Source organism: Streptomyces sp. RLA123 (assembly GCF_056270165.1).
In genome coordinates, this window is sequence record NZ_JBWDOR010000003.1 from 6,009,363 (window position 1) to 6,065,973 (window position 56,611).

The window sequence follows — 56,611 nt, forward strand, 5'->3', positions numbered from 1 at the left end:
GACATACCGAGGGTGGTGTGGCTCCTTGCGACCGGGATGTTCTTCGTCGCGGCCGTGAGTTTCACCTTCGTCTACCTCTTCGTCTACCTGACGGGTCCCCGCGGGCTCAGCACCTCCCACGCCGGCCTGATCGCCGGCGCCGGAGGCATCGGCATGGTGGCGGGCAACTTCAGCGGCGGCTGGTTCGGCGACCGCTTCGGCCACCGGCGCACCCTGATCACCGGCATGGTCGTGTCCGGTCTCGGCCTCGCCGCGCTGCCCGTGCTCCCGACCGGCGCCCTCGCGATCGTCTTCCCGCTGGCCCAGTACGGAACCGGTGTCACCCGCGCCTCCAACTCGGCGCTCATCGCCTTCTCCGTCCCCGAGGGGTCCCGCCGCCAGGGCTTCGCCCTGCTGCGCTTCATGGCCAACCTCGGCGTCACGATCGGCCCCCCGCTCGGCGCGCTGATCGCCACCACCACCTCGTACGGCTGGCTCTTCGTCGCCGACGGTCTGGGCATGCTGGCGTTCGGCGTCTACGCGCACTTCATCCTGCCCGCCAACGGCAACCACCGGGAGAAGACCCGGCCCCCCGCCGACGCCCCCGGCCTGTGGGCGGCGCTGCGCGCCAAGCCCGCCGTGCTCCTGCTGCTCGTCGCGATCCTGGTCGCGGACACCATCTACCGCCAGCAGTACTCCACCCTGCCGGTGTTCCTGTCCGACCACGGCATCGGCACCAGCGTCTACGGCGCGCTCATCGCCATCAACGGCGGCCTGGTCATCCTCTTCGAGCTGCCCGTCACCGTCGCGCTGCGCCGCCGCGCCCCGCTGCCGATCATCGCCCTCGGCATGGTGCTCGTGGGCGCCGGGTTCGGCGTGCTCTCGGCCGGGCGCTGGTACATCGCCATCGCGGTCGTGATGATGATCCTGCTCACCGTCGGGGACATCCTCTACAAGTCGCCCTCCACCGCGTATGTCGCCGACAACGCCCCCGACCACCTCCAGGGCCGCTTCCAGAGCATGTACGCGGGCGCCTCCATCAGCGGCGTCGTCCTGGCCGCCCCGCTGGGCGGCGTCCTGTACGAGCACGCCCCGGGCGCACTGTGGCCGCTGTGCGCCGTGCTGGGCATCGCCGCCGGCCTCGTCGTCTACGCCGCGCACCGGCTGCCGGGGGCACGGGCCGCCGCCGCGGAGCCGGAAGCGGTCACGGCGACGACGCAGTCCTGAGCCGTGCCCCGGCACCCGCGGCCCGCCGGTCCGGATGACGGGCCGGTTGGGCAGGCGGGGGGACCAGCGACTAGCGTTCGGCACATGACTGACACGACCGCCACCCCCCGTGCCACCGGTGCCGTTGCCGTGGGCCTCGCCACGATCGCCGACGACGGGACCGTTCTCGACACCTGGTTCCCCGCGCCCGAGCTCATGGCGGCGCCCGGCCCCGCGGGGACGGAGCGGCTCAGTGCCGAGCGGGCGGCCGAACTGCTGGGGGAGGCGGCCCCGAAGGCGCTCGGACCCGACCCGCGCCGCGGCGTGGAGGTCGTCGCGGTCCGCACGGTGATCGCGTCGACCGACGACAAGCCGCTGGACGCGCACGACGCGTATCTGCGCCTGCACCTGCTCAGCCACCGCCTGGTGACGCCCAACGGCCAGAACCTGGACGGCATCTTCGGCCTGCTGGCCAACGTCGCGTGGACGTCGCTGGGGCCCGTCCCGGCCGGCCACATCGAGCGTGCCCGCCTCGCGGCCCGCGCCGAGGGGCTGCACCTGTCCGTCCACGGGGTCGACAAGTTCCCGCGGATGACCGACTACGTCATCCCCTCCGGCGTCCGCATCGCCGACGCCGACCGCGTCCGCCTCGGCGCGCACCTCGCCTCCGGCACGACCGTCATGCACGAGGGCTTCTGCAACTTCAACGCCGGCACGCTCGGCACCTCCATGGTCGAGGGCCGCATCAGCCAGGGCGTCGTCGTGGGCGACGGCTCCGACATCGGCGGCGGCGCCTCGATCATGGGCACCCTGTCCGGTGGCGGCAAGCAGATCATCTCCATCGGCGAGCGCTGCCTCCTCGGTGCCGAGGCGGGCATCGGCATCTCCCTCGGCGACGACTGCGTCGTCGAGGCCGGCCTCTACATCACCGCGGGCACCCGGGTCACCCTCCCCGACGCGACCATCGTCAAGGCCGCGGAACTCTCCGGCGCGGACAACCTCCTCTTCCGCCGCAACTCCACGACCGGCACCGTCGAGGTCCTCCAGCGCAAGGGCTCCTGGGGCGGCCTGAACGCGGTCCTGCACAGCCACAACTGACGCCCGCGGGGGCTGTCGCCGCCGACGCGGTCGTCGTCGGGCGCCTTCCCGCCGTTGTGGGACGGCGGGAAGGCGCCCGTGTCGCTGCCTATGCGCCGCGGTCCCAGGACGCCCCCGCCGTGGGGCTCGGCTCCACGCGCGGCGGGGGGTTGCGGGTACCGGGGATGTCGACGACAGCCTCGGTACCCTGAGTTCCGGCAGGCCGCAGGGCCACCGTTCCACCGGCCTGCTGCACGGCCTTCGCCACGATGGCGAGGCCCAGGCCGCTGCCCGGCAGACTGCGGGCCGCCGGCGAGCGCCAGAACCGTTCGAACACGTGCGGCAACTCGTCCGCGGGGATGCCCGGCCCCTGGTCGCGCACCACCAGACGGCCGTCGCTGAGCCGGAGACTCACGGTGCCACCCGTGGGCGAGAACTTGACGGCGTTGTCGAGCAGGTTCAGCACCGCTCTCTCCAGGGCGGAGGGTTCGGACAGCACGTACCACTCGCCCAGGTCACTGCTGAACTCCAGCCCGCTCCCGCGCAGCCTCGCGCGCTCCATGGCGCGCATCGCCACGTCGTGCAGGGCGACCACCTGGACGGACCTCTCGTCCGGTCCGACGTCCGGCCGGGAGAGCTCCTGCAAATCCGCGATGAGGGAGGCGAGTTCCCCGACCTGGGACTCCACCGAGTGGAGCAGGTCGTTCATCGCCTGCTCGGGTAGCTTGCGGCCTGTCGTATGGCTGCGGATCAACAGCTGGGTGTTCGCGCGGAGCGAGGTGAGCGGGGTGCGCAACTCGTGCCCGGCATCGGCGATGAGTTGCTGCTGGCGGTCGCGCGAGATCGCCAGCGCCTCGGTCATGTCGTTGAAGCTCCGGGAGAGCCTGGCGATCTCGTCGTGGCCGTCCGCGGCGATGCGAATGGTCAGGTCCTGCGTGTGCGCGATCCGCTCGGCGGCGTCCGTCAGATGTTTCACCGGCCGCAGGCCGGCGCGGCTGATCCCCATCCCCGCCGTGGCCGCGGCCAGGACGCCGACTCCCGCGAAACCGAGCAGGAAGAGAGCGAGACTGTTCAGCGGTTCGTCCACCACAGCGAGCGACTGGGCGATGGACACCGCGTACGGGGCCGCACTGTCGGGACGCTTCGTCGAAACGCGCATTCTCTGCCCGTCCTCGGACACGGTGTCATGCATCGACGAGGCGAGGACGCCGCGCGCGACGGCGAGATCATTCGCGTCGACCCCGAACTTCCTGTCGCCGGGGGCCACGCACACCGTGCCGTCGGCGGTGACGACCTGCACCACGTAGGGGGTGGGTGTCTCGGTGTGCTGACTCGTGTCCACCGGTTTCATGCCGCACACGCTCAGCAGCCTGTGGACGTACGGCGGCGCGGCCTCCACGTTCTGCAGGTTCGAGTCGAGCTGGTCGCTCAGCTGCTGGCGCGTGATGAGCCAGGACGCCGTGGCGACGGCACTCACGGCGACGGCCACGGCCAGGGCGGTGGACAGTCCCAGCCGCAGCCGCAGGGTCAGATGCCGGAACGGGTTCTTCATTTCGGTCGGCCCCCCGGGGCTTACTTCGCGGCCTCTGCCCCCGGCGGGGCCGGCGCGTTGCATCGTGGCAGCCCACCGGCCCGGCGGTGGCGTGTTCGTGCGCCGCGACTGTACGACGCGAACATGAGAGCCGTCTGAGCTCTCCGCCGGCGCCGGGTGGTCCGGGGACTTCGCTGCGGTGGTGCCGCGTCCTGCCGCATGATCCACTCATGGAGTGCGAACGGCACAAGCGGGCCTTCTTTCTTGCGGCCTCCGTCCTGGTGGCGCTCGAAGCGGCCGCAGGAGTCGGCATCATGTGGATCGCGACGTTCGGCGTCGGCCGGGTGATGTGTGTGGGAGGCGGTCGGGACGCACGACAGCTGCTCGCCCACGCCGTACGAGTGCGGGCTGTTCGGGGCGGCCGTGCTGATCGCTTGCGCTCATGCTGTGCGCCGCGGTCGTCCTGGGCTCGCCCCGGCGCCTCAGCGCGGCTGCCGCGCCGGACGGGAGTGGTGCTGCTCTCGGTCGTGGTCGTTCTCCATGTCTGCTGCCTGGCCCGTTGGGCGATGACCGAGTCCCTGGGCGGGGGCCTGCTGCTGGAGGACGCGGCAGGCCTCTGCGTAACCGCGTACGTCATCAGGGCAGGCGCGGTGCGCATGCGACGGCCGGCGGCGGCCGGACCGGCCATGACCCGTGCCAGGCAGGTGTGAGCGGCCCCGCGACCGTGCTGCTGGGCGACAGGCGCAGGTTCGCCTCCGAGGTCGGCGAGTGGCGCGGTCCGCGACTGCGACGGGTGGACCTGTGGGTCGCCGGGCAGTGGGTGACCTGCGACGGCAACACGGCCTTCGTCCCGGGGCTCCGGCGCGCGGTGGAGGAGACAGCCGCCGAGGTGCGCGACGGGCACGGATCGGGCCTGCCCTTCGCGGGTGTCTCCGCCGTGGAGGCGCGTCAGCGCATCGTCACCGGCACCGGCACCGGCACCGGCACCGGCACCGGCACCGGGAACGAGGAAGCGGACCGGTAGCTGCGCACACGGTTCGTCTTCTTCGACGCCTGGGGACCCACGACCGACAATGTGCGGGCGTTCCTCTTCCACGACGGGGACGACATGGTGATCACAGTCGAGTTCCGGCGCCCCGGGCATCTGCTCGGGCAGGGTGACCACGTGGGCGAGGTCTTCGCTGCCGGGATCCGGACCGCGGAATGCACAGGCGTCCTGAGGGATCCTGCGGCCGCCCTCGACGGGGAGTAGCGGGCGGCCGGTCCTGGCCCAGGCGATGTCCCGGCTTGCGAGGACGCCGCGTGCGAGAGGCGTGGGGGAGTCCGGGCCGCCGCTGAGCGGCGAGCCCCATGAGGGGGCGTGCCACGCGGCTGCCGACCCTTCCGCCGCCCCGCTCGGCAGGGCGTCGCCACCGAGCAAGGCAGCGACATCGGAGGGCGGTGGCCGGATCGTCGGGGCGGAGCGGTTGCGCGGCGGGAGCGACAAGGGGCGGGCAACCTCCCGGACGCCCTGGTACCGCTGCCGGGAGGACGGGGTGAGGCGACGTCAGGAGCCTGCCGGGAAGGCGTCCCAGAGCGGAGGAGCGCCCCGCGGACCGGGCCCGGGGCGTCAATTCGGCGGGGGCGGTTGCGGTAACGGCGGGTGACGGACCGGGGAAGCGCGCCCAGGGGGCGCAGACGAGTCTAGGCTGGGTCTGCGCGCGAACGCGCCCCCCGAAAACCGCTGTATTGGAGACCCCGTCATGGCCGCTGACCGCCTCGACCTGCCGCCCGTGAGGCTGCTGCCCGAGGACGAGCTGGCGCGGCTCGCGCTCGCCGTGCCGCTGCTGGACCGGGCGGTGCGACTGGCCCGCTGGTCCGCGCCGCACGTGCCCGTCGACGCCATGGGAGAGCTGACCGCGGAGGACCACGCACGAGCGGTGCGGGAGCTGGGGCTGGAGGACGCTCCCGACGGTGCCGCGGAGACGGCGCAGGCGTGGGGCGTGGCGGTCGACGCCGGCCTGGTGGACCTGGACATCGAGGAGCCGGACGACGACGCCCCCGCGGCGGAGCGGGTGGCGGCGCTGGACGAGCCGGCGGGTCGCGCGGTGCCCGGCGAGGCGCTGCGGGGTGTGGACGAGGGGACCCCGCGCGACGTGCTGGAGCTCTGGCTCGCGGCGGTGGAGACGGCGCTGTCCGAGGCGGCGGCCCCCGACCTGGAGAGCCTGATGGACGAGCTCGGCCCGGAGGGCGAGGTCGACCCGGAGACCCTGGACTGGGACCCGGAGGAGGAGGCCGAGTTCCTGGACGGGGCACTGGTCAACCTCTACCTCTTCGGCGCCATGGAGGACGGCGGCGGCGAGGGACAGGACGCCGTCCCGCTGCCCGTGCTGGCCGCCTCCCTCGTCGTCCCGGAGGACGTGGAGGAGCCGAGCGACGACCTGCTGGAGGACGTCACCGAGGTGATGATGCGCCTCGACGACCACTTCCGGCTGCTGACCACCACCGGGCTGATCGACTACACGCCGCTGGACGAGGCGCTGATCGAGGAGGCGGAGTCCGAGGAGGAGTCCGCCGCCGTGGTCGGCGCCGACGACCCGCAGGAGATCGGGCCCGAGGAGGTCTCCCGGTACGGCCTGGTGCGGCTGACCCCGCTCGGTGTGTTCGGCGTGCGCGCCCGCATGCTGGAGGCCGGTCTGAACGCCCCCGCCGCCGGCGACCTGGCGGAGCGGCCGGCGTCCGACCTGCTGGAGGCGCTGTTCGGGTACCCGGACCACATCGCCCGCCGCGAGGCCGATCACTGGCTCGCCCGGCGCAAGCCGTTCGAGGCGGCCCGTGAACTGCTGGACGCCGCGCGCGGCGAGGATCGCAACGCGCCGGGCCGACGGCTGGTGGCCCAGCAGACGCTGAGCCTGCTGGGGGGCGAGGCCGAGCCCGCCCTACGTGAGGTGCTGTCCGACCGCGAGCTCGGCGGTCTGGCCCGGGTGTGGCTCACGGAGCGGGACGCCACGGACGTGCCCGCGCCGGACGAGGACATGATCTTCTGGCTGACCATCGACACCATCGCCGCCCAGCTCGACGCGGACGACGACCCGGAGCTGCTGCGCGAACTGGTCACCGACCTGGTCGCCCGGCACGACGGCTTCTTCTCCGCCGCCTGGCGCGTCGACCACCCCGCCACGGCCGACGTCCTGGAGGCGATGGGCCGGCTGCACCCGGACAAGCGCCTGGCGAAGGACGCGCGCAAGGCGGCCTTCAAGGCGCGCTCGTCGGGGACCGGCACGTCCTGAACCCGGCGCGCCGGCCCGAACGCCTCGGGGAATGGGCGGCGGAACGTCGCCCGCAGTTCAACTCCCGTTGGCCGTGGAGCGCGAGCGTGAGGTGCGGCAGAGAAGAGACCTTGTGGCCCGAGGAGAGTAACGATGCCGCTCACTCGCAGAGACTTCGCCAGGCGCACTGCCATGACGGGTGCCGGTGTCGCGCTGGCGGGAACCGTCGACGTTCTCGCGACCGCCCCCGGAGCCCTCGCGGCCGGGGCGCCCGCCACCGCCGAGGCGGCCGGGGAGTCCCGGCACCACGGGCAACTGGGCTACGGCGAGCTGATCCCCGACCCCGAGGGCGTTCTGGCGCTGCCCAAGGGCTTCTCGTACCGGATCATCACCCGCAGCGGCGTCACCACGCTGGAGTCCGGCGAGTCCACCCCCTCCAACCACGACGGCACCGCCACCTTCGAGGGTCTGCGCGGCGCCACCCTGCTGGCCAACAACCACGAGCTGGCCGGCGCCCGCGCCGACTGGCCGCACCCGGTGCCGCTGACCGAGGGCCTGGTCTACGACTCCGGCGCCGCGGGCGGTGTGACCATCGTGGAGGTCGCGGCGCACGGCGGCCACGTCGCGGAGTGGGTGGGCGTCGCCGGCACGGCGACCAACTGCGCGGGCGGCAGCACCCCGTGGGGCACCTGGCTGACCTGTGAGGAGACCGAGGACAAGGCCGGCACGAACGGGTTCTCCAAGGACCACGGCTATGTCTTCGAGGTCGACCCGTACGACCGCAGGGCCAACCGCGACCCCAAGCCGGTCAAGGCGCTGGGCCGCTACGCGCACGAGGCGGTCGTCGTCGACCCCAAGCGCGGCCATCTCTTCCTGACCGAGGACGCCTCGAACCCCAACGGCCTGCTGTACCGCTGGACCCCGCCGGCCGGCTTCCACCACGGCCGCGGCCGGCTGCACGGCCTGTCCGACACGGCCGGTGTGCTCCAGGCCTTCAAGTGCTTCGACTCCGGCGGCCGGTTCGTCGACGACCTCTCCCGCGCCACGAGGATCGGCACCGTCTACGGCGTGGACTGGGTCGAGGTCCCGGAGCGCGACGCCAAGGTCACCTCGGTGCGCAAGCAGTTCGCGGCCGGTGCGGTCACGCGCGCCCGGAAGCTGGAGGGCATGTGGTGGGGTGACGGCGGTGTCCACATCGTCTCGTCCTACGCCCGTGCGGAGAGCCCCGGCACCGCGCACGACGGCGCCGTCTGGTTCTACGACCCCAAGCGCCGCACCCTGACCCTGAAGGTCCTGCTCGGTGTGAACCCGGACCCGTCGGTGGACGGCGCCTTCGACGGCCCCGACAACATCACGGTCTCGCCCTACGGCGGTCTGGTCATCGCCGAGGACGGCGAGGGCGTCCAGCACCTCTTCGGCGCCCTCGGCGACGGGCGTACGTACCCGATCGCCCGCAACGAACTGAACATCGGAACCGCGCAGGAGCCGGAGTTCAGCGAGTTCACGGGGGTGACCTTCTCGCCCGACGGCAAAACGCTCTTCGCCAACATCCAGGTGCCGGGCATCATGCTGGCGATCACCGGCCCCTGGCGCCGCCAGGGCCGCGGCGGCGCCTGCTGACCCCTCGCACCGCGCGCCGAAGGCGCCCGGCGGGCCGTGCCGGTCACGGCCCGCCGGGCGCCGGTGTGCTCACAGGGCCCGCGCGGCCGGCTTGACCATGCCCTTCACCGTGCGGGAGTCGACGAACTCGCCCAGCGCCGTCATCTCCCACTCACCGGAGAACTGGCGGATGAATTTGACCATCATGACGCCCGTGCGCGGCTCGCCGCCGGTGAGGTCGAAGCGGACCAGCTCCTCGCCGGTGGTGGCGTCCATCAGCCGGCAGTAGGCCTTGGCGACCTGGTTGAACTTCTGACCGGAGAAGGAGTTCACGGTGAACACCAGGCCGGTGACCTCGGGCGGCAGCCCGCCGAGGTGGACGGTGATCGCCTCGTCGTCGCCCGCGCCCTCGCCGGTGAGGTTGTCACCGGAGTGCTGGATCGCGCCGTTGAGGATCGTGAGCCGGCCGAAGTAGCAGGACTCGATGTGGTTGCGCTGCGGCCCGTACGCGATGACCGAGGCGTCCAGGTCGATGTCCTTGCCGCGATAGGCGGGCTCCCAGCCCAGGCCCATGCGGACCGTGGCCAGCAGCGGCTTGCCGCCCTTGACCAGGGAGACGGTCTGGTTCTTCTGGAGGTTCACCCGGCCCTTGTCGAGATTGATCTTGCCGCTGCCGGGCGGGGCGGGCGGCGCCGGAGGTGCTGGGGGTGCCGGCGGAGCGGGCGGCTGCGGGGCCACGGAGGGAGCTGGGGGCGGGGGCGCCACGGCGGGAGCCGGCGGTGCCTGGGGCGCGGCGGCCGCCGCGGGTGCCTCGTCCACGCTGACGCCGAAGTCGGTAGCGATGCCGGCCAGTCCGTTCGCGTACCCCTGGCCGACCGCGCGGGCCTTCCAGGCCCCGGCGCGGCGGTAGATCTCGACCACGACGAGAGCGGTCTCCGTGCTGAGCTGCGGCGGGGTGAAGGTGGCGATCACGGCGCCGCTGTCCGCATCGCGGAGCGTCGCGGTGGGCTCGGTGCCCGCGAAGGTCGCCCCCGCGGCGTCGGGGCTCGCCGTGATGACGATCTTCTCGATGTCCGCCGGGACGGCTACGGTGTCGACCGTGATCGCGTCGGGGGAGGCGCCACCACCGGACCGGTGGGTGACGCCGGGGCCGGAGGGCTGGTTGTAGAAGACGAAGTCGTCGTCGGAGCGCACCTTGCCGTTGGCGGCGATCAGCAGGCCCGACACGTCCAGCCGCACGGGCGCGGAGACCTCCACTGCCACGCGCGCTGTGGAGAGCGGCACATTCGAGCCGGGTGTCATAGCGGTCATGTTCCGCTTAACGATCGTTCCGGGTTTACGGTTCCATTACCGAACGGAGATTTCACGTGTCACGCATGGTGGTCATCAGCGGAGGCGGTACGGGCATCGGACTGGCCGTCGCGGAGGCCTTCGCCGGCGACGGTGATCAGGTGGTGCTCATCGGCCGGCGCAAGGAGGTGCTGGACGCCGCGGTCGCCCGGCTGGGCGAGGACACGGCGCTGGCCCTGCCCGCGGACCTCACCGACGAGTCGGAGGCACAGCGGGTCCGCGACACGATCGCCGAACGCTTCGGGCGGGTGGACGTCCTGGTCAACAACGCGGGCGGCAACGTCGCCCTGGGCGCGGGCGAGCAGACCCTCGCCGGGGTGTGGACGGACAACTTCCGGGCGAACGTCCTGACCGCCGTCCTGCTCACCGAGGCGCTGCGCGACCTGATCGCCGACGACGGCCGGGTGCTGCTGCTCAGCTCGATCGCGGCGATCCGGGGCGGCGGCTCGGGTTCCTACGGCGCCGCCAAGGCGGCCCTGCACCCGTACGCCTACGACCTGGCGGCGGAACTGGGCGGGCGGGGTGTCACGGTCAACGTCATCGCTCCCGGCTTCGTCGACGACACCGGGTTCTTCGGCGGCCGCATGACGGACGAGCGGCGGGCGGTCCTGGTCGGCCAGACGCTGAACGCCCGGGTCGGGGTCCCGCAGGACGTCGCCTCCCTCGCGCACTGGCTGGCCTCCCCGGGCGCGGGTCACATCACCGCGCAGATCCACCAGGTCAACGGCGGTGCCGAGCGCGGCCGCTAGGACCCGGCGCGGACGGCCCCCGCGAGGGGCGCCGGCATCGCCGTGCGGTCAGTGCGGCCACATCGGCGGGTGCGTGGTGAAGTGGCCGCCCAGGTGTGCGTGGTCGGGGTTGGCGGGGTCGAGCTCGCCCTGCTCGGCGACGAGCTTCGCGGCGTACGGCTCGGAGTCGTCGCGGGGCTCGTAGCCCAGGGCGCGGGCGCCGGACAGGTCCCACCACAGGCGGGTGTTGGCGGAGCTGCCGTAGACGACGGTGTGGCCGACGCCCTCGGCGGTGAGGGCGGCGTGGAAGAGCCGGGCGCCGTCCTCCGGGCTCATCCAGACCGAGAGCATGCGCACCGAGGTCGGTTCGCGGAAGCAGGAGCCGATGCGGACGGAGACCGTCTCCAGTCCGTGCAGGTCCCAGTAGAGCTGGGCGAGGTCCTCGCCGAAGCCCTTGGACAGCCCGTAGAAGGTGTCGGGGCGGCGCGGGGTGTCGACCGGGATGAGGGGGTCGTCCCCGACCGGGCGGGGGGTGAAGCCGACGGCGTGGTTGCTGGAGGCGAAGACGATCCGCCGGACGCCTTCCTCGCGGGCGGCCTCGTAGAGGTGGTAGGTCCCCTCGATGTTGGCGTGCAGGATCTTCTCGAAGGAGGACTCCAGGGAGATGGCCGCGAGGTGGACGATCGCGTCGACGCCGCGTACGGCCTCGCGCAGGGCCGCCCGGTCGGAGAGGTCCGCGATGATGGCGTCGGGTGCGCCCTCGACGGGTACGACATCGAAAAGACGCAGGTCATAACCGTATGCGGGGAGCAGTTCGCGCATCAGGGTGCCCAGGCCGCCCGCGGCGCCGGTGAGCAGGATCGTGCGGGGAGCGGGCATGCGCGAGTCTCCTCGGTCGCCATGGTCCACGTCCGTGGACACCATTCATATGTATGGACACGGTAGAGAGCCCCCGCGGAAGCGTCAAGACACCACCACCAGCGGCTCTCTTCCTTGACCCCTACATATGTGCTGCTTTAGCGTAAACGCGTTCATGAATATGGACATGGATCAGATGAGCGCACAGTCGCTGCCAGCCTGCAGGGAGAACGCGATGACCGAAGCCGTCTCACTCGCCGCGCGCCTCGACGGACTGCTGTTCTTTCCCGTGACGCCTTTCGCGCCGGACGGAGCGGTGGACCTGGAGGCCTTCCGCGCGCATGTGCGCGCGGGGATCGAGGCGGGCGCGGGGGCGGTGTTCGCCTGCTGCGGCACCGGGGAGTTCCACGCGCTGACGCCCGAGGAGTTCCGGGACTGCGTGGCGGCCGCCGTCGAGGAGAGCGCGGGCCGGGTGCCCGTCGTGGCGGGCGCCGGCTACGGCACCGCCCTCGCCCTGCAGTTCGCCCGGCTCGCCGAGGCGGCGGGCGCCGACGGACTGCTCGCGATGCCGCCCTACCTCGTCGTCGCCGACCAGGCCGGGCTGCTGCGGCACTACGCCGCCCTGGCCGCCGGCACCTCCCTGGACGTCATCGTCTACCAGCGCGACAACGCGGTGTTCACCCCGGCCACCGTCACCGAGCTCGCCCGCATCCCGCGGATCGTCGGCCTCAAGGACGGGGTGGGCGACCTCGACCTGATGCAGCGCATCGTCAGCGCCGTCCGCAGCTCCGTACCGGACCGCGACTTCCGCTACTTCAACGGCCTGCCCACCGCCGAACTCACCGGCCTCGCCTACCGGGGCATCGGCGTCACCCTCTACTCCTCCGCCGTCTTCTGCTTCGCCCCCGAGATCGCGCTCGCCTTCCACCGGGCCCTCACCACGGGCGACGACACCACCGTGAACAGGCTCCTCGACGGCTTCTACCGGCCCCTGGTCGAGCTGCGGCAGCAGGGCCGCGGTTACGCCGTCTCCCTGGTCAAGGCGGGCGTACGGCTGCGCGGCCTGGACGTGGGCGAGGTGCGGCCGCCGCTGTCGGAGCCGGCCCCGGCGCACGTGAAGGAACTGGCCGAGCTCATCGACCGCGGCCTCGCCCTGCTGGGCGAGGACTGACCGCCCGTGCACGGCAGCCCTCGACCTCCAGCCAACCTCACGCCAAGGGAGCCGAGTTGAGAGCCTCCACGTTCGTCTACCCCTGGGACGTCGTCGGTGACCCGGACGCCGCCGAGCGCCTGGCCGCCCTCGGCGTCCAGCAGGTCACCCTCGCCTCCGCCTACCACTCCACGCGGGCCCTCACCCCGCGCCACCCCGCCCGGCGCGTCGTCACCGCCCGGCACGCCGCCGTCCTGTACCCGCCCGATCCGGGGCACTGGGCCGGGCGGGCCCTGCGGCCGTACACCCAGGACTGGGCGGGCGCCGCCGACGCGTACGGGACGGCCGCCGAGGCCCTGCGGGCGGCCGGGCTGCCCGTGCACTCCTGGGTCGTGCTGGCCCACAACTCCCGTCTGGGGGAGGAGCACCCGGGCATCATCGTCCGCAACGCCTTCGGCGACCGCTACCCGTGGGCGCCGTGCGCGGCCCGGCCCGAGGTGCGCGAGTACCTGGTCGCGCTCGCGGCGGAGGCCGCCGTGCGGCCCGGCACCGACGGCACCGAACTGGAGAGCTGCGGCTGGTACGGCCTGGCCCATCTGCACGCGCACGACAAGACCGGCGGCGTTCCGCTGCCCGGTGCCGCGCAGTACCTGATGTCCCTGTGCTTCTGCGAGGTGTGCGAGGCCGGCTACACCGGCCTGGGGGCCGACGCGCGGGAGCTGCGGGCGGCGGTGCGGGCGGCGCTGGAGCCCGTGTGGGCGGGCGCGTGGGCGCCGGGCACCGACGAGTGGGCCGACGTGGAGAAGCTGCTCGGCGCGGACCTCGCCGCGCTGACCCTCGACTGGCGCGCCGGCGTCGCCCGGGAGGTGCAGCGGGCCGCGGTGGAGGCGGTGCGGGCGGCTGCCCCGCCCGGCTTCCAGGTCCTCCTGCACGCCGATCCGCATCCGCACCGGGCCGGCGCCAACGCGGGCGTCGACCCGGCACACATCCTGGCCCTCGCGGACGGGCTGGTCCTGCCGGGCACCGACCACCTCGCCGCCTGCGTCCCGCACACCCGCCCCGGCACCGTCCTGGCCGCCAACTTCCCCGTCGTCGCGGGCATGGGCGGCAGCCCGCACACCCTTGTCGCGGACGCCGCCCGGGCCGCCGCGCTCGGCGCGACCGAACTGCGGCTTTACCACGCGGGGCTGGCCTCGGACGCGGATCTCGGCGCGGTGCGCGACGCGCTGGCCGCGTTGTCGGCGCCCGGCTGAGCGCAGGGCTCAGCGCGTCTTCAGCGTGTCCCGCAGCCAGTCGAAGACGACCTCGCAGTGCTGCTGCGGCGCCATCGGGGAGCAGTGCAGCTGCGCCCCGGTGGCCGCCGTCAGCCTCACGTAGTCCTTGGGGGCGGTGAGCTTGTCGTACAGTTCGCGCGGCTGTCCCGGGTAGAACTGCTCGAAGTCGTAGTCGAGGACCAGAGTGGGCGCCTTGATGCGGCCCACCACCCCGCTGATGTCCAGCGCCTGGACGCGCCGCGCGGGAGTGGAGAAGTCGCTGAACGTCCGACCCGCCCGCGCGTCGCGCATCGCCTGGGCGGAGAAGGGTTCCATGCGCTTCCTCAACGTCGCGGCGTCCTCGGGGGAGAGCGCGGGGACGACCTCCTTGTTCCACAGGTTGTTGGTCTCCCGCGGGTCCGGGGTGAGGATCCTCCGGATCTCCGCCGGGAAGCCCAGCCAGGGCCGCAGCACACCGGGCATCGCGGCCAGGGCGGCGATCCGGGGCTCGAACGCGGCGGCGCGGGGCGCGAGATTGCCCGCCATGCTGAGCCCGGTGAGGGCGATCCTGTCGGGGTCCACGTCGTCCCGGGCGACCAGCCAGTCGACGAGCGGGGTGACCACGTCCTCCCAGCGCGGGGTGAAGACGACCTGGTCCACGAAGAGCAACTGCCCCTGCCCCGGGCCGTCGTAGACCAGGGCGTTCCAGCCGCGCTCCAGGGCGGCCGCCGCGCCGTAGGTCCATATATCGACATTCTGCCCGTCGCTGCCGTTGGTCAGGATCACGGTGGGCCGCCGGCCTGCGGAGGTGTCCGGACGGAAGAACCACACCGGCATCGGTGTCTGCCCGTACGGGACCCGCGCCGTCTCCGGGGCCGGGTCGCACAGCGAGCAAAAGGTGTCCCAGGCGTCCCGCCCGGCCCGGTACAGCCGCTCCTCACCGCCCGGGTCGTCGGAGCCGAGGACGAAGAACAGCGCCTGGCCGTAGTACTGGGCGGCCCGCAGCGCGCGGAAGCGGGTGGTCTGCCGGTCGGGTGCGGGACCGCGGGGCGCCTTCGTCAGCCGGTCGCCGAGCCCTTCGAACGTGGTGGTCCAGTGCTGCGCGGACGGACCGGCCTCGTTGATCGCCTGCACGGCGGTCAGCACCTCGCCCACCTCGGCGGCGCGCCACCCCGACGCGCCCAGCGCGAGCAGAGCGTTGAAGTTGTAGGCCGGGTCCTTGACCAGGGTCATCGCACCGGGTGTCGGGCCGTCCGCCGAGGGGGAGCCCGACGGCCCGGGACCCGCCGGGGGAGTCGCCGCGGACGAGGCGCCCATGGGTGTGCACCCGGCGGCCAGCAGGGCCCCCGCGCCGCCGGCCGGCGCGGTGAGCGCGGTGCGCCGGCCGGGGGTGGAGGCGCGGTCCGCCGATACGTACGTCATGCCGGCCGAACGTAGAAGCCGTACCGGCGCGGCCCGCCCCACCACACCGGCCGTTCCCCCGAACGGCCCCTCACCTCCCGGACCCGCCGGGGCCATTGACGGTGCCAGCACGTCGTCCTACGGTCGTCATGTCGTACGTCATATATGAGACGCCGTGCAGAAGAACGGAGAGCCGCTCCATGGACCTGCTGGCCGTCGCGGTACCGACCCCCATCCCCTCCCGCACCCAGGTGGTGCTGGAGGCGATCAGGCGCGGCATCCTGACCGGACGGCTGACGCCGGGGCAGGCCCTGGTCGAGACCGAACTCGCCGCACAGTTCGGGGTGTCCAAGACCCCTGTGCGGGAGGCCCTCAAGACGCTGGCGGGTACCGGCCTGGTGGTGATGAGCCAGTACAAGTGCGTGACCGTGCGCGCGGTCGACGCGGAGATGGCACGGCAGATCTACGACGTGCGCCTCCTGCTGGAACCGCAGGCGCTGCGCCGCACCGTCGCCCGCCGCGCCCCGCTCGACGCCGCCCGCGAGGCACTGGAGCGGGCGGACGCCGCCGTGGACCGGGCCGAACGGTCGCTGGCCAACCGGGACTTCCACGGTGCGCTGTACGGGCCCTGCGGCAATCCACTGCTGGCCCGGGTGCTCGATGACGTCCGCGACCAGGCGGCACTGGTGTCGGCGGTCGTCTGGCAGAAGGACCCCTCCTGGGAGCGGGAGGCGCGCGAGCACCGGGAGATCCTCGCCCGCGCGCTGGCCGGCGACGCCGAGGGCGCGGCCCGCCTCCTGCACGACCACATGGCGGGCTTCGTCGCGCGGGCCTTCCCCGGCGACGGCACCCCCTGAGCCGCGTCCGCGCCCCGGACCGGCAGGTCCTCGATCCGAAGGACAACCGCATGTCATTCGCAGAGCAGTCCGCCGCGCTCGCCGGCCTCGTCGCGATCCCGGTGACCCCCTTCGACGCGGACGGGGGCGTGGCGCGCGGCACCTACCGCGCGCTGCTGCGCCGGCTGCTCGACCACGGGGTCCGGACAGTGACGCCGAACGGCAACACCGGCGAGTTCCACGCGCTGGACCCGGCCGAGCGCCGCCTGGTCGTCGAGCTCACGATGGCGGAGGCCGACGCCGGAACCCAGGTCGTCGTCGGCGTGGGCCTCGACGTGGCCACCGCCGTGGCCGCCGCCCACCACGCACGCGACGCGGGGGCCCGGATGGTGATGGTGCATCAGCCCGTCCACCCCTACGTCTCCCCGGAGGGCTGGGTCGACTACCACCGGGCGATCGCCGATGCCGTCCCCGGGCTCGGTGTCGTCCCGTACGTCCGCGACGCGGCGCTGGACGGCGGGCTGATCGGCAGGCTCGGCGCACTGTGCCCGAACGTGATCGGCGTGAAGTACGCCGTGCCGGACCCCGCCCGCTTCGCGGCCGTCGCACGGGACGCCGGGCTGGACCGCTTCACCTGGGTCACCGGCCTGGCCGAGCTGTACGCCCCCGCCCACTGGGTGGTCGGCGCGACCGGCTTCACCTCGGGGCTGGTCAACGTGGCGCCGCGGGTCTGTCTGGAGATGCTGCGCGCGCTGCGCGACGGCGACCACGCGGCCGCCATGAAGGTCTGGGAGCAGGTGCGGGAGTTCGAGGACCTGCGGGCCGAGGACCGGTCGGCCGGCAATGTGTCCGTGGTCAAGGAGGCACTGGCCGTACTGGGGCTGTGCCGCCGCGATGTGCGGCCGCCCGGCCATCCGCTGCCCGAGGACCGGCGCGAGCGGGTGGCCGCCCTGATCGCCGGCTGGGACCTGTGAGCCGGGCCGCCCCGCACGCAGGGACCGCGGGCCGATGAGGGCGCCCGAGGAGCTCCGCAGCCACCGCTGGTACGCAACGGACGGCCTGCGGTCGTTCAGCCACCGGGCCCGCACCCGGCAGCTGGGCTATCTGCCCGAGGAGCACCTCGGCAAGCCGGTGATCGCGATCCTCAACACCTGGAGCGACATCAACCCCTGCCACGTCCATCTCCGCGACCGCGCCCAGGCGGTCAAGCGCGGGGTGTGGCAGGCGGGCGGCTTTCCGCTGGAGTTCCCCGTGGCGACGCTGTCGGAGACGTACCAGAAGCCGACGCCCATGCTCTACCGCAACCTGCTCGCCATGGAGACCGAGGAACTGCTGCGCTCCTACCCCGTGGACGGCGCCGTCCTGATGGGCGGCTGCGACAAGTCGACGCCCGCGCTGCTCATGGGCGCCGCCAGCGCAGGCCTGCCGGCCGTCTTCGTCCCCGCCGGGCCGATGCTGCCCGGCCACTGGCGGGGCGAAGTGCTCGGCTCCGGCACCGACATGTGGAAGTACTGGGACGACAAGCGGGCGGGCCTCATCGGGGACTGCGAGATGGCCGAGCTGGAGAGCGGCCTGGCCCGCTCGCCGGGCCACTGCATGACCATGGGCACCGCCTCGACGCTGACCGCCGCCGCGGAGGCGCTGGGCGTGACGATGCCCGGGGCCTCGTCGATACCCGCCGTGGACTCCGGGCACGACCGGATGGCCGCGGCCTCCGGGATGCGCATCGTCGACCTCGTGCGGCAGGACCTGCGGCTGCCGGCGCTCCTCTCGCGCGAGGCGTACGAGGACGCGGTGGCCACCGTGCTGGCCCTGGGCGGCTCGACCAACGCCGTGATCCACCTGATCGCGATGGCCGGGCGCTGCGGGGTCCGGCTCACCCTGGACGACTTCGACCGCATCGCGCGTACGGTCCCCGTGCTGGCGAACGTCCGGCCCGGCGGCCGGTACCTGATGGAGGACTTCCACTTCGCCGGCGGCCTGCCCGCCTTCCTGACCCGGCTGCGGGATGCCGGGCGGCTCCACCTGGACCGGCCGACCGTCGCGCACGCCACCTTGCGCGAACAGCTCGCCGGTGCCCGCGTGCACGACGAGGACGTCATCCGGCCGCTGGACAACCCGCTCGCGGCGGAGGGCGGCGTCGCCGTCCTGCGCGGCAACCTGTGCCCGGACGGCGCCGTCATCAAGCACATCGCCGCCGAGCCGCGCCTGCTGAAGCACACCGGCCCGGCCGTGGTCTTCGACGACTACCGGACCCTGCAGCGGACCATCGACGACCCCGGTCTCGGCATCACCGAGGACAGCGTCCTGGTGCTGCGCGGCTCCGGCCCGCTGGGCGGTCCCGGCATGCCGGAGTACGGGATGCTGCCGATCCCCGAGCGGCTGCTGAAGAAGGGCGTGCGGGACATGGTGCGGATCTCCGACGCGCGCATGAGCGGCACGAGCTACGGCGCGTGCGTCCTGCACGTCGCGCCCGAGTCGCACGTCGGCGGTCCGCTCGCCCTCGTCCGCACCGGGGACCCGGTCACCCTCGACGTCGGGGCGCGCACCCTGCGCCTGGAGGTCGACGACGCCGAACTGGAGCGCCGCCGGGCCGGGTGGCAGGCGCCCCCGCCGCGCTTCGGCCGCGGATACGGCGCGCTGTACCAGGATCAGGTCACCCAGGCCGACACCGGCTGCGACTTCCGCTTTCTGGCCCGGCCCGGAGACGTGCCGGAGCCGTACGCCGGTTGAGACCGGCCCGGCCCGCACCCGTCAGAAGGAGTACCGGTCATGTCCTGAGGCGGGTGCGCGGCTCAGACCGTCGGCGCGGGGCGGGCCGGTTCCCGCCGGCCCTCGTACCAGAGCGCGGTGCCGGTCACGAGGGCGCCGACGCCCTCCCACACGCCCACGCCGAGGAAGCCGGACGGCGCCCGGCCGATCACCACGGCCGTGGTGAAGACCGCGAAGGTCAGCAGACGGAAGGGCACGGTCCAGCGGAAGAAGACGCGCCAGTCGGCGAGCGCGGCCAGCACGTAGTAGACGCCCATGTTGAGGGCGGCCATGGAGGAGGCCGTGAGGAAGACCAGTGTGTAGTCACCGCTCGCGCGGGCGTCCGGCCGGTGGAAGCCGAGCAGGGACAGCTGCACGGCGGGCGAGACGATCCCGACGATGCCGAGCGCGGCGGCGAGCAGACCGAAGACGGCCATGGTCCAGCCGGAAAGGGAGCGGGGGAGACGCACCGGTCCTCCAAGTCCTGGGACGGCAGCGTTGCGGCGCCCCAACTCCCTTGATCCTAGGGGATGTTCAGGACGCCTCCCGCCGCACGGGATCCGTCGTCGCCGGGCCGGCGGCAGGAGAGTCCGCGCCCCCGCCCGACGACGAACGGGGCCGTCACAGGCGGCGCGTGGCCAGGGTGAGGCGGTCGCGCGCGTCGAAGAGCGCGTCCTTGATCAGTTGTTCGTGCGCCGGGGTCAGCCGGGCCACCGGCACCGAGCAGCTGATGGCGTCCCGGGAGGGCGTCCGGTAGGGGATCGCGACACCGAAGCAGCGCAGGCCGAGGGTGTTCTCCTCGCGGTCCACCGCGTAGCCCTGCTCGCGGATCCGGCGCAGTTCCGCGATCAGCTTCTCGCGGTCGGTGTGGGTGTGCTCGGTCAGCGGTTCCAGCGTCTCCGGCAGCAGTTTGCGGACCTGCTCGTCGGTGTACGTGGCCAGCAGCGCCTTGCCGAGCGAGGTCGAGTGGGCCGGCAGCCGGCGGCCGACGCGCGTGAACGGCCGCAGGTAGTGCGAGGACTGGCGGGTCGCCAGGTACACCACACTCGTGCCGTCGAGGCGCGCCAGGTGGATGGTCTCGCTGGTGTCGTCCGAGAGCCGGTCCAGGGTCGGGCGCGCCGCGGCGACGACCTCGTCGCCGTCGATGTACGAGGTGCCGACCAGCAGGGCGCGCACCCCGATGCCGTAGCGCGTGCCGGTGCCGTCCGTCTCGATCCAGCCGAGCTCGACGAGCGTGCGCAGCAGCATGTACAGACTGGACTTGGGGTAGCCGACGGCCTCCTGCACTGCGGCGAGACTGTGCATACCGGGCTTGCCGGCGAAGAACTCCAGCAGTTCCACCGTCCGCACCGCGGATTTGACCTGCGCGCCGCCCTCACCTGCAGCCATCTGGAGTGGACCCCTCTTGTTCGGCCGGGACCCGCGCAAGTAGGCTCCCGAACAGATTCACAGTTGCGGATGCTGTTCAGCATATCGAACGGAAGGCCTGGAGGTACCCGCGGTGGCCGTACCAGTGTGGAGCGTCGATCCCCGTACCGGGAAGCAGCGGGAGCAGGTTGCCGTCGAGGCCACGGCCGAGGAGGTCGACGCGGTGGTGCGCGCCGCGGCCGCCGCCTTCCCGGCACTGGCCGACCGTGAGGTCAGGGCCCGCCTGCTGCGCACCGCGGCCGACTTCCTCGAGGAGGCCGGCCCGCGCATCCTGGAGGCCGCGGACGCCGAGACCGCCCTCGGGCCCGTTCGGCTCACCGGTGAACTCGGCCGCACCGCCTATCAGTTGCGCGCCTTCGCCGACATCGTCGACGAGGGTGCGTACCTCGACGTCATCATCGACCATGCCGACGCCTCGCTCGCCCCGCCCCGCCCCGACCTGCGGCGCTGGAAGATCCCGTTGGGCGTCGTCGCCGTCTACGCCGCGAGCAACTTCCCGCTCGCGTTCTCCGTGCCCGGCGGCGACACCGCCAGTGCCCTGGCCGCGGGCTGCCCCGTCGTCGTCAAGGCGCACCCCGACCACCCCGCCACCAGCGAACTGTGCGCGGACGCCCTGCGGCGCGCCGCCGTCGCGGTGGGCCTGCCCGCCGACGTCGTCTCGGTCGTGCACGGATTCCAGGCCGGCATCGACCTCGTCCGGCACCCGCTCGTGGCCGCCGCCGGCTTCACCGGGTCGGTACGGGGCGGGCGCGCCCTGTTCGACGCCGCCGCCGCGCGGCCGGTGCCGATCCCGTTCCACGGCGAACTCGGCAGCCTCAACCCCGTGGTCGTCACGGAGGCCGCCGCGGAGGAGCGCGCCGAGCAGATCGGCGCGGGCCTCGCCGGGGCGATGACGCTCGGCGTCGGACAGTTCTGCGTCAAGCCGGGCCTCGTCCTGGCCCCGCAGGGCGAGGCGGGCGACCGGCTGCTCAAGTCGCTGGCGGCGGCCGTCGGCGACGTCACCCCGGGCACGCTGCTCGACGCGCGCATGCGGGACAACTTCATCGCGGGCATGGGCGAATTGACCGCGCTGCCCGACGTGGAGTCTCCCGTGGAGCCCGGCGACGGCGGCGAGCACCTGGTGCGGGCCGGCTTCGTCTCCGTCCCGGCCGCCCGGCTGACGGAGGGCGGCGGCGCCCACGACGCGCTCCTGGAGGAGCACTTCGGGCCGGTGACGGTCATCGCGCGGTACGCGAACGAGGAGGAGGTCGAGGGCGTGCTCGGCCGGCTCCCCGGAAACCTCACGGCCACGGCGCACCTGAGCGAGGCCGAGGCGTCCGGCGCCGGTGCGGAACTGCTGCGCAGGCTGACCCCGCTGGCGGGGCGCGTCGTGGTGAACGGCTGGCCCACCGGCGTCGCCGTGGCCCCTGCCATGCACCACGGCGGTCCGTACCCCGCCACGACGTCCACGTCCACGTCGGTGGGCGGCACGGCGATCGAGCGGTGGCTGCGGCCGGTCGTCTACCAGGACGCGCCGGAGGGGCTGCTGCCGGCGGAACTGCGCGACGCGAATGTGCGGGGGCTGCCCCGGCGCTTCAACGGACGGCGCGAGGCCTGACGCTGCGCCGGACGTGCCGGGTTTTTCCCGCCCGCCCGGGTGCCCGGCGCGGTAAGTGACCGCCTGCGCCCGCGTGCGTAGTGGGGTCGGTGCCGCGCCGGGGGGACCCCCACGGCGCTCGCGGTTTTGGCCTGCAGGGTTCCATACCGCGGTCGCTGCTCGTCGCTCCACCAGCTACCGCTGGGAGGTGCCCCCAGCGGGGGGCACCCCGCCACACCCCCCTCCGGGCCGCCTCGGGGCGGCTGACGGCCGGTGGAGGTGCTGTTGGCGGTGCCGGCCGGGCACTTGGACTGCGCTGCGCCAACGAGTGCCCGAGCACGGTGCCGCCCCTGCCCACCCGCCGGGGATCAGGCGCGAACACAACGGAGGCGGCGGGGCGTTGGGGACACACCCGGCCGAAGGTTGGGGAGGGTGGAGGCGCTGGACGTTCGGCATATCTGTGTGCGGTATCCGGGGTGGTCGAAACGGGGTGCTGGAAACGCACGTGAATATCCGGTCCAGGACGCGCAGCCCCGAAGGCCCCGGACCCGGCCCACCCTTACACGCGCGTCGGGGCGCCCAGACCTCACAGGGTTGGGGGAGGTGGCGGGCGGGGAGAACCCGCCCCCCACAGGCTCAGCCGACAGGCGTGAAGTCGCGCGTTCCGATGAACTCCGGCCTCCGTACCGGCGCCGCGAACGGTTCGACCGCCGCGTTCTCCACGCTGTCGAACACGATGAAGACGTTGCTGCGCGGGTGCGGGAATTCCGCTCGCGGAAGGGTCAGGCCGTCCAGGCGGTCCCGGCCGCGGCGAGGGCGGCGGCCGGATCCGTCACGCCCAGAGCCGTGCCGAGGGCGCGCAGGGTGCGCAGGACGACGTCGAGGGAGGCGTCGGGACCGTAGTGGTTGACGCGGACCATCCCCTTGGCGAGCGCGCCGCCCCCCGCCACCAGGGGCAGGGCGGGATCGGCCGTGAGCGCCCGGGCCGCCAGGTCGTCGGCGGCGACGCCGTCCAGGGTGCGCAGCGTCGTGGCGACCGGTGCGGCGTCGGCGTCGCGGTGCACATAGGGCTCCAGCGCTGCGCCGAGCGCGGCGGCACCGGCCCGGGTCGCCGCGGCGGCGGCGCGGTGCCGGGCGAGGACCGTGCCGAGTCCGGTCTCCTCGAGGCGCTCGAGGCAGGCTTCCAGCGCGAGCATCTCCAACTGCGCGGGCGCGTGCGGCAGTGCCCTGCGGCCGGTGTCGATCCAGCGCTGCTTCCAGTCCAGAAGTGACAGGTACGAGCGCCGCGGCGCCGCCGGGTTCTCCGCGAATCGCCGCCACGCCCGCTCGCTCACCGAGACCGCGGACACGCCCGCGGGACCGCCCATCGCCTTCTGGGCGCCGATCACGCACAGGTCGACACCCCACGCGTCGACCTCCAGCGGTTCGGCGGCCACCGAGGCCACCGCGTCCACCATGAACAGCGCGCCGTGCGCCCGGACGGCCTCGCCGATCTCCGCGACGGGGTTGGTGTTGCCGGTCGCCGCCTCCGCGTGCACCAGGGAGACGAAATCGATCTCCGGGTGCTCGGCCAGCGCCCGCGCGACACCCTCCGCGGTCGCCGCGGCGTGGAAGGGCACCTCCAGGTCGACCACCCGGGCGCCCGCGTCGCGCAGCCAGTTGCCGAAGGTCTGCCCGTACGGCCCGGTCACCACGTTGAGCGCCGCCCCGCCGGGTCGCGCTCCGGAGCGGATGCATCCCTCGAGCGGCAGCAGCGCCTCGCCCTGCGTGATCACCACGTCGTTCCCGGTCCGCAGCAGCGCCGCGACCTTCCGCTCGATGGAGGCGAAGCGGGCGGCGGTCAGCGGGGGCAGGTCGAGGAGGGGGTGGGACACGGCGGCGCTGCTTCCTTCGTCGGGTTGTTCGAGGGGTGTACGGGCCCGAGCGTACTCGCGGCCTCGTAGAGTGCTGACATGGCTGATCACCAGGCGCCGCCGGCGCTCCGCATCAAGGGCCGGATCCTGGCCGGGCCGCAGGACGTCCGGGACGAGCTGTGGGTGATCGGCGGACGCGTGACCTACGAGCGCCCGGGCGGGGTCCGCGACGTCACCACCGTGCAGGGCTGGGCGCTGCCCGGTCTGGTCGACGCGCACTGCCACGTGGGCCTGGACCACCACGGCCCCGTGGAACCGCACACCTCGGAGAAGCAGGCCCTCACCGACCGCGACGCCGGCACCCTGCTGATCCGCGACGCGGGTTCGCCTTCCGATACTCGCTGGATCGACGACCGCGAGGACCTGCCGAGGATCATCCGGGCCGGCCGGCACATCGCGCGGACCCGGCGCTACATCCGCAACTTCGCCTGGGAGGTCGAGCCGGAGGACCTGGTCGCCCACGTCCGCCAGGAGGCGCGGCGCGGCGACGGCTGGGTGAAGCTGGTCGGCGACTGGATCGACCGCGAGACCGGCGACCTGTCCGCCTGCTGGCCGCGCGGCGCCGTCGAGGCCGCCATCGCGGCCGCCCACGAGGAGGGCGCCCGTGTCACCGCGCACTGCTTCGCGGAGGACTCCCTGCGCGACCTCGTCGAGGCGGGCATCGACTGCGTCGAGCACGCCACCGGCCTGACCGAGGAGACCATCCCGCTCTTCGCCGAGCACGGCGTGGCCATCGTGCCCACCCTGGTGAACATCGCGACGTTCCCGCAGCTCGCGGACGGCGGACAGGCCAAGTTCCCACGCTGGGCCGACCATATGCGGCGGCTGCACGCCCGTCGTTACGACACCGTCCGCGCCGCCCACGACGCCGGCATCCGGATCTTCGCGGGTACCGACGCCGGCGGCTCCCTCGCGCACGGCCTCGTCGGCGGGGAGGTCGCGGAACTGGTCACCGCGGGGATTCCCCCACTCGACGCCCTGTCGGCCGCGACCTGGTCCGCCCGCGAGTGGCTCGGCCGGGACGGTCTCACCGAGGGCGCCCCCGCCGACCTCGTCGTCTACGACGCGGATCCCCGCGCCGACGTCCGCGTCCTGGCCGCGCCCCGGCGCGTGGTGCTGCGCGGGCGCGTCGTCGGCTGATCCCGCGCGGCCGGCGCTCCCGGCCGCGGGTTTACCGCACTCCACCCCGATTCGGATGATTCTGCCCGGATCGGCAGGTCCGCCCCGTTGTGGCGTGCTGCGATCGGAGCAACCGGCCGGATCCGCACGACGGGACGGGAGCACCATGACCAGGCAGGGACCGCAGAAGTACCCGGGGGCATCGCGCAGGTACTGGTACCAGGACGACTACGGCGGGGACGCGATGGAAGTCAACGCCATCGTGCTGCACACCACCGAGGGCAGGTCGGTGCCCTCCTACGACGAGGGCTCCAGCGCCCCCAATCTGACCGCCCAGCCCGACTTCGTGAACCAGAAGCTGGTCTGGTACCAGCACTTCGACATCGACATCTCCTCCCGCGCCCTGGTCAACCGGCCGGGCGGGGTGGAGACCAACACCCTCAACGTCTGCCAGGTGGAGCTCATCGGCACCTGCGACTCCGAGACCCACGAGGACTGGGGCGGCACCCCCGCCCACGTGTACTGGCCGAAGGCGCCGCAGTGGGCGCTGCGTGATCTGGCGCGCTTCCTGGCCTGGATGAACACCGAGCACGACGTGCCCCTGAGCGGCCCGAAGGTGTGGCTGCCGTATCCCAGGTCCTACGGCAGCGCGGGCGGCCAGCGGATGACGGCGCGCCAGTGGAACGCCTTCAACGGGATCTGCGGGCACCAGCACGTGCCGGAGAACTGCGTGCACCCCGACACCCCGGTGCTGCGTGCCGACGGCGGCCTCACGCGCGCGGGAGACCTCCGCGTGGGGGACGAGATCGCCTCCTTCGACGAGGAGGGCGGGCACAGGCTGCTGCGGCGGGGGGTGGTGACGCGCAACAGCCCGGCCAGGAAGGAGTGCTGGCGGATCACCACCTCCGCCGGCGAGGTGGTCGCGACGGCCGACCACCCCTGGCTGGTCCGGCTGCCGCACGGCGACGCGTGGGCGACGAGCCGCGAACTCACCCCGGGCAAGCACCGGATCGTCCACGCCGGGTCCTTTGTGCCGCCCGGCTGGGAGGGCGCTTCCGTGGCCGGGGCGACCGGCGAGGCCGAGGTGTTGGGGGCGGAGCCCGTGGGCGAGCAGCCGATCGCCTCCCTCTCGACATCGACCCGCACCTATGTGGCGGCGGGACTGCTCTGCCACAACACCCACGGGGACCCGGGGGCGTTGGACTTCGCGAAACTGCTCGAATACGCGAGAGCTCAGGTGTGACGTACAGGAACGTACGTGCCTGAAGGTTCGAATACGAGGACGAAAACCACCCTTTGGAGTGAACCGACGTCAGGACGGTGCCGGTTCACTCTCTGTACGTAAATCATTACGGGGTCGAGGTCGCCCGACGAGCGTGCTGTCCCCTTCAGCGGCGCCGTGGCGACTCCATGACCAGTTGGGGGTTTCCACCTTGTACAGCTCTCCCTTCAGCATGCCCGCACGCCGCTCGGCTGCCTCGCTGGGGGCCGCCGTCGCGCTGGCGGCGGGCGCCCTCGCGCTCGGGCCGGCGTCCCCGGCCGCGGCCACCGAGGGATCGCACGGCGGTTCCGGCAAGGCCGGCGCGGTCGTCCTGCGCACCGGCTTGGACGTGTCCCTGCTCAACAAGACCGTCGACGTGCCGCTCGACCTCACGCTCAACGAGGTCCAGGCGCCCGCGAGCGCCGACAAGACCGCGCTCACCGCGACCCTCGACGGCGTCGACCGCGGCCGCCCGTTCAGCGTCCTGCGGGCGGATGTCGCCACCGCCCGGGCCACCGTCGACCGCCGCAAGGCGGAGGGGTACGCGAACCTCGTGAACGCGCGCGTCCATGTCCCCGGACTGCCGCTCATCGGGCTCGTCAAGGCCGACGCGATCACCTCGCGCGCCACCTGCGAGGCAGGCGAACGTCCCGTCGCCGACACCGAGCTGCCGGGCTGGGTCACCGTGCTCGGCAAGCGCGTCCGGGTCACCGCGGGCGGTCCGACCGATGTGCGGGTGCCCGGCATCGGAGAGGTCCGGCTCGACCTCGCCAAGAGGGTCGTCACCTCGCGCACGGCCGCGGCCACCGCCCTGGAACTCACCGTCTCCATCAACCCGCTCAAGCTGAACGTCGCCGACGTCAAGGGCACGGTCACGCTGGTGCAGGCCACCTGCGAGACCCCGGGCCGAGGCGGAGGCGGCGCCCATGACGGTGGTCACGATGGCGGTCACGGCGGTGGTCACGACGGGGGCCACGGCGGCGGCAAGCCCGGCGGGGACGACGAGGACACCGCGACGCCCACGCAGCCGGCCGGCGACGAGTCCGTGCCGCCCAGCACATCGGCGGAGCCGAGCGCATCCGCCGAGCCGGTGAACGCCACCGGATCGCCCGGTTCCGCGCCGTCCGCGCAGGCCGATGCCGGGAACCTCGCCGAGACCGGCAGCAGCAGCATGACGCCCTACCTCGCGGGCGGTTCGGTGCTGCTCCTGGCGGCCGGATTCGTCGTGATCCGCATGACCCGCCGCAGGACGGCGACCCAGAACACCCGGGACTGACGGATCCGGGTGACCCCGGGGGCGGTTCGGGGGTCAGGGGGGGGAAGGTCCGTGGAGGGTGGCGGCGGGCGGCGTGTGCCGCGTGTCCGCAGCCGCCCTCCACGACCGTTGTCCACAGGCGGGCACGGCCGGCGGCCCAAAAGGGATGTTTCCACTACCCTGATGGGGAGTGTCCGCGCGCCCGCCGCGGACGGGGCCGGGGGGTCTCATGTTCGGGGGACGGTACGAGATCCGGGCGCTGCTCGGGTCCGGGGGGATGGCCCGGGTCCATCTCGCGTACGACACGCGCCTGGGCCGCACCGTCGCCCTCAAGACCCTGCTGCCGGAACTGGCGCGCGACCCCGAGGCCCGCCGCCGCTTCGCCCGCGAGGCGAGGGCCGCCGCCGGTCTCAACCACCCGGGCATCGTGACCGTCCACGACCAGGACGAGATCACCACACAGGACGCGGTCGTCCCGTTTCTCGTCATGGAGCACATCGAGGGCCGGACCCTGTCCGAACTCGCCCGCGACCAGGCGCCGATGGAGATCGAGCGGGCCGTCCGCATCACCTGCGACATCCTCGACGCGCTCGCGCACGCCCACGCCCGCGGCCTGGTGCACCGGGACGTGAAGCCCTCCAACGTGCTGATCACCACCGGGGGAGCGGTCAAGGTCGCCGACTTCGGCATCGCGCGCGTCGTGCACTCCCTCACCGGTCTCACCGGCACCGGCTCCGCCATCGGCACCCCCGGCTACATGGCACCCGAGCAGTGTGCGGGCGACGCCGTCGACGCGCGCAGCGACCTGTACGCGGTCGCCTGCATGCTCACCGAACTCCTCACCGGAACCGTGCCGTTCGCGGGCGCCACACCGCTGGGCGTGATGTACGCGCACGTCCACCAGACGCCGCCGCCGCCCTCCGCGCGCAACCCGATGGTGCCGCCCGCGCTCGACGCGATCGTGCTGTCCGCGCTGTCCAAGAACCCGGCACTGCGCCCGCAGAACGCCGCCCAGATGAAGGACCGGCTGTCCGGCTGGCTCGCCTCCCGCACCCCGCCGACCGCACCGCGCGCCCTGCCCCCGCCGCCGCAACAGGTCCCGGTGCCGCAGCACCCCGCCTACAACCCCCCGTCGTACGGCCCCTGGGCCGCCCCCGCACAGCGACCCGCCTGGAACTCCGCGGCGACGACCCCCCTTTCCGGCCCCCGGGTGCCGCGCCGCCGCCGGGGCGTCGTGGCCGCGGCCGTCGCCGCCGTCACCGCCGTGCTGATCACCGTCGCCGTCGTCGTGAACCCCTTCGGCGACGACAAGAAGAAGGACCCCGTCACACCCGTCGCCCAGGACCTGATCGCCGCCCGGAAGCCCGCCAGCGGCTACAACGGGGCGCTCACCGGGGCCGTCAGCCCCTCCGGGGCCAAGGGCGGCACCTTGCGGCTGGTCTCCGCCTACGCCCCGGACTCCCTCGACCCGGCCCGCACCTACTCCCCGCTGGTGTGGAACCTGGGCCGCCTCTACCTGCGCAAGCTCGTCGACTTCGCCCCGGAGCCCGGCGCCGAGGGCACCCGCCTCACCCCGGACCTCGCCACCTCCACCGGGCGGATCTCGGACGGCGGCCGCACGTACACGTACACCCTCAAGCGGGACATCGCCTTCGAGGACGGCACGCCCATCACCTCCGAGGACGTCAAGTACGGCATCGAGCGCACCTTCGCCACCGACCTGTACGCCGGCGGGCCCACGCATCTGCGCGATCTGCTCGACCAGGGCCAGGACTATCCGGGCCCCTACAAGGACACCGACCCCGACCGACTCGGCCTGAAGAGCGTCGAGACCCCCGACGACCGCACGATCGTCTTCCACCTCGACGCGCCCTTCGCCGACTTCCCGTACGTGCTCGCCCTGCCGATGTCCTCGCCGGTCCCCAAGGGCAAGGACACCAAGGCGAGTTACGAGAAGCAGCCGGTCGCCAGCGGCCCCTACCGGATCGCCTCCTACGACGCCGCCAAGGGGCTCAGGCTCGTCCGCAACGACCGGTGGGACGCGTCGACCGACTCCATACGCACCGCCCTGCCCGACACCGTCGAGCTGACGATCGCCCCCGACGCCGCGGCCGTGGACGCCGCGCTGCTCGACGGCACCGCCGACCTCGACGCCGCCCAGACCGGGGTCCAGGAGGCCGCCCGCGCCAGGATCCTCGCCGACGACGCCCTGAAGTCCCGCGCCGACCTCGTCACGACCGGCGCCGTGCGCTACTTCTCGCTGCAGACCGCCGTACCGCCCTTCGACGACTACCGCTGCCGCTGGGCCGTCCAGTACGCCACCGACCGGCGCGCCCTGCGCACCGCCCTCGGCGGCGAGAACGCCGGCGACATCGCGGGCGGCATGCTGCCGCCGACCGTCGGCGGCTACGACCGGCACCTGGACACCTACGGCACCGCGGCCGGCGGCAGCTACCCCGGGCAGGCCCGGCGCTTCCTCGGCGAGTGCGGCCACGCCAAGGGGTTCAGCACCGTCATCGCCGCCTCCGGCAGCGACCCGGTCGCCCGCAGGGCCGCAGAGTCGCTGCGCGACCAGCTCGCCAAGATCGGCGTCAAGGCCACCGTCGAGGCGCCGGACGCCGCCGACTACTACCCCGTGCTCGCCGACCAGAAGCAGCTCAAGGCCAAGGGCTGGGGCATCGTGCTGATCACCTGGCAGTCCGACTGGCCGTCGCCGGCCGGTTTCCTGCGGCCCCTCCTGCTGCCCGGCAGCCCCAGCAACTACGCGGCCCTCGACGACCGCGAGATCAACAACCTGATGGACGAGGCCGACACCGCGACCGACCGCAACGCCGCAGACAACCTGTGGCGGACCGTCGACTCCACCGCCCAGGACCGCGGCACCCTGCTGCCCTTCCTCTACGACCGGCGGCTCAACTACCGCTCCGCGCGCCTGACCAACGCCTACGTCCACCCTGCTCTGGGCGGTATCGACGTCCAGGCGCTCGGCGTCAGGGGCTGACCGCGACCGCCTTCGCCAGCGCCACCGCGAAGCGGTCCGTGGTCTCCCGGTCGCGCACCGCGAGCCGGAGCCACTCCTGCCCCAGCCCGGGGAAGGTGTCCGCACGGCGCACCGCGAAGCCCAGTTCCCGCAGCCGCTCACGGACCGCCGCCGCCCCCGGCAGGCGCACCAGCACGAAGGGGCCCAGGGCCGGGCCCGCCACCTCCAGGCTCTCGAACTCGGCCAGCCGGGCCAGCAGATGACCCCGGTCGCCGGCGACCTGCCGTGCGGCCCGCTCCGCCTCGGCGAGCGCGACGGGCGCGCAGCACGCCTCGATCGCCGCCAGGCCGGGTGAGGACACCGGCCACAGCGGCTGCGCCCGCTCCAGCGCCGCGATGCGCTCCCGGTCGCCGAGGACGTAGCCCACCCGCAGTCCCGCGAGCCCCCAGGTCTTGGTGAGGCTGCGCAGCACCAGCAGCCCCGGCACATCGCGGCGGCCCGCCAGCGACTCGTACTCGCCGGGCACCGCGTCCATGAACGCCTCGTCCACCACCAGGGTGCGGCCGGGACGCGCCAGGCGCACGATCTCCTCGGCGGGGTGCAGGACGGAGGTGGGGTTCGTGGGATTGCCCAGCACCACGAGATCCGCCCGCGCGGGCACCGCGTCCGCGTCCAGCCGGAACCCGCTCCCCTCGGTCAGCAGCACTCGGTGGACACTGTGCCCGGCGTCCCTCAGCGCCGCCTCCGGCTCGGTGAACTGCGGGTGTACCACGGCCGGATGGCGTGCCCCGAGCGACCGGGCCAGCAGGACGAACGCCTCCGCGGCCCCCGCGGTCAGCAGCACCTCCTCCGGCGGCCTGCCGTGCCGCGCCGCCACCGCCCGGCGCGCGGCCCGCCCGTCGGGGTAGGCGGCCAGGCCGTTCAGGGACGCGGTGACACGTTCGCGCAGCCAGGCGGGCGGCGTGCCGGCGCGGACGTTGACGGCCAGGTCGGTGAGCGTGCCGCCGTCGTCGCGCACCTCGGCGTCGCCGTGATGGCGCAGGTCGTGGCCGTCGTCGGGTGCCGCGGCGGACTCGGCGGGGTGCGCGCCCGCCCAGCGCACGTCGAGCCCGGGGTGCGCCTCCGCCCAGCCCTCCGCCTGCTGCCGCGCGCGCCGGGCCGCGTCCCCGTCCACGGGGACGGCGGGCAGCACGACGATCCGCCGTGCCCCCAGCCGCCGGCAGCGGTCCAGCCCGGCGGGTACGTCGGGGGCCGCCTCGGAGACGAAGGCGGTCTCCACGCCCGCGTACCCGCGTCCCTCCCACAGCAGCCGGGCCGCCCGCACGGCCTCCGCGTTGTCCACCGGCTCCGGGGACCCGGCGGCGACGAGCAGCACCAGGGTGCCGTCCCGGTCCTGCGGAGTACGGCGTCCGCCGCCCAGCGCCGCGTCGACGCGCCGCTCCAGTACGTCCTCGGGCGGGATGGTCACGGTGCGCTCTCCTCGCTGGTGCCTGCCGCGGGGTCACGGCGGCGTGCCACCGCGGCCGTCGCCCGGGCCGTGCCCCCGCCGCCGGGGACGGACTTCGTCTTCGGGACGAGCAGTTCGCCGCCGGGTGCCGCGGCGAGCGCCGCCGCCTCGGCCACGGACGGCGTGCCCACGGCGGCCAGCGCGGCTCCGGAGGGCGTCGGCACATCCACGGCGGCCAGCGTATCGGCGTCGTACACCAGCAGGGGCACCCCCAGCGCCTCGGCGGCGGCAACGATCCCCGGCTCGCGTGCCCGGGTGTCCAAGGTGGCCAGCGCCGCCGGGCGTGCGCGCCCGGCGCCCGCCGAGGCCAGCACCCGCCGTACAAGCGCCAGCACTTCCGCCGCCGGGACGCCACGGCTCGCGCCGACGCCGACGACCACGGTCACGCGGCCGCGCCCCCGCCCGCGCCGTGTGCGTGGGAGTACCAGGCGTGGACGCCGCCCGCCCCGCGCCGCTCGGGCCCGGCGAACTCCCGTTCCTGGGCGCTCCGGGCCGGGTTGAGGCCGGCGACCGCGGTCACGCGTGCGCACTCCTGCCCGCGCGGTGCACGAGGCGCGAGGCGCGGGCCCGCGCCCCCGCCGTCGGCGACGGACTCCGTTTTGCGGACGGGCACTTCGGCCGCGCCGGCCCACGTGCCGGCGCCGTACATCGGCCCGGGCGCCCCCAGCGCCTCGGCCGCAACCGCGGTACCCCGCTCGCGTGCCCGCGCGTCCAGGGCGCCACGCCGCGCGCCGACGACCACCGTCACGCGGACGCGCCCCCGCCCGCGCAGGCCGCGACGAACCGCCGCGCCAGGGAGGGCTCGGCGGCCCAGTGCACATGGAGGTACGACGCGTGGACGCCGCCCCGCACGAAGCCCTCCACCCGCCGCTCGGGCCGGGTGAACCCCCAGGCCGGGACGGCGCCCGCACCGGGTTCGACGACCGTGCGGTGGAACTCGTGTCCCCGCACCCGCGTCCCGGCCGCCGCCAGCACGTTGTCCGCCACCGCGACCGCCTCCCGGTAGCCCAGCGTCAGCCGCTGCGACATCCGGGCCGTCGCGTCCAGGACCCCGCACATGGGACGTCCGTCGAGCTCGCGCGCCAGGTACAGCAGCCCCGCGCACTCCGCCGTCAGCGGGCCGGGGAAAGCCGCGACGGCCGCGCGCAGCGGGGCGTTGGCGGACAGCTCGGGCGCGTGCATCTCCGGGAAGCCGCCGCCGACGACCAGTCCCGCGGTGTCCTGCGGCAGCCGCTCGTCGCGCAGCGGGTCGAAGGTGACGACCTCCGCCCCGGCGGCGGTGAGCAGTTCGACGTGCTCGGTGTAGGAGAAGGTGAACGCCGCGCCGCCCGCCACGGCGACCACCGGCCGCCTGCCCGGGGCGGCGGAACCGGCCGTACCGATGGCCGCCTCCGGGTCCCAGGCCTCGCCGGCGAGCGGGGGAGCGCTGCGCGCCAGCGCCAGCAGCGCGTCCATGTCGCAGCCCGCCCGCACCCGGGCCGCCAGGGTCCGCACGGCCTCCACGGCGTCCGCTCGCCGCTCCGCGACCGGCACCAGCCCCAGATGCCGCGAGGGCGTGCCGACCGCGGCGTCCCGGCGCAGCGCGCCCAGCACCGGCACGCCCGCGCCGTCCAGCGCGTCGCGCAGCAACTCCTCGTGGCGGTCGGAGCCGACCTTGTTGAGGATCACGCCCGCGACCCGGACCTCCGGGTCCCAGGAGGCGAAGCCGTGCACCAGCGCGGCCACCGACCGGGACTGCGAGGAGGCGTCCACCACCAGCACGACCGGCGCCCGCAGCAGCTTCGCCACATGCGCGGTGGACGCCAGTTCGCCCATCCCCGAGGCCCCGTCGAAGAGGCCCATCACGCCCTCCACGACCGCGAGATCGGCGCCGCGCGCCCCGTGCAGGAACAGCGGTGCGATCCGCTCCGGGCCGCACATGTACGCGTCGAGGTTGCGGCCCGGGCGGCCGGTGGCCAGCGCGTGGTAGCCGGGGTCGATGTAGTCCGGGCCCACCTTGTGCGGGGAGACGGCGAGTCCGGCCTCCGCGAAGGCGGCCATCAGCCCGGTGGCGACGGTGGTCTTGCCGCTGCCCGACGCGGGGGCGGCGACGACGAGCCTGGCTACCACTCGATGCCCTTCTGGCCCTTCTGGCCCGCGTCCATGGGGTGCTTGACCTTGCCCATCTCGGTGACCAGGTCCGCGAAGTCCAGCAGTGGCTGCGGGACGTTGCGGCCGGTGACGACGACGTGCTGGGTGCCGGGCCGCTCGCGCAGCACCGACACCACCTCCTCGGTGTCGATCCACCCCCAGTGCAGGGGGTACGCGAACTCGTCCAGTACGTACAGCCGGTAGGTCTCGGCGGCCAGGTCCCGCTTGACCTGCTCCCAGCCCTCGCGCGCCGCGTCCTCGCTCGCCATGATGTCGTGGATGTCCCGCTGCACCCAGGACCAGCCCTCGCCCATCTTGTGCCAGGCGACCGTGCCGCCCTCACCGGACGCGCCGAGCACGCGCAGCGCCCGCTCCTCGCCGACCTTCCACTTCGCCGACTTGACGAACTGGAACACCCCGACCGGCCAGCCCTGGTTCCACGCCCGCAGCGCGAGTCCGAAGGCCGCCGTCGACTTCCCCTTGCCGGTGCCCGTGTGCACCATGACCAGCGGCCGGTTGCGGCGCTGGCGCGTGGTCAGCCCGTCCTCCGGCACGACGCTCGGCTGTCCCTGTGGCATTACGCGGCCCTCCGTACGTCCCGCACCAGTGCCGCGACGCTGTCCGCGCGCAGCTCGTCCAACGTCACCGCGGTGCCGTGCAGTTCGCGCGCCAGCACACCCGCGAGCCCCAGCCGCACCGGCCCGGTCTCGCAGTCGACGACCACCGACGCGACGCCCCCGGCCGCCAGCAGGCGGGCGGCCCGCGACGCCAAAGGCAGCGGCTCGGGGCCGCCGGTCGCCCGGCCGTCGGTGACGACCACCAGCAGCGGGCGGCGCGAGGGGTCCCGCAGCCGCTCCACGCGCAGCACGTCGTGTGCCTTGAGGAGCCCGGCCGCCAGCGGGGTACGGCCGCCCGTGGGCAGCTTCTCCAGGCGTGCCGCGCCCGCGTCCACCGACGAGGTCGGCGGCAGGGCCAGTTCGGCGCCGGTGCCGCGGAAGGTGATCAGCCCGACCTTGTCGCGCCGCTGGTAGGCGTCCAGCAGCAGCGAGAGCACCGCGCCCTTCACGGCGCCCATGCGCCGCCGGGCCGCCATCGAGCCGGACGCGTCCACCACGAACAGGACGAGGTTTCCCTCGCGGCCCTCGCGCACCGCCTCGCGCAGGTCGTCCCGGCGGATCACCAGCCCCGGTCCGCCGCGGCCGCGGGCCCGCTGGTGCGGCGCGGCGGCCTGCACGGTCGCGGCCAGGTGCAGCTTGGTCAGCGTGCCCCGCGGCTGCCGGGCGCCTGTGGTCCTGCCGTGCGCGGTCCGGGCCCGGGACCGGCGGCCCGCGGCGCCCTCGCCGAGGCCCGGCACGGTCAGGGCGCGTGCCGCGAACGGCTCCGCCGAGGGCACCGCCGCCTGCTCGCGGGGAGCAGCGGCGCCGGGCGCGGCACCGGGAGTGCTGTCCGGGGCGGTGCCGGTGTCCGAAGGGGCGTCCGGCGTACCGTCGCCGTCCTGCGGCGGCTGCCCGCCCCCGTCGGGACCGCCGTCGCCACCGTCGCCGTCACCGCCGTCGCCGTCGCCGCCGTCCGGGCCGGGGTCCGGATCGGGGTCCTCGTCCCCGCCGCGGTGCTGCTCCAGCGTCTCGTCGAGCTTGTCCTCGTCCATGCCCGGCGCGTCGAAGGGGTTGCGGCGCCTGCGGTGCGGCAGTGCGAGCAGGGCGGCCTGCCGCACGTCCGGGTCGGTCACCTCCGTGCGACCCGCCCAGGCGGCCAGCGCGGTCGCCGTCCGTGCCATGACGATGTCCGCGCGCATGCCGTCCACCTCGAAGGCGGCGCATGTCGCCGCTATCTGGCGCAGCGAGCCGTCGCCGAGGCGGACCGAGGGCAGCAGCTCGCGCGCCGACGCGATCCGCGCCCGCAGCGAGCCCTCCTCGGCCTCCCACTTGGCGGCGAACGCCGCCGGGTCCTCGTCGTACGCCAGCCTGCGGCGCACGACCTCCACCCGCTCGTCGGTCTCCCGCGACGCCCGGACCTCGACGGTCAGCCCGAAGCGGTCCAGCAACTGCGGGCGCAGTTCGCCCTCCTCGGGGTTCATCGTGCCCACGAGGAGGAACCGCGCGGCATGGCGCACGGAGACGCCCTCCCGCTCGACATAGGACGCGCCCATCGCGGCGGCGTCCAGCAGCAGGTCGACGAGGTGGTCGTGGAGCAGGTTCACCTCGTCCACGTACAGCACGCCGCGGTGCGCGTCGGCCAGCAGGCCCGGCTCGAAGGCCTTCACGCCCTCCGCCAGCGCCCGTTCGATGTCCAGCGCCCCGACCAGGCGGTCCTCGGAGGCGCCCACCGGCAGCTCCACCATCCGCGCCGGCCGCGACGCGGGCCCGGCCCCTGAACGGTGCGGGCCGTCCGGGCACGCCGGGTCCGGCGCCGCGGGATCACAGCTGAAGCGGCAGCCCGCGACCACGTCCACCCGCGGCATCAGCGCCGCCAGCGCCCGCACCGCCGTGGACTTCGCCGTGCCCTTCTCGCCGCGCACCAGCACGCCGCCCACGGCCGGGCTCACCGCGTTCAGCAGCAGCGCCAGCCGCAGGTCCTCCATCCCGACGATCGCGGTGAAGGGATAGGGGGTGCTCACGCGGCTGCCTCCTCGTTGGTACGGGCATCAGGGCACGGGCGGGGCGGGCGGTTCACGGCGCGCCCGGAGGGACGAAGGGGAGACCGGGCGGGGGCCCGGATTCGATGAGGCGGAGCAGGGCGTCGGTGTCGGCGTGCTCCTCGACGAGGTCGCCGAGACGGTCGAGCTGCTCCTCGCGCAGCGCCGCGAACGCCGTGTCCGGTGCCGGGACGAAACGGCGTCCGGCCGCGTCGGCGACGCGGCGCAGGAAGGCGCGGCGGAAGCCGTCGCTCTCCAGGGAGCCGTGCCAGTGGGTACCCCAGACGGAGCCGGTGCGGCAGCCGTCGAGAAACGGTTCGTCGCCGCCGCGGACGTCGGCGACGCCGTGGTGGATCTCGTACCCCTCGACGGTCTCGCCCCAGGCCGTGCCGGACGGCCGGGCCAGGGTCTTGCCGGGCGCGAAGCGCACCCGTACCGGCAGCAGGCCGAGGCCCGGTACGAGGCCGGCCCGCGACTCGACCGGGTCGTCGATCGACTCGGCCAGCATCTGGAAGCCGCCGCAGATCCCGAGGACCGGGCGGCCCTGCGCCGCGCGCCGCACGATGGCGTCGGCCAGTCCGCGCCGGCGCAGCCATTCCAGCGCCTTGACGGTCCCCCGGGTGCCGGGCAGGACGACGAGGTCGGCGTCCGCGAGCTCCTCGGGCCGGTCGACGAAGCGCACGAGGACGCCGGGTTCGGCCGCGAGGGCGTCGACGTCGGTGAAGTTGGACATCAGGGGGACCGCGGCGACGGCGACCCGCAGCACGTCCTCGCCGTGCGGCGGTGCCGTGTCCGACTCCCGCACGGTGCCGCGCAGCGACATGCGCAGCCCGTCCTCCTCGTCGATCCCGAGGCCGTGCCGGAACGGCAGGACACCGTAGAAGCGGCGTCCGGTCAGACCGCGCAGCATCTCCAGCCCGGGTTCCAGCAGCGAGACGTCGCCGCGGAACTTGTTGACGAGGTAGCCGCAGACCAGCTCCTGGTCCTCGGGGCTCAGCAGCGCGGTCGTGCCGAAGAAGGACGCGAAGACCCCGCCCCGGTCGATGTCGCCGACGACGACCACCGGCAGCCGCGCCGCCCTGGCCAGGCCCATGTTGACGATGTCGCCGTGCCGCAGGTTGATCTCGGCGGGGCTGCCCGCGCCCTCGCAGATGACGGCGTCGTGGCGGGAGCGGAGCTCCTCCAGGCAGGCGGTGACGGTCTCCAGCAGTTCCGAGCGGCGCCCGTTGTGGTAGCCGCGTGCGCTCATCTCGCCCACCGGGCGGCCCATCAGCACGACCTGGCTCGTGCGGTCGCCGCCCGGTTTGAGCAGCACGGGGTTCATCAGCGCGGAGGGCTCCACGCGCGCGGCCTGAGCCTGCATGGCCTGCGCGCGGCCGATCTCGGCGCCCTCGCGCGTCACATACGAGTTCAGCGACATGTTCTGCGCCTTGAACGGGGCCACGGACACGCCCCGGCGGGCCAGCCAGCGGCAGATGCCGGCGGTGACGACGCTCTTGCCCGCGTCCGAGGTGGTGCCGGCCACCAACAGCGCTCCGCCGCTCATGCGTTCCCCCTCCGGACCGGCCGGTGCGAGGTCCACCGGTGCCAGGCCAGCCGGCCCCCGGCCGTGGCCACCAGGGCCAGCGCGCTCACCCGCCGCGACAGCCGCACCGCCCGCTCGATGTCCGCCACCTCCACCGTCCGGTTGCCGGCGCCGAGTACGGGCCGGTGCTCGATCCGGCCCCCGTACGTCAGCGTCCCCCCGAGCCGTACGCTCAAAGCCCCCGCGAACGAAGCCTCCACGGGCCCGGCGTTGGGGCTCGGGTGCCGGCCGCCGTCCGCGTGCCAGGCGCGCCACGCGCCGCGCCGGTCGGGGCCCGCCAGTACGGTGAGCGCGGCGGTCAGCCGGGCACCGGGGAAACCGGCCACGTCGTCAAGCCGGGCGGACGCCCAGCCGAACCGGCGGAAGCGCGGCGACCTGTGACCGACCATCGCGTCGAGGGTGTTGACCGCGCGGAAGCCCACGAGCCCCGGCACGCCGCCCAACGCGCCCCACACCAGGGCGCCGACGACGGCGTCGGAGGTGTTCTCGGCGACCGACTCGACGACCGCCCGGGCCATCTGCCGCTCGTCCAGGGCCTGCGGGTCCCGCCCGCACAAGTGGGGCAGCCGGGCCCGCGCCGCCGCGGTGTCCCCGGCGGCCAGGGCGGCGCCGATCGTCCGTGCCTCACGCGCCAGCGACGTACCGCCGAGCACCGCCCACGTCGAGGCGGCGGTCAACGCCACGGACGCGGCGGGGGAGCGGCGTACGGCGCGTGCGGCCCCCGCGGCCCCCGCGGCGGCCGCCGCGGCGCCCCCGGCGCACAACGCGGTGTAGAGGGCGCCCCGGCCGCGGTGGTCCTGCCACAACGCGCGCTCCAGTGCGCCTGCCGCGCGCCCGAAGGCGGCCACCGGATGCCCGCGTCGCGGGTCGGCGAGGGCGAGATCGGCCAGCCAGCCGAGAGCCGCCCCGGCGGCGAAGACCGACGGCGCGGCAGAGCCGGCGTCGGGTGTACGGCGACTGCCGCCCATCGCAGGTGTCCTCACTCAGGGTCCGCGCCCTGGCTCGACGTGACCGGCGGTGAGAGTCTCCTGGCTCCCGGATCGGCGGCACCCCCGGCCTTCCAGCCCGTGGTACGGGCCGTGGCCGCTGGTGGAGGCGCGCTCCCCGGTGACAGTGGCGGGACCGCGCCGGATTTTCACCGGACTTCCTCTCCTGCCGCCGTGTGGCGGTTCCGATACCACCACGCTCCGCTCCGGCCCGTCAACTCGTCCCGAAGCGGCCCGGAAAGGCGGAAACCCCAGCTCACGACCGGAAGGGCCGGGAGCTGAGGCCGAGTTCGCACCGCGTTCCGGGGCGTCAGGAGACGATCAGGAAGATCCCGTACGCCACGGCCGCCGCGCACAGCGCGAAGCACGCGTACGCGCCCGCGCGCGACACGGCGCCCTGACCGCCCCCGGCCGCGGCCGGCCGGGACAGGCCGACGATGCCGAGGGTGAAGAGGCCGACGAGGCCGACGGTGACGGCGAGACTGACGCCGAAGACGGAGCCGAGGGCCGCCCAGTCGATGTGCATGCTGCTGTGTCCTTCCGGGACCGGTGGGGCGGTGCCCGCCGTCAGGCGGTGGCCTTGGCGTGGCCGGTGTCGGCGGGCGGGCCGGCCGGGGTGAGGGCGCCCGCGGGCGGCGGCATCACGGCGGCGACGGCCGCGGTGACAATGCCCGACTGCCCGGCGTCCGTGTCCGCGCCGTCGTCGTTGACGTTGGTGTGGTCGACCGGCCTGCGGCGCGCGGCCACCCAGATCGCGGCGCACACGGCGAGCCCCAGCACGGCGACCGCGGTGACGCCGGCGTCACCCTGGTCCGCCAGGAGCGCGGCGCCGGCCGCGACCAGGCCGGCGGCCGGCAGGGTCAGCGCCCATGCGGCGGCCATGCGGCCCGCGGTGCTCCAGCGCACGACGCCGCCCCTGCGGCCCAGACCGGCGCCCATCACGGAACCGGAGCAGACCTGCGTGGTGGACAGGGAGAAGCCGAGGTGGGAGGAGGCCAGGATGACCGCCGCGGCGCCGGTCTGGGCGGCGAAGCCCTGCGGCGGCTGGATGTCGGTGATGCCCTTGCCCATGGTGCGGATGATCCGCCAGCCGCCGATGAACGTGCCGAGCGCGATGGCCAGGCCCGCCGAGACGATGACCCACAGCGGCGGGTCGGAGTCCGGGGCGACGACGTTGCCGGCGATGAGGGCGAGGGTGATGACGCCCATGGTCTTCTGGGCGTCGTTCGTGCCGTGCGCGAGGGAGACCAGGCCCGCCGAGGCGATCTGGCCGGCCCGGTAGCCCTTGGCGGTCGCGGCCGGGTCGCTGCCGCGGCTGATGCGGTAGGTCAGGCGGGTCGCCAGCAGTGCGGCGACCCCGGCGACGACCGGCGCGCAGACGGCCGGGACGAGCACCTTCATGACGACCGCGTCGCCGTTGACCGCCCCGAACCCCGCCGACGCGACGGAGGCGCCGATCAGACCGCCGAACAGGGCGTGCGAAGAACTGGAGGGGAGCCCCGCCAGCCAGGTCAGCAGATTCCAGACGATGGCGCCGACCAGCCCGGCGAAGATGACCTCGGGCTTGATCCCCGCGGTCTCGTCGAGGATCCCTCCGGAGATCGTCTTGGCGACTTCCACCGACAGGAACGCCCCGACCAGGTTCAGGACGGCGGACATCGCCACCGCCGTCCGGGGGCCCAGTGCGCCAGTGGAGATGGTGGTGGCCATCGCATTGGCGGTGTCGTGGAAACCGTTCGTGAAGTCGAACACGAGTGCGGTGATAATCACGATTCCGATCAGGAGCGTGATGTGTTCCATGTACCCAGGCATTCGTTCGATCCGACAGTGGCGGTGGCGACCGTACGGAGTCCGGGTGAACGGAAAGTTAACGATGGGAATCCTGGGGGTGCTGGGTTCCCCGGTCCCCGCGCGGCCGCTACTGACGCCCCGAAATCCGGTCGGCCGCCCGGGCGAGGGCGTCCGTCTCCGTACTGCGGCCGGACTGTTCGCGCCGGTCGGCGGCGCGGTAGGCCGCGTAGAGGCCGCGCACGCCGATCCAGCGGAACGGTTCGGGCTCCCAGCGGCGGACGCGGTGGTGCACCCAGGGCAGGGCCGTCAGCTCCGTGCCGTGGCCCTGTCCGGAGTCGAGCTGCACCAGGTCCCGCAGTGTGCGGGCCGCCAGGTTCGCCGTGGCCACACCGCTGCCGACATAGCCGCCCGCCCAGCCGAGCCCCGTCGAACGGTCCAGCTCCACCGTCGCGCACCAGTCGCGCGGCACGCCCAGCACGCCCGACCACGCGTGGTCGATCCCGACGCGTCCCGCTGCGGGGAAGAAGCGCACCAGGACCTCGCGCAGCGCCTCGACCGTCTCCGGCCGGGTGCGCCCGTCGTCGTCGGTGCGCGAGCCGAAGCGGTACGGCACCCCGCGGCCGCCGAGGGCGATCCGGTCGTCGGCCGTGCGCTGGGCGTACATATAGGCGTGCGCCATGTCGCCCAGGGTCTCGCGGCCCTCCCAGCCGATGGTGTCCCACACCTCGGCGGGCAGCGGCTCGGTCACGATCATCGAGGAGTTCATCGGCAGCCAGGACCGCTTGTGGCCCTTGATCGCGGCCGTGAAGCCCTCCGTGCAGCGCAGCACATAGGGGGCGCGCACGCTTCCGTACGGCGTCAGTGCGTGCTTGGGCCTGATCTCCGTCACCGGCGTGGACTCGTGGACCACCACACCGAGCGCCTCCACCGCCCGCGCCAGGCCCTGCACCAGCTTGGCCGGGTGGACGCGGGCGCCGTGCGGCGTCCACGTGCCGCCCGCCGTGTCCGCGACCCGCACCCGCCGGGCGGACTCGGCGGCGCCCAGCAGCAGCCGGTCCTTCTCCCCGAAGGCGACCTCCGCCTCGTGGAAGGCCCGCAGGCGCGCGAGTTGGGCGGGGGAGTGGGCGACCTCCAGGACGCCGCCCTTGTGGACGTCCGCGTCGATGCCCTCCTCCGCCGCGACCCGGATCACCTCGTCCACCGTCTCGTTCATCGCCCGCTGCAGCGCGATCGCGGAGTCCCGCCCGTGCAGGGCGGCGTAGCGGTCGCGGCCGGCGATGCCGTTGTAGAGCCAGCCCCCGTTGCGGCCGGAGGCGCCGTAGCCGCAGAAGCGCTGCTCCAGGACGACGATCCGCAGGAAGGGCACGGCCTTCTTCAGGTAGTACGCGGTCCACAGGCCGGTGTAGCCGCCGCCCACGATGCACACGTCGGCGGTCGTGTCGCCCGGCAGCGGCTCGCGCGGCACGGGGAGGCCCGACTTCGCGTACCAGAAGGAGATGCCGCCGTTGACGGTGGTCATGGTGCCCCTGCAATTCGTGAGGGTGATCGGTCTGATGGTGTGCCGGGACGCTACTGTGCCCCGGGAGTGTGCGGCAACGCCCGACCTGTCAGGATCAGCGCCCGGAGGTGGCACGGATGTCGGTGCAGGACACGGTGGGCAAGGCCTGGTCGGAACTGGTGGACACGGCCTGCCGCTCGGTCACCGACGGACTGGTGGTCGGCACGTCAGGGAACGTCTCTGTCCGGGCGGGCGGCGACCTCGTCCTCGTCACCCCCAGCGGGGTGCCCTATCACCGCCTCGGCCCCGACGACACCGTCGGCGTCGGCCTCGACGGCCGGCAGGTTCTCGGCACGCTGCGGCCGACCAGTGAACTCTCCATGCACCTGGCGATCTACCGGAACACCGACGCCGGCGCCGTCGTCCACACCCACGCCGTGCACGCCACCGCCGTCTCCACGCTGCTGTACGAGCTGCCCGCCATCCACTACATGGCCGCCGCGCTCGGCGGGCGCATCCGGGTCGCCGACTACGCCACCTACGGCAGCGAGGAACTGGCTGCCAACGTGCTGCGCGCGCTGCGCGACCGCACCGGCTGCCTGCTGCGCAACCACGGCACCATCGTCTACGGCGACGACCTGGAGCAGGCCTACGACCGCACCGCGCAGCTGGAGTGGATGTGCCAGGTCTGGCTCGCCGCCCGCTCCGTCGCCGGTTTCTCGCCGTCCCTGCTGTCGAAGATCGAACTTGCCAGGGTCGCCGAGAAACTGCGCCAGTACGGGCAGCCCGGCGCGGGGGACGAGCCGACCCCGGACGACCTGCCCGGCGCCGGCGGCGGGCAGGTCGTCCCGGAGTAGCTCCCCGGACGGCGCCCAGCACTGGCCGCGCCGCACGCCCGCCCCGACACTGGAACGGATGCGCCTCACGACCGCCGCGGCCCTGGCCGCCACGACAGCGTTCGGTGCCGGTGCGGCCGCGGTGGCGGCCGGACGGCACGTGTCGGAGCTTGCCCTGAAGCCGCGTACCGACGGCCCCGACCCCGAGTCGCTGACCGTGCACTCGGCGACCGACCGCGAGGTCACCCTCAGCAGGACCCTCGGCGCCACCCGGCGCGGGATCCACGGCGTCATCGGCCGCGACGTGCACGCCACCGTCGGCGACGTCCTGTCCACCGCTCCCGGCTCGGTGACCCGGCGCCTGCTGCGGGTCGGGCAGGGTGCCCTGACCGCCGGGCAGCGGGTCCGGCTCACCCCGCAGGTGTACGACGGCGATCCCGCCTCGGCGCTCGGCCTGGCGTACCGCGACGTCGAGATCCCCGGCGAACTCGGCCGGATGCCCGCGTGGTTCGTCGACGGCGCCCGTGACACCTGGGTCGTCCTCGTGCACGGTCTCGGCACCACCCGCGAACACGCCATGGTCGTGCTGCCCACACTGCACGCCCTGCGGCTGCCGGCGCTGGTCCTCGCCTACCGCAACGACCAGGGGGCGCCGCGCTCCCCGGACGGCATCGGGCACCTCGGCGACTCCGAATGGCGCGACCTGGACGCCGCCATGCGCTGGGCGGTCCGGCACGGCGCGCGCCGCCTGGTGCTCTACGGCTGGTCCGCCGGCGCCACGATGGCACTCCGGGCGGCGTGCGCCTCCCCGCTGCGGGCCCTGGTGGCCGGCATGGTGCTGGACTCCCCGGTGCTGAACTGGCAGCGCACGGTCCGCGCCGCCGCGGCCGCCCGGGGTACGCCGCGCGTCCTGCTGCCGCTCGGCGTGCGCGCCGCCGAGGGCCGGACCGGCCTGCACGCGGAACGTATCGCCGAGGCCGCCGCGCCCGGCCGGCTCGGCGTGCCGACGCTGATCTTCCACGGTCCCGGCGACACCCTCGCGCCCTGGGGCCCGTCCCGCGAACTGGCCCGCCTCCGGCCGGATCTGGTCATGCTGTACCCGGTGGACGACGCCTCGCACGCGGCGATGTGGAACGCGAACCCGCAACCCTACGAGGAGGCCGTCCGCCGCTTCCTCACCCCCCTCCTGTAGCCTCCTCGTTTTCTCTCGTGCGAGAGTGGATAAATGGGTATATCCACTGGCAATTCGCAGGCCTTCGGGTGGCGAGGGGGGACGCTCGTTTGGGTTTCCGGGTGCTCACCCGCAAGACTGCTCCCGTGACGTCCCGTATCCCGCGAGACACTCCGCTGCGTCTCGTTCCGCGCAGGCCCCTGGCCGCCGCGCGCCGTGTCGCCGCGACGCGCCGAAACCGCCCGCCGAGGCCGCCGGAGGGCATCCCGGCGCTGCCGGAGCTGGCCAGGAAGGCACGCACCGAGCTCGCCGACGCGGTCCGGCTGGCCCACTGGGCCGACCCCGCGGTCGGCGCCGCCCCCGGCACGGCCGGAATACTGCGGGACGCCGATGTCCGACGGGCCGTCGCCGCACTGGCCTTGACGGTCCATCAGGTCCGCGCGGCCTGGGACCGGGCCCGGCTGGCGGGCCTCATCGAACTCCACAAGGGCGGTGCCGCGCGCCCCGGATGGCGGCTGCGCGCCTGGGACCGCGACGACACCGCCGTACTGCGCGGCTGGGTCGCGCTCTTCGACGCCTGGTCGCTGGCGCACCCCGCGGCGCTCGATCCGGCGTGCGCCGGCGCCGACCCCGCGCTCGTCGCCGAAGTCGTCGAAGCCGCCCCCCAGTTGCTCTCCCTCCTGCACCTCTCCTCGGGGCCGGTCGCCGTGGCGGCCCTGCTCGACCTGCTGCGCCAGCGGGTCGACGAGCTGCGCGCGGAGCGTCACGAGCCCCCGGCCGGCGGCGGCCGTGACGACCTGCCCCCTCTCCTGGACTGGACCCTGGACGCGCTGGCCCGCGTCGGCGCCCTGGAGCCCCGCGACCCGGCCCGCCCCGGCGAGGTCACCATCACCGCGCTCGGCAGCTGGGCGGTGTGGGTCAAGCTGGAGCAGATCTGCGTCGCCGCCCAGGGTCCGGCCGGGCACTTCGAGCACTCCGCCGAGGAGATGCTCAAGGCGTGCATCGGCATGGCCCCGGGCGCGGCCCGCGACGAGTACAAGGCCTGGCTCGCCGCCCGCCCGGTCGCCCAGGCCGTCGCCGAGTTCCTGGACGTGGCCCGCGGCGACGACGCCCTGCTGCGCGGGCTCGCCTTCGAGGCGCTGCGTGTCGTCGGCGGCGCTGCCGAGCCCGCTGTCCGGCACGTCGTGGACGAGCCGGGGCTGCGCCCCTACGCCCTCATGTGGCTCGCCGAGCACGAGGGCGCCGACCCCGAGGACGCCGCGGCGCTGCTCACCCGCGAGGAGGCCATCTGGCTGTGGGTGGACACCGCGGCGGCCGTCGCCGACCACGGTGAGAGCCATCTGCTGGTGGGCCACCTCGACGCCGCCCTCGAGGGTTCGGTCTCCCGCCTGCTCGACGAACTCCGCGTCGCCGGGCACCCGCGCACCGTCCAGGTGCTCGTCGCCCTCGCCGCCGCCCACCCGGACCCCGCGGTCGCCAAGGCGATGCGCAGGGCCGCCTTCCAGGTCCACACCGGCGGGGAGTGACGCCCGGCGCCGGCCCGGTCACCCCCGGGCCGGTATCCGCGGCGCGTAGGTGCCGAAGGACCAGAGATTGCCCTCGGGGTCGCGGGCGGTGTAGTCCCGCGACCCGTAGTCCTGGTCGGTGAGCGGCAGTACGACCTCCGCTCCCGCCGCGACCGCCCGTGCGTGGTGGGCGTCGGTGTCGGCGACCACCACGTACACCGACGCCGTGCCGAGGTCCCCGGCGACCCGGCTGAACGGGGTGTCCGACCGCGCGCTGCCCAGCATCACCAGTCCGTCGCCGTAGGCCAGTTCGGCGTGCTGCACGGTGCCGTCCGCGCCCTCGTGCACGGCGACCTCTGTGAAGCCGAAGGCGTCCTCGAGGAAGGCGATGGCGGCCCTCGCGTCCTTGTAGCGCAGCGTCGGGCAGATTGCGGGCGCGGTTTTGTTGCCTGCCATGGCGATCACTCTCCCCTTCCGGAACGTGTCCCACCGGTGTGACGTGAATCTCAGTGTGGCAGGCGGGTCCGACAACGGCCCTCGCGTGCGCGCCCCCGGCCCGTGCCACCGGGTACGACGGAGCGGCCCGGCGGCACCGGCCGGACGACCGCTCAGCGGAAGGTGTCGCAGTCGTTCAGGTTCCCCGAGCGCAGACCCGTGCCGAACCACTGCTGCCGCTGCGCCGAGGAGCCGTGCGTCCAGGAGTCGGGGTCGACCCGGCCCTGCACCCGGGACTGGATCGCGTCGTCCCCGACCGCCGCGGCCGCGTCCAGACCCTGCCGGATGTCGCCGTCGGTCAGCCCCGTGATCGGCGCGCTGCCCGTGGTCGCGTCGCGCGTGGTGGTGGCGTGGTGCGCCCACACGCCCGCGTAGCAGTCCGCCTGGAGCTCCACCCGCACCGAGTTGCTGTTCGCGCCCGTACGGCGGTCCTGCGTCGAGGCGAGGGTGCCCGCCAGGTCCTGCGCATGGTGCCCGTACTCGTGGGCGACGACGTAACTCTCCGCGAAGGGGCCGCCCTCGGCTCCGAAGCGGCGGCTGAGCGTGGCGAAGAAGTCCAGGTCCAGATAGACCTTGCGGTCCTCGGGGCAGTAGAAGGGCCCCGACGAGGGGTCGGCGACCCCGCAGCCCGTACGGACCGGCTGGTCGAAGAAGACCGTCGGCGCGGGCCGGTACACCGCGCCCCGGCGCCGGAACTCGGCCGTCCAGTAGTCCTGCACATTGTTGATCACGGCGACCATGCGGCAGTCCTGCCGGGTGTTGGCGTCCGCCCCCGTCCGGCAGCCCGCGGCGAGGTTCGGCCCCGAGGTGGCCCCCGGCGCGCGGGCCGGCGGGTCGTCGGAGAGCCCGAGCGGGTCCGGGCTGATCCCGAGGATCAGCCCCACGACGACCACGAGCAGCCCCGCGATCCCGCCGCCCACCATCCGTCCGCGCCCACCGCCGGACGAGCCGCCCCGCTGGTCCTCGACCTCGGAGGTGTCGAGCGGCGCGTCGTCGTCGAACTGCATGGCCCCGCCACTGCCGCGGCCCCGCGCTGCGCAGGAGCGGCTTCCGGCGCCGGCGGCCGAAAACCGTTTGCCGGGCCACTGCGGCGCCCCCGGTAGACTGGAGGCATGGCAGTACTCCAAGCGCATTAGACGGCCGTCGCTCACCGCGACCCTCCGCCCGCACGTCGCCCGTCACCCACCACCCACGACGCGCTGGCGCGGCACGTCAGACAGCCGTCCGCCACGCCCAGGAGCCTTTCCCGTGATCACTGCCACTGGCATCGAGCTGCGCGCCGGAGCCCGCGTCCTCATCGAGTCCGCATCCTTCCGTATCGCCCGCGGCGACCGCGTCGGCCTGGTCGGCCGCAACGGCGCCGGCAAGACCACCCTCACCAAGGTGCTCGCCGGCGAGGGCATGCCCGCCGGCGGCACCGTCACCCGCGCCGGTGAGGTCGGCTACCTGCCGCAGGACCCGCGCACCGGAGACCTGGACGTCCTCGCCCGCGACCGCATCCTGTCCGCCCGCGGACTGGACACGGTGCTGCGCAAGATGCGCGAGAACGAGGAGCGGATGGCCACCGGCCAGGGCGCCACCCGGGACAACGCGATGAAGAAGTACGCGCGGCTGGAGACCGAGTTCCTCACCAAGGGCGGCTACGCAGCCGAGGCCGAGGCCGCCACCATCGCCGCCGCCCTGAGCCTGCCCGACCGTGTGCTGGCCCAGCCGCTGCACACCCTCTCCGGCGGTCAGCGGCGCCGTGTGGAGCTGGCCCGCATCCTCTTCTCCGACGCGGACACCCTTCTGCTGGACGAGCCGACCAACCACCTCGACGCCGACTCGATCCTGTGGCTGCGGGACTTCCTTAAGACCTACCGCGGCGGCTTCGTCGTCATCTCCCACGACATCAACCTGGTCGAGACGGTCGTCAACAAGGTCTTCTACCTGGACGCCAACCGCTCCCAGATCGACGTCTACAACATGGGCTGGAAGCAGTACCTCACCCAGCGCGAGGCCGACGAGAAGCGCCGCAAGCGCGAGCGCGCCAACGCCGAGAAGAAGGCCGCGACCCTCAACGCCCAGGCCGACAAGATGCGTGCCAAGGCGACCAAGACCGTCGCGGCCCAGAACATGGCGCGCCGCGCCGACAAGCTGCTGTCCGGACTGGAAGCGGTGCGGCAGTCCGACAAGGTCGCCAAGCTGCGCTTCCCGGACCCCGCGCCCTGCGGCAAGACCCCGCTCACGGCCACCGGCCTGTCGAAGTCGTACGGCTCCCTGGAGATCTTCACCGACGTCGACCTGGCCATCGACAGGGGCTCCCGGGTCGTCATCCTCGGCCTCAACGGCGCGGGCAAGACCACCCTGCTGCGGCTGCTGGCGGGCACGGAGCAGCCCGACACCGGCGAGGTCGTCCCCGGCCACGGCCTGAAGCTCGGCTACTACGCCCAGGAGCACGAGACCCTCGACCCGGACCGCACCGTGCTGGAGAACATGCGCTCCGCCGCGCCCGACATGGACCTGGTCGCCGTCCGCAAGATCCTCGGCTCGTTCCTCTTCTCCGGCGACGACGCCGACAAGCCCGCGGGCGTCCTGTCCGGCGGCGAGAAGACCCGTCTCGCGCTCGCCACCCTCGTCGTCTCCAGCGCCAATGTGCTGCTGCTCGACGAGCCCACCAACAACCTCGACCCGGCCAGCCGCGAGGAGATCCTCGGCGCGCTGCGCACCTTCGCCGGTGCCGTCGTCCTCGTCACCCACGACGAGGGCGCCGTGGAGGCGCTCCAGCCGGAGCGGATCATCCTCCTGCCCGACGGCGTCGAGGACCTGTGGGGCAAGGACTACGTGGACCTGGTGTCCCTCGCCTGACCCGCCGGCGCGGCTCCGGGGAGCCGTCCGGGGGCCCGTCGACGCGCGGCTGATCATCCGTGTGGATCAATCCACTGGATCATTCGGCCGACGGGTGATCCTTCATCTGTGTGAGTCCGGCTCGTACTCCGGCGCGCCAACGTGCGATCCGTCGAACGGTGGAGTCGATCAGCCGCGTCACATGGGGAAACTCCTTACCGACCTTGGTGACCTGCCCTTTCTCGGGCGGCTTCGGGAGGGCCGCGCGGACCGCGCGGCGGAATGCCCGATTTCGCCTCCTGGGACGCCCGCCTCCCACGTCAACAGGGCTCCCAATGTTGTTGCACGGACCTTGCCGAATGGGTGGCCAGGAAGTCTCCTAGGGGTGATCATGAGAGTCACAGAGCGCACTTCCCTAGAGGAGGCACGGGTGGCCGAGACTCTGAAGAAGGGCAGCCGGGTGACCGGCGCCGCGCGCGAGAAGCTCGCGGCAGACCTCAAGAAGAAGTACGACGGCGGGGCAAGCATCCGAGCGCTGGCCGAGGAAACCGGCCGCTCCTATGGCTTCGTCCACCGCATGCTCAGTGAGTCCGGCGTGACCCTGCGTGGTCGCGGCGGAGCCACACGGGGCAAGAAGGTTTCCACCGCCTGACAGGTGTCGGCGCCTGGCACGGCGATATGCAGTGGTCCGGAGACATGACAGGGCCACCCGGTCACGGAAATGACCGACCGGGTGGTTACTCTTCGGTAATCAAGTCTGCGGATCGCTCGGAGGTGCCCGATGTCTGACCCCACAGTGCTGCTTGAGCGCGACGGTGTACGGCTCACGGCGGACGACAGTGTCGCCACCGTGACGTTGTGCAACCCGGCCAAGCGGAACGCCCAGTCGCCCGCTTTGTGGCGGGCACTGGAGGAAGCGGGCCGGCTTCTGCCGGGCAGTGTGCGGGTGGTCGTGCTCCGCGCGGAAGGCGTGTCCTTCTCCGCGGGACTCGACCGACAGGCTTTCACGCCGGAGGGATTCGACGGCGAGCCGTCGTTCATCGATCTCGCCCGTGCGTCCGAGGGCGAACTCGAAGCCACGATCGCCGAGTACCAGTCGGCGTTCACCTGGTGGCGGCGCAATGACATCGTCACGATCGCCGTCGTCCAGGGGCACGCGATCGGTGCCGGCTTCCAGTTGGCTCTCGCGTGCGATCTGCGCGTCGTCGCCGACGACGTGCAGTTCGCCATGCGCGAGACCGGCTTGGGCCTGGTCCCCGACCTGGGCGGCACCAAGCCGTTGACCGAACTCGTCGGCTACGCACGGGCCCTGGAGATCTGCGCCACCGGTCGCTTCGTCCACGCCGAGGAGGCCGTGCGCACCGGCCTGGCCAACATCGCCGTCACGGCCGACGCCCTCGACGCCACCGTCCAGGACCTCGCCGCCGCCCTGCTGGCCGCGCCCCGCGACGCCGTGATCGAGACCAAGGCTCTGCTCCGCCAGGCTTCCGGCCGCACCTACGAGGAGCAGCGCACCGCCGAACGGGCCGCGCAGGGCCGCCGGCTGCGAGACCTCGCGGGCGTCGGGGATTGACATCCTCTCCCCCCTTGGGGGGAGATTCCCGCCTACCGCGCTGGTGAAGGCTGCGGTGTCGGGTGGGTTCCTGTTTCGCTGCGCGGTGCCGGGACGGGTCCCGGTCTTATCTGCGCTCCACAGGCTGTCACCGCCAGTCCGGCGGCCTTGGCGACGTTGACCGCCGCGTTGATGTCCCGGTCCAGGACGGCCCCGCACGCCTGGCACGTCCACACACGGATGTGCAGCGGCTTGGGGCCGTCCTTCACGCCGCACTGCGAGCACACCTGGCTGGTGGGTTCGAAGCGGCCGATCCGGATGAGTTCCCGCCCGTACCGGGCGGCCTTGTACTCCAGCATGGCCACGAACGCCGACCATCCGGCATCGTGGACGGACTTGGCCAGGCGCGTGCGGGCGAGTCCCTTCACCGCCAGGTCCTCCACCGCGACCGCTTGGTTCTCGCGGATCAGCCTCGTGGAGGGCCGGTGAGGGAACTCGCGGCGCGCGTCCGCGACCCGGGCGTGCGCCCCCGCGACACGAACCCTGGCCCTGTCCCGGTTCCTGGAACCCTTCTCCTTACGGGACAGGACACGCTGCGCCTTCTTCAGCCGCTTCTCCGCCCGGCGCGGGAACCGGGGGTTGTCGATCTTCGTGCCGTCGGACAGGACCGCGAAGTGCCCCAGCCCGAGGTCGATGCCCACCGCGGGCGTTGTCTGCGGCAGCACATCGTCCGGGCCGGTCTCGACGACGAAAGAGGCGAGGTCAGAACGGGCCAAGGATTCGCTTCACCACCGGGCTGAATCCCGATGCACTGCGAATAGACCCGGTAGCGGCCGGACCCGGTCACCGGCGCGCCCCCGGCAGTCCGCCGCAGGGCGCGATGTCGGTGACCACGACGGTGGTGACGCCCCCTGTCACGGCCGTCACCGCCGTGGCGACCGCACGCGCGACGTCCCGTGCGCGATGTCCCGCGCCGACCGCGACCTGCACCCTGGCGGGGTGGGCCTGCCCGCCCAGCCGCGCGGTGAGCCGGGCGACCCCGGGCACCGCGGCGGCCGCCCTTCGTGCCGTGGTGCTTCCCGGTGCCGTGGCGTCGACCGTCGTGGCGTCCGCCGTCGTGTCGTCCGCCTCGGCGGAGGAAGCGGCCGAAGGCGCCGACACCGCTTCCTGCCCGGCCGGTTGGGGTGCGTCGGAGTCCAGCAGCCCGCTGACGGTCAGATCGACCGCCGCGGGTTCCAGCCCGACGCCGTGCTCCGCGGCCTCCCACAGCGCGTCACGCAACCGCCGCACCGAATCCGGCAGGGGCAGTTCGAGTGTGGCCTCGAACACGGCCTCGATCCGCAGCGGCAGCCGTGCCAGCGCGCCCGGTGGCGCCGACTCCGGTACGGGCGCCGCCGCTTGGGCCGGTCCCGCGGCACCGATGCGCAGCCGCCCGAGCCGTACCCCCGGTACCCGCGCGGCCGCCGCCCGCAGCACCGCCGCCGCTGCGCTCTCGGTGACCCACAGTGTGTCCCCGGCGTCCCCCAGCGGCAGGACCCGGCCGAGCCCGAGTTGCCGGCGCACCGCCTGCGCCAGCCGGTCCGCGGTCATCGGCCCTCGCCTCCCTCCACCCCAGGGCGTACGCCGGTGCGCCGCCGTCCTCGCCCGGTCGCCGCATCCTCACGGCGTGACGGGGCATGCCCACATAGTGTGGTGCACGGAGCAGCCCGAACCGCTCCCGCCATCGGAAGGTCGAAGGGACGAGGTGGGATGACCGAGACCGTGCAGCAGGGCGAGGGCAGGGGAAGGACACTGGAGAAGGGCACCAGCCCGGGCACTTCGGCGACCGGCCGCAAGGTGCCGCTCGGCGACCCCGCGACCCGCGGCCGGACCACGATCGCGGACGGGGTGGTGGAGAAGATCGCCGGTCTCGCGGCCCGCGACGTGGAAGGCGTGCACGCTCTCGGCGCCGGGATCCCGCGCGGCTTCGGCGCGGTGCGCGACCGGGTGCCCGTAGGAAAGTCCGGCACCCGCGGGGTGCGGGCGGAGGTCGGCGAGGTGCAGGCCGCGCTCGACCTCGACATCGTCGTCGACTACGGCGTGTCCATCGTGCTGGTCGCCCACGCCGTCCGGGAGAACGTGATCGTCGCCGTCGAGCGGATGACCGGCCTGGAGGTCGTCGAGGTCAACATCGCCGTAGGGGACGTCAAACTGCCCGACGACACGGACGACGACGACCAGGAGCAGCGGGTCCAGTGACATCGGCGCCGGACAACGGCCGCAGCACAGGGAGCGGACCATGAACATGGCCCTGATCGGACTGATCGTCGGGATGGCGCTCGGCTTCGCCGGGTACTTCGGCGGCTTCGCCGCCTTCCTGCTGGTGGCGGCGCTCGGCGCCGTCGGGTTTTTGGTCGGCCGGTACTTCGACGGCGACCTGGAGCCCGGTGAGTTCTTCCGTACCCGCGACCGGCGGCGGTGAGGCGGCCTCATGACGACCGCGGAGCCGGCCCGGACGTCCGCCGTTCCGCTCCTCGCCCCCGCCGAGCGCGGCTCGTTGCGCATCGCCGACCGCGTCCCGGCGAAGATCGCCGCGCAGGCCGCCCGCGAGACGCTCGCCGGCGCGCCCGGCCAGGAGCACGTGCCGCGCGGCGCGTTCCCGCGGGCCAGTGTCTCCGTCCACCGCGACCGGATGCATGTGCGCCTGTCCGTCGAACTCGGCTACCCGGTCGACATCGCCGCGGTGAGCCGTGCGGTGCGGCGCCATGTCGCGGAACGGGCCGAGGAGTTGACCGGGATCGTGGTCCAGGGGGTGGTCGTGGAGGTGGAACGGCTGCACTCGCAGCCCTCGCACGCGGCCGAGGAGGGCAGGGTGCGATGAGTGACACCGCGCGGACGCGCGAGCCCGAGGCGGTCGTGGCGGCGTCCCCCCGGGTACGGCGCTTCTGGTCCCCGCGCCGCGTGCCCGCCGCCGTCATCGCGTTCGTGGTGCTGGCGCTCGCCGGTGTGCTGCTCTACGACGTCGCCGCGGTCCGCGCCGGACGGTCCGCCATGGCCTGGCGCAAGTGGCTCGCGGACGACCTCGCCGCCCGCCCCGTCGACGATCCGTGGATCCTCGCCGCAGGCTCCGTCGCGGTCGTTCTCGGGCTGTGGCTGATCGTGCTCGCCACGACGCCGGGGATGCGCGACGTGCTGCCGATGCGCCCCGGAACGGCCGGTGTCCGGGCCGGAATCGACCGGCACGCGGCCGAACTCGCCCTGCGGGACCGCGCGGTGGAGGTGCCTGGGGTGCGATTCGCCCAGGTCGCCGTGGGCCGCCGGGCGGCGGCCGTCCGGGCCGAAGTGGCCTTCCGGGAGACCGCGGAGGTGCGGGCCGACCTGGAGACCGCTCTCGCCGCGGCCCTCGACGAGCTGGGGCTGCACCGCCCGCTCGCGCTGTCGCTGCACGTACGCCGCATGGAAACGGGGTGAGCGCGGTGCGCTCCACGGTCAACCGCGTCCTGCTCGCCCTCGCCGGCCTGGTGCTGCTCCTCGCGGGAGTCACCGTGCTGGGCGCCGGGGCCGGCCTGCTGGACCGGCCCTGGACGGGTCCTCACGACGTCCTGCTCGCCGCGGGCGACCGCGCCCGGTACGCCGGCACCTCCTGGTGGTGGCCGGTCGTCCTGACGGCCCTGTCGCTGATCGTGCTCGCCGCGCTGTGGTGGCTGCTCGCCCAGCCGCGGGAGCGACGGCTGCGTCGGCTCGCCGTCGACGCGGACGACGAGGGCGGGGCGGTCCTGCGCGGCCGCGCCCTGGAGGAGGTCATCGCCGCGGACGCCGCCGAACTGCCGGGCGTCGACCACGCCGTCGCCACCATCGCCGGTACCCCCACCGCCCCAACGGCCCGTCTCCTGCTCGCCCTCGCCCCTCACGCCGTCCCCGGCGCCGTGCTGGCCGAGCTCGACGGTGCGGTCCTGCGCCGGGCGCGCACCTCGGCCGGACTGCCCGCCCTGCCCGCCGAGGCCCGGCTGCGCGCCGTCAGCCACCGCGCCACCCGGGTCAGCTGAACCACCGGGGGCCGTCGCTCAGTACTCGCCACGGGCGCCGCCGTCGACCGGCACCATCAGCCCCGTCAGGTACGAGGCAGCGGGCGACATCAAGAACGCGGCCGTGCGGCCGAACTCCTCAGGGGTGCCGTAGCGCCGCAGGGCGATGCGCTCGCTCAGGCGGGCGCGGGCGGCCCCGGGATCGTCGGTGAGGGCGTCGAGTTCGCGGACCCGGTCGGTGTCGATCCGCGCGGGGAGCAGCCCCACGACGCGGATGCCGCGCGGGCCGAGCTGGTTGGCGAGGTCCTTGGCGTGGCCCGCCAGGCCCGGCCGCAGGCCGTTGGAGATCGCCAGGCCCGGAATCGGCTCGTACACGGACCCGGAGAGCACGAAGCCGATCACCCCGCCCTCGCCCAGCTCCTCCGCGGCCGCGCGCGCCAGCCGCACCGCGCCCAGGTAGACCGACTCGAAGGCCGTGCGCCACTGGTCGTCGCCGATGACGTCCGCGGTGCCCGCGGCCGGCCCGCCGACGCTGATCAGCATCCCGTCCAGTCGCCCGAAGTCGCGCCGCGCCGCCGTGATCAGCCGCTCCGGCGCCTGCGGGTCGGCGTTGTCGGCGATGACCCCGATCGCGTTCCCGAAGCCGCCCAGTGCCGCGACGGCGTCCGCCACCGGCTTCTCGCCGCGACCGCTCACGACCACCTTCGCGCCGTCCGCGACCAGTTCGCGGGCGGCGGCGAAGCCCAGCCCGCGGCTGGCGCCGGTGACGATGTACACCCGATCCCTCAGCCCAAGGTCCATGATCGCTATCGTGCCCCTTCCGTACCGGACAGCGTGAGTGCCGTGTTGACGAGCCCGATGTGGCTGAACGCCTGTGGGAAATTGCCCAGTTGGCGTTTCCCCACCGGGTCCCACTCCTCCGCGAGCAGGCCCACGTCGTTGCACAGCCCCAGCAGCCGCTCGAAGAGTGCGCGGGCCTCGTCGCGGCGGCCCGTGCGGTGCAGGGCGTCCGCGAGCCAGAACGAGCAGGCCAGGAAGGCGCCCTCACTGCCGGGCAGACCGTCCACACTGCTCTCCTCCAGGGTGTAGCGGCGGACGAAGCCGCCGTGGTCCAGCTCCGTGCGCACGGCCTCGACGGTGCCGATCACCCGGTGGTCGGTCACCGGGAGGAAACCCACCTGGGGGATGAGCAGGGTCGCGGCGTCCAGTTCCTGCGAGCCGTAGTACTGCGTGAAGGTGTTGCGCTCCCTGTCGAAGCCCTTGCGGCACACCTCACGGTGCACCTCGTCGCGCATCGCACGCCAGGCCGCCGCATTGCCGGACAGCTGCGGCCGGACCTCCAGCGTGCGGACCGCACGGTCGGCCGCCACCCAGGCCATCACCTTGGAGTGGACGAAGTGCTGCCGCTCGCCCCGCACCTCCCACAGACCCTCGTCGGGCCGGCGCCACGCCGACTCCAGGAAGTTCATCAGCGCGTGCTGCACCGCCCAGGCGTGCGGCTCGTCCTGCATGCCGCGGGTGCGGGCGAGGAAGAGCGAGTCCAGGACCTCGCCGTAGACGTCCAGTTGCAACTGCGTCGCGGCGGCGTTGC

General features: G+C 73.9%; 51 protein-coding genes, 3 pseudogenes and 1 riboswitch (2 of these 55 only partly in view). Of the genes and pseudogenes, 28 read left to right on the forward strand and 26 right to left on the reverse strand.

All coding sequences use genetic code 11. The annotated features are described in order from the left end of the window. On the forward strand, positions 1-1,206 hold the 3' portion of the coding sequence (locus RV983_RS27415; RefSeq protein ID WP_475988390.1) for an MFS transporter. Its footprint begins 6 nt before the window's first position; only the last 1,206 of its 1,212 coding nucleotides appear in the window; the start codon falls outside the window, past its left edge; the stop codon is at positions 1,204-1,206. Between the two features lie 84 nt (positions 1,207-1,290). Next, complete coding sequence (gene dapD / locus RV983_RS27420) at positions 1,291-2,283, forward strand: 2,3,4,5-tetrahydropyridine-2,6-dicarboxylate N-succinyltransferase (protein WP_475988391.1); 993 nt, start codon at positions 1,291-1,293, stop codon at positions 2,281-2,283. An 88-nt stretch (positions 2,284-2,371) separates the two neighbouring features. On the opposite strand, the gene RV983_RS27425 is transcribed toward dapD, so the two are convergent. Further along, complete coding sequence (locus tag RV983_RS27425; protein ID WP_475988392.1) at positions 2,372-3,814, reverse strand: sensor histidine kinase; 1,443 nt, start codon at positions 3,812-3,814, stop codon at positions 2,372-2,374. A 491-nt stretch (positions 3,815-4,305) separates the two neighbouring features. Between RV983_RS27425 and RV983_RS27430 the strand changes: the two genes are divergently transcribed. The 4 genes from RV983_RS27430 to RV983_RS27445 all read left to right on the forward strand — a co-directional run bounded on the left by RV983_RS27430 (position 4,306) and on the right by RV983_RS27445 (position 8,661). Then, on the forward strand, positions 4,306-4,503 hold the full coding sequence (locus RV983_RS27430; RefSeq protein WP_475988393.1) for a hypothetical protein: 198 nt from the start codon (positions 4,306-4,308) through the stop codon (positions 4,501-4,503). Beyond that, complete coding sequence (locus RV983_RS27435) at positions 4,500-4,817, forward strand: hypothetical protein (RefSeq protein ID WP_475988394.1); 318 nt, start codon at positions 4,500-4,502, stop codon at positions 4,815-4,817. Before RV983_RS27430 ends, RV983_RS27435 begins: the two co-directional genes overlap by 4 nt. A 718-nt stretch (positions 4,818-5,535) precedes the next feature. Continuing rightward, positions 5,536-7,062: a hypothetical protein gene (locus RV983_RS27440; RefSeq protein WP_475988395.1), complete on the forward strand. Its 1,527-nt coding sequence runs from the start codon at positions 5,536-5,538 to the stop codon at positions 7,060-7,062. Between the two features lie 132 nt (positions 7,063-7,194). Next, a complete protein-coding gene (locus RV983_RS27445; RefSeq protein ID WP_475988396.1) occupies positions 7,195-8,661 on the forward strand; it encodes an alkaline phosphatase PhoX in 1,467 nt (488 codons plus the stop codon). Positions 8,662-8,730: 69 nt separating this feature from the next. Here the strand turns inward: RV983_RS27445 and RV983_RS27450 are convergent, their stop codons facing one another. Next, entirely contained in the window at positions 8,731-9,942 is a 1,212-nt protein-coding gene (locus RV983_RS27450) for a TerD family protein (RefSeq protein ID WP_475990474.1), read from the reverse strand. A gap of 65 nt (positions 9,943-10,007) precedes the next feature. On the opposite strand from RV983_RS27450, the gene RV983_RS27455 reads away from it, so the two are divergent. Continuing rightward, positions 10,008-10,739 carry an SDR family NAD(P)-dependent oxidoreductase gene (locus RV983_RS27455; RefSeq protein WP_475988397.1) on the forward strand — a complete coding sequence of 244 codons (732 nt, stop codon included), beginning with the start codon at positions 10,008-10,010 and terminating at the stop codon, positions 10,737-10,739. 48 nt (positions 10,740-10,787) lie between these two features. Here RV983_RS27455 and RV983_RS27460 read toward each other — a convergent pair whose 3' ends face one another. Then, complete coding sequence (locus RV983_RS27460; protein ID WP_475988398.1) at positions 10,788-11,597, reverse strand: NAD-dependent epimerase/dehydratase family protein; 810 nt, start codon at positions 11,595-11,597, stop codon at positions 10,788-10,790. A 214-nt stretch (positions 11,598-11,811) separates the two neighbouring features. Here RV983_RS27460 and RV983_RS27465 point away from each other — a divergent pair, with 214 nt between their 5' ends. After that, positions 11,812-12,747 (forward strand): 5-dehydro-4-deoxyglucarate dehydratase, encoded by a 936-nt coding sequence (locus tag RV983_RS27465; RefSeq protein WP_475988399.1) that lies wholly within the window; start codon positions 11,812-11,814, stop codon positions 12,745-12,747. 56 nt (positions 12,748-12,803) lie between these two features. Beyond that, positions 12,804-13,979: a hypothetical protein gene (locus RV983_RS27470; protein WP_475988400.1), complete on the forward strand. Its 1,176-nt coding sequence runs from the start codon at positions 12,804-12,806 to the stop codon at positions 13,977-13,979. A gap of 9 nt (positions 13,980-13,988) precedes the next feature. Here RV983_RS27470 and RV983_RS27475 read toward each other — a convergent pair whose 3' ends face one another. Beyond that, the gene (locus RV983_RS27475; RefSeq protein WP_475988401.1) at positions 13,989-15,401 is read right to left on the reverse strand and encodes an alpha/beta hydrolase family protein; all 1,413 of its coding nucleotides are present in this window, start codon (positions 15,399-15,401) and stop codon (positions 13,989-13,991) included. A 179-nt stretch (positions 15,402-15,580) separates the two neighbouring features. Between RV983_RS27475 and RV983_RS27480 the strand changes: the two genes are divergently transcribed. Genes RV983_RS27480 through araD form a run of 3 tightly spaced genes read left to right on the forward strand, consistent with a single transcriptional unit; the run spans position 15,581 to position 18,949 of the window. Continuing rightward, positions 15,581-16,237 (forward strand): GntR family transcriptional regulator, encoded by a 657-nt coding sequence (locus tag RV983_RS27480; RefSeq protein WP_475988402.1) that lies wholly within the window; start codon positions 15,581-15,583, stop codon positions 16,235-16,237. Positions 16,238-16,287: 50 nt separating this feature from the next. Next, a complete protein-coding gene (locus RV983_RS27485; protein WP_475988403.1) occupies positions 16,288-17,190 on the forward strand; it encodes a dihydrodipicolinate synthase family protein in 903 nt (300 codons plus the stop codon). A gap of 34 nt (positions 17,191-17,224) precedes the next feature. After that, positions 17,225-18,949 (forward strand): L-arabinonate dehydratase, encoded by a 1,725-nt coding sequence (gene araD / locus RV983_RS27490; protein ID WP_475988404.1) that lies wholly within the window; start codon positions 17,225-17,227, stop codon positions 18,947-18,949. Positions 18,950-19,011: 62 nt separating this feature from the next. Here araD and RV983_RS27495 read toward each other — a convergent pair whose 3' ends face one another. Further along, positions 19,012-19,404 carry a hypothetical protein gene (locus tag RV983_RS27495; RefSeq protein WP_475990475.1) on the reverse strand — a complete coding sequence of 131 codons (393 nt, stop codon included), beginning with the start codon at positions 19,402-19,404 and terminating at the stop codon, positions 19,012-19,014. 184 nt (positions 19,405-19,588) lie between these two features. Beyond that, positions 19,589-20,356, reverse strand: a complete 768-nt coding sequence (locus tag RV983_RS27500; protein ID WP_475988405.1) for an IclR family transcriptional regulator — start codon at positions 20,354-20,356, stop codon at positions 19,589-19,591. 112 nt (positions 20,357-20,468) lie between these two features. Here RV983_RS27500 and RV983_RS27505 point away from each other — a divergent pair, with 112 nt between their 5' ends. Then, a complete protein-coding gene (locus RV983_RS27505; RefSeq protein WP_475988406.1) occupies positions 20,469-21,992 on the forward strand; it encodes an aldehyde dehydrogenase (NADP(+)) in 1,524 nt (507 codons plus the stop codon). 615 nt (positions 21,993-22,607) lie between these two features. Here RV983_RS27505 and RV983_RS27510 read toward each other — a convergent pair. Together RV983_RS27510 and RV983_RS27515 are read right to left on the reverse strand one after the other, a co-directional pair. Beyond that, a pseudogene (locus RV983_RS27510) lies at positions 22,608-22,733 on the reverse strand (ectoine hydroxylase); the annotation flags it as partial. Positions 22,734-22,753: 20 nt separating this feature from the next. Then, complete coding sequence (locus tag RV983_RS27515) at positions 22,754-23,845, reverse strand: pyridoxal-phosphate-dependent aminotransferase family protein (RefSeq protein ID WP_475988407.1); 1,092 nt, start codon at positions 23,843-23,845, stop codon at positions 22,754-22,756. A 78-nt stretch (positions 23,846-23,923) separates the two neighbouring features. On the opposite strand from RV983_RS27515, the gene RV983_RS27520 reads away from it, so the two are divergent. The 4 genes from RV983_RS27520 to RV983_RS27535 all read left to right on the forward strand — a co-directional run bounded on the left by RV983_RS27520 (position 23,924) and on the right by RV983_RS27535 (position 30,520). Next, a complete protein-coding gene (locus tag RV983_RS27520) occupies positions 23,924-25,024 on the forward strand; it encodes an amidohydrolase family protein (RefSeq protein WP_475988408.1) in 1,101 nt (366 codons plus the stop codon). 145 nt (positions 25,025-25,169) lie between these two features. Then, positions 25,170-26,246, forward strand: coding sequence for a Hint domain-containing protein (locus RV983_RS27525; protein ID WP_475988409.1), 1,077 nt, complete (start codon positions 25,170-25,172; stop codon positions 26,244-26,246). 211 nt (positions 26,247-26,457) lie between these two features. Next, positions 26,458-27,540, forward strand: a complete 1,083-nt coding sequence (locus tag RV983_RS27530; protein ID WP_475988410.1) for an SCO1860 family LAETG-anchored protein — start codon at positions 26,458-26,460, stop codon at positions 27,538-27,540. A 208-nt stretch (positions 27,541-27,748) separates the two neighbouring features. Continuing rightward, positions 27,749-30,520 carry an ABC transporter substrate-binding protein gene (locus RV983_RS27535; RefSeq protein ID WP_475988411.1) on the forward strand — a complete coding sequence of 924 codons (2,772 nt, stop codon included), beginning with the start codon at positions 27,749-27,751 and terminating at the stop codon, positions 30,518-30,520. Here RV983_RS27535 and cobC read toward each other — a convergent pair. The 12 genes and pseudogenes from cobC to RV983_RS27595 all read right to left on the reverse strand — a co-directional run bounded on the left by cobC (position 30,510) and on the right by RV983_RS27595 (position 42,652). Next, positions 30,510-31,601 (reverse strand): Rv2231c family pyridoxal phosphate-dependent protein CobC, encoded by a 1,092-nt coding sequence (gene cobC / locus RV983_RS27540; RefSeq protein WP_475990476.1) that lies wholly within the window; start codon positions 31,599-31,601, stop codon positions 30,510-30,512. The genes RV983_RS27535 and cobC overlap by 11 nt on opposite strands. A gap of 54 nt (positions 31,602-31,655) precedes the next feature. Then, positions 31,656-31,967: pseudogene (locus RV983_RS27545) on the reverse strand (CbiX/SirB N-terminal domain-containing protein); the annotation flags it as partial. After that, positions 31,964-32,392: a cobalamin biosynthesis protein gene (locus RV983_RS27550; protein ID WP_475988412.1), complete on the reverse strand. Its 429-nt coding sequence runs from the start codon at positions 32,390-32,392 to the stop codon at positions 31,964-31,966. The gene RV983_RS27550 and the pseudogene RV983_RS27545, both read right to left, overlap by 4 nt. Beyond that, entirely contained in the window at positions 32,389-32,754 is a 366-nt protein-coding gene (locus tag RV983_RS27555) for a hypothetical protein (protein WP_475988413.1), read from the reverse strand. The genes RV983_RS27550 and RV983_RS27555 overlap by 4 nt, the downstream gene beginning before the upstream one ends. Next, entirely contained in the window at positions 32,751-34,115 is a 1,365-nt protein-coding gene (locus RV983_RS27560; protein ID WP_475988414.1) for a cobyrinate a,c-diamide synthase, read from the reverse strand. Before RV983_RS27560 ends, RV983_RS27555 begins: the two co-directional genes overlap by 4 nt. Continuing rightward, positions 34,109-34,714: a cob(I)yrinic acid a,c-diamide adenosyltransferase gene (gene cobO / locus RV983_RS27565; RefSeq protein ID WP_475988415.1), complete on the reverse strand. Its 606-nt coding sequence runs from the start codon at positions 34,712-34,714 to the stop codon at positions 34,109-34,111. The genes RV983_RS27560 and cobO overlap by 7 nt, the downstream gene beginning before the upstream one ends. Next, on the reverse strand, positions 34,714-36,753 hold the full coding sequence (locus RV983_RS27570; RefSeq protein WP_475988416.1) for a putative cobaltochelatase: 2,040 nt from the start codon (positions 36,751-36,753) through the stop codon (positions 34,714-34,716). Before RV983_RS27570 ends, cobO begins: the two co-directional genes overlap by 1 nt. A 52-nt stretch (positions 36,754-36,805) precedes the next feature. Further along, positions 36,806-38,317 carry a cobyric acid synthase gene (locus RV983_RS27575; protein WP_475988417.1) on the reverse strand — a complete coding sequence of 504 codons (1,512 nt, stop codon included), beginning with the start codon at positions 38,315-38,317 and terminating at the stop codon, positions 36,806-36,808. Beyond that, positions 38,314-39,324: a cobalamin biosynthesis protein gene (locus tag RV983_RS27580; protein ID WP_475988418.1), complete on the reverse strand. Its 1,011-nt coding sequence runs from the start codon at positions 39,322-39,324 to the stop codon at positions 38,314-38,316. The genes RV983_RS27575 and RV983_RS27580 overlap by 4 nt, the downstream gene beginning before the upstream one ends. 54 nt (positions 39,325-39,378) lie before the next feature. Next, positions 39,379-39,505, reverse strand: a riboswitch (cobalamin riboswitch). Positions 39,506-39,652: 147 nt separating this feature from the next. Further along, entirely contained in the window at positions 39,653-39,868 is a 216-nt protein-coding gene (locus tag RV983_RS27585) for a hypothetical protein (RefSeq protein WP_475988419.1), read from the reverse strand. 41 nt (positions 39,869-39,909) lie between these two features. After that, the gene (locus RV983_RS27590) at positions 39,910-41,142 is read right to left on the reverse strand and encodes an inorganic phosphate transporter (RefSeq protein WP_475988420.1); all 1,233 of its coding nucleotides are present in this window, start codon (positions 41,140-41,142) and stop codon (positions 39,910-39,912) included. Positions 41,143-41,260: 118 nt separating this feature from the next. Further along, positions 41,261-42,652: an NAD(P)/FAD-dependent oxidoreductase gene (locus RV983_RS27595; RefSeq protein ID WP_475988421.1), complete on the reverse strand. Its 1,392-nt coding sequence runs from the start codon at positions 42,650-42,652 to the stop codon at positions 41,261-41,263. Positions 42,653-42,768: 116 nt separating this feature from the next. On the opposite strand from RV983_RS27595, the gene RV983_RS27600 reads away from it, so the two are divergent. The 3 genes from RV983_RS27600 (at position 42,769) to RV983_RS27610 (ending at position 46,164) form a co-directional block, all read left to right on the forward strand. Next, positions 42,769-43,488: a class II aldolase/adducin family protein gene (locus RV983_RS27600; protein ID WP_475988422.1), complete on the forward strand. Its 720-nt coding sequence runs from the start codon at positions 42,769-42,771 to the stop codon at positions 43,486-43,488. Positions 43,489-43,546: 58 nt separating this feature from the next. Next, positions 43,547-44,659: an alpha/beta hydrolase gene (locus tag RV983_RS27605; protein ID WP_475988423.1), complete on the forward strand. Its 1,113-nt coding sequence runs from the start codon at positions 43,547-43,549 to the stop codon at positions 44,657-44,659. Between the two features lie 125 nt (positions 44,660-44,784). Beyond that, on the forward strand, positions 44,785-46,164 hold the full coding sequence (locus tag RV983_RS27610) for a hypothetical protein (RefSeq protein WP_475988424.1): 1,380 nt from the start codon (positions 44,785-44,787) through the stop codon (positions 46,162-46,164). 18 nt (positions 46,165-46,182) lie between these two features. Here RV983_RS27610 and RV983_RS27615 read toward each other — a convergent pair whose 3' ends face one another. Continuing rightward, positions 46,183-46,599 (reverse strand): VOC family protein, encoded by a 417-nt coding sequence (locus RV983_RS27615; protein ID WP_475988425.1) that lies wholly within the window; start codon positions 46,597-46,599, stop codon positions 46,183-46,185. A 152-nt stretch (positions 46,600-46,751) separates the two neighbouring features. Continuing rightward, positions 46,752-47,645 (reverse strand): KPN_02809 family neutral zinc metallopeptidase, encoded by an 894-nt coding sequence (ypfJ, locus tag RV983_RS27620; protein ID WP_475988426.1) that lies wholly within the window; start codon positions 47,643-47,645, stop codon positions 46,752-46,754. A gap of 241 nt (positions 47,646-47,886) precedes the next feature. On the opposite strand from ypfJ, the gene RV983_RS27625 reads away from it, so the two are divergent. The 3 genes from RV983_RS27625 to RV983_RS27635 all read left to right on the forward strand — a co-directional run bounded on the left by RV983_RS27625 (position 47,887) and on the right by RV983_RS27635 (position 51,037). Beyond that, the gene (locus tag RV983_RS27625) at positions 47,887-49,485 is read left to right on the forward strand and encodes an ABC-F family ATP-binding cassette domain-containing protein (RefSeq protein WP_475988427.1); all 1,599 of its coding nucleotides are present in this window, start codon (positions 47,887-47,889) and stop codon (positions 49,483-49,485) included. Positions 49,486-49,894: 409 nt separating this feature from the next. Next, on the forward strand, positions 49,895-50,116 hold the full coding sequence (locus RV983_RS27630) for a helix-turn-helix domain-containing protein (protein WP_018560612.1): 222 nt from the start codon (positions 49,895-49,897) through the stop codon (positions 50,114-50,116). A 129-nt stretch (positions 50,117-50,245) separates the two neighbouring features. Then, positions 50,246-51,037 carry an enoyl-CoA hydratase/isomerase family protein gene (locus tag RV983_RS27635; protein ID WP_475988428.1) on the forward strand — a complete coding sequence of 264 codons (792 nt, stop codon included), beginning with the start codon at positions 50,246-50,248 and terminating at the stop codon, positions 51,035-51,037. Between the two features lie 32 nt (positions 51,038-51,069). On the opposite strand, the pseudogene RV983_RS27640 reads toward RV983_RS27635, so the two are convergent. After that, a pseudogene (locus RV983_RS27640) lies at positions 51,070-51,774 on the reverse strand (RNA-guided endonuclease TnpB family protein); the annotation flags it as partial. A gap of 85 nt (positions 51,775-51,859) precedes the next feature. After that, positions 51,860-52,606, reverse strand: a complete 747-nt coding sequence (locus RV983_RS27645; protein WP_475988429.1) for a hypothetical protein — start codon at positions 52,604-52,606, stop codon at positions 51,860-51,862. A 159-nt stretch (positions 52,607-52,765) separates the two neighbouring features. On the opposite strand from RV983_RS27645, the gene RV983_RS27650 reads away from it, so the two are divergent. From RV983_RS27650 to RV983_RS27670, 5 genes are read left to right on the forward strand one after another with little or no spacing between them, the layout of a single operon-like run. Further along, positions 52,766-53,254 (forward strand): Asp23/Gls24 family envelope stress response protein, encoded by a 489-nt coding sequence (locus RV983_RS27650; RefSeq protein WP_475988430.1) that lies wholly within the window; start codon positions 52,766-52,768, stop codon positions 53,252-53,254. Between the two features lie 40 nt (positions 53,255-53,294). After that, on the forward strand, positions 53,295-53,477 hold the full coding sequence (locus tag RV983_RS27655; protein WP_475988431.1) for a hypothetical protein: 183 nt from the start codon (positions 53,295-53,297) through the stop codon (positions 53,475-53,477). Positions 53,478-53,486: 9 nt separating this feature from the next. Further along, positions 53,487-53,876, forward strand: coding sequence for an Asp23/Gls24 family envelope stress response protein (locus RV983_RS27660; protein ID WP_475988432.1), 390 nt, complete (start codon positions 53,487-53,489; stop codon positions 53,874-53,876). Further along, entirely contained in the window at positions 53,873-54,466 is a 594-nt protein-coding gene (locus RV983_RS27665; protein ID WP_475988433.1) for a DUF6286 domain-containing protein, read from the forward strand. Before RV983_RS27660 ends, RV983_RS27665 begins: the two co-directional genes overlap by 4 nt. After that, complete coding sequence (locus tag RV983_RS27670) at positions 54,463-55,041, forward strand: alkaline shock response membrane anchor protein AmaP (protein ID WP_475988434.1); 579 nt, start codon at positions 54,463-54,465, stop codon at positions 55,039-55,041. The genes RV983_RS27665 and RV983_RS27670 overlap by 4 nt, the downstream gene beginning before the upstream one ends. Before the next feature lie 18 nt (positions 55,042-55,059). On the opposite strand, the gene RV983_RS27675 is transcribed toward RV983_RS27670, so the two are convergent. After that, the gene (locus RV983_RS27675) at positions 55,060-55,821 is read right to left on the reverse strand and encodes an SDR family oxidoreductase (RefSeq protein WP_475988435.1); all 762 of its coding nucleotides are present in this window, start codon (positions 55,819-55,821) and stop codon (positions 55,060-55,062) included. A gap of 5 nt (positions 55,822-55,826) precedes the next feature. Further along, on the reverse strand, positions 55,827-56,611 hold the end of the coding sequence (locus RV983_RS27680; protein ID WP_475988436.1) for a glycoside hydrolase family 15 protein. It continues 1,009 nt past the right edge of the window; only the last 785 of its 1,794 coding nucleotides appear in the window; the start codon falls outside the window, past its right edge; the stop codon is at positions 55,827-55,829.

Coding starts and splice junctions, on each gene's coding strand:
- RV983_RS27615 (WP_475988425.1), bottom strand. CDS start 46,599: ATGGCAGGCAACAAAACCGCGCCCGCAATCTGCCCGACGCTGCGCTAC.
- RV983_RS27460 (WP_475988398.1), bottom strand. CDS start 11,597: ATGCCCGCTCCCCGCACGATCCTGCTCACCGGCGCCGCGGGCGGCCTG.
- RV983_RS27480 (WP_475988402.1), top strand. CDS start 15,581: ATGGACCTGCTGGCCGTCGCGGTACCGACCCCCATCCCCTCCCGCACC.
- RV983_RS27665 (WP_475988433.1), top strand. CDS start 53,873: ATGAGTGACACCGCGCGGACGCGCGAGCCCGAGGCGGTCGTGGCGGCG.
- RV983_RS27500 (WP_475988405.1), bottom strand. CDS start 20,356: ATGGCTGCAGGTGAGGGCGGCGCGCAGGTCAAATCCGCGGTGCGGACG.
- RV983_RS27535 (WP_475988411.1), top strand. CDS start 27,749: ATGTTCGGGGGACGGTACGAGATCCGGGCGCTGCTCGGGTCCGGGGGG.
- RV983_RS27590 (WP_475988420.1), bottom strand. CDS start 41,142: ATGGAACACATCACGCTCCTGATCGGAATCGTGATTATCACCGCACTC.
- RV983_RS27465 (WP_475988399.1), top strand. CDS start 11,812: ATGACCGAAGCCGTCTCACTCGCCGCGCGCCTCGACGGACTGCTGTTC.
- RV983_RS27635 (WP_475988428.1), top strand. CDS start 50,246: ATGTCTGACCCCACAGTGCTGCTTGAGCGCGACGGTGTACGGCTCACG.
- RV983_RS27445 (WP_475988396.1), top strand. CDS start 7,195: ATGCCGCTCACTCGCAGAGACTTCGCCAGGCGCACTGCCATGACGGGT.
- RV983_RS27495 (WP_475990475.1), bottom strand. CDS start 19,404: ATGGCCGTCTTCGGTCTGCTCGCCGCCGCGCTCGGCATCGTCGGGATC.
- dapD (WP_475988391.1), top strand. CDS start 1,291: ATGACTGACACGACCGCCACCCCCCGTGCCACCGGTGCCGTTGCCGTG.
- RV983_RS27650 (WP_475988430.1), top strand. CDS start 52,766: ATGACCGAGACCGTGCAGCAGGGCGAGGGCAGGGGAAGGACACTGGAG.
- RV983_RS27585 (WP_475988419.1), bottom strand. CDS start 39,868: ATGCACATCGACTGGGCGGCCCTCGGCTCCGTCTTCGGCGTCAGTCTC.
- cobO (WP_475988415.1), bottom strand. CDS start 34,714: ATGCCACAGGGACAGCCGAGCGTCGTGCCGGAGGACGGGCTGACCACG.
- RV983_RS27660 (WP_475988432.1), top strand. CDS start 53,487: ATGACGACCGCGGAGCCGGCCCGGACGTCCGCCGTTCCGCTCCTCGCC.
- RV983_RS27675 (WP_475988435.1), bottom strand. CDS start 55,821: ATGGACCTTGGGCTGAGGGATCGGGTGTACATCGTCACCGGCGCCAGC.
- RV983_RS27580 (WP_475988418.1), bottom strand. CDS start 39,324: ATGGGCGGCAGTCGCCGTACACCCGACGCCGGCTCTGCCGCGCCGTCG.
- RV983_RS27525 (WP_475988409.1), top strand. CDS start 25,170: ATGACCAGGCAGGGACCGCAGAAGTACCCGGGGGCATCGCGCAGGTAC.
- RV983_RS27425 (WP_475988392.1), bottom strand. CDS start 3,814: ATGAAGAACCCGTTCCGGCATCTGACCCTGCGGCTGCGGCTGGGACTG.
- ypfJ (WP_475988426.1), bottom strand. CDS start 47,645: ATGCAGTTCGACGACGACGCGCCGCTCGACACCTCCGAGGTCGAGGAC.
- araD (WP_475988404.1), top strand. CDS start 17,225: ATGAGGGCGCCCGAGGAGCTCCGCAGCCACCGCTGGTACGCAACGGAC.
- RV983_RS27575 (WP_475988417.1), bottom strand. CDS start 38,317: ATGAGCGGCGGAGCGCTGTTGGTGGCCGGCACCACCTCGGACGCGGGC.
- RV983_RS27605 (WP_475988423.1), top strand. CDS start 43,547: ATGCGCCTCACGACCGCCGCGGCCCTGGCCGCCACGACAGCGTTCGGT.
- RV983_RS27645 (WP_475988429.1), bottom strand. CDS start 52,606: ATGACCGCGGACCGGCTGGCGCAGGCGGTGCGCCGGCAACTCGGGCTC.
- RV983_RS27600 (WP_475988422.1), top strand. CDS start 42,769: ATGTCGGTGCAGGACACGGTGGGCAAGGCCTGGTCGGAACTGGTGGAC.
- RV983_RS27450 (WP_475990474.1), bottom strand. CDS start 9,942: ATGACACCCGGCTCGAATGTGCCGCTCTCCACAGCGCGCGTGGCAGTG.
- RV983_RS27595 (WP_475988421.1), bottom strand. CDS start 42,652: ATGACCACCGTCAACGGCGGCATCTCCTTCTGGTACGCGAAGTCGGGC.
- RV983_RS27520 (WP_475988408.1), top strand. CDS start 23,924: ATGGCTGATCACCAGGCGCCGCCGGCGCTCCGCATCAAGGGCCGGATC.
- RV983_RS27655 (WP_475988431.1), top strand. CDS start 53,295: ATGAACATGGCCCTGATCGGACTGATCGTCGGGATGGCGCTCGGCTTC.
- RV983_RS27530 (WP_475988410.1), top strand. CDS start 26,458: ATGCCCGCACGCCGCTCGGCTGCCTCGCTGGGGGCCGCCGTCGCGCTG.
- RV983_RS27485 (WP_475988403.1), top strand. CDS start 16,288: ATGTCATTCGCAGAGCAGTCCGCCGCGCTCGCCGGCCTCGTCGCGATC.
- RV983_RS27440 (WP_475988395.1), top strand. CDS start 5,536: ATGGCCGCTGACCGCCTCGACCTGCCGCCCGTGAGGCTGCTGCCCGAG.
- RV983_RS27475 (WP_475988401.1), bottom strand. CDS start 15,401: ATGACGTACGTATCGGCGGACCGCGCCTCCACCCCCGGCCGGCGCACC.